Source organism: Streptomyces sp. NPDC057682 (assembly GCF_042799575.1).
In the GTDB taxonomy this organism is placed as follows: Bacteria; Actinomycetota; Actinomycetes; order Streptomycetales; family Streptomycetaceae; genus Streptomyces.
In genome coordinates, this window is record NZ_JBHVIN010000010.1 from 284891 (window position 1) to 342561 (window position 57671).

Consider the following 57671-nt stretch of genomic DNA (forward strand, 5'->3'; position numbering starts at 1 on the left):
CGCGGCGTCCCCGCCGTCGCCCTCGCCTGGGGCCCGTGGATCGCCGACCGGGGCATGACCGGGCACCTCACCGACAACGACATCGCCCGCATGGCGAAGGCCGGACTCCAGCCCCTGGACGCACCGGCCGGGCTCGCCCTGCTCGACTTCGCCCTGACCACCGACGAAGCCGCCCTGCTCCCGATGCGCCTGGACACCTCACCGCGCGCGTTCACCGCCGGACCCGTCCCCCCGATGCTCCGCCACCTCGCGGGCAGCGCCGCACCCCGGCGCACCCAGGCCGCCACCGCGGCCGCCCCCGAACCGGCCGCCGCACTCGCCGACCGGCTGCGCGCCCTGCCCGCCGCCGACCGGACCGAGCACCTGCTCGACCTGGTCTGCGCCCAGGCCGCCGCCGTCCTCGGCCACGGCTCGGCCGACGACATCGACCCGGACGAGGCCTTCCTCGGCTTCGACTCCCTCACGGCCATCGAACTGCGCAACCGCATGGGCGCCCTCACCGGTACCCGGCTGCCCGCGACGCTGGTCTTCGACTACCCGACCCCGGCCTCGCTCGTCGCATACCTGCTGGCCGACCTCGTCCCCGACACCGCACCCGACCCCGGCCCGGCCACCGCACCGGGCACCGTCGCGGACACCTCCACGGCCGGATCCGCGGCCCTGGACGAGATCGAACGGCTGGAACAGACCCTGGACCGGCTCGCCGGCTCCGGCGACGCCACCGTGCGGCAGCGCCTGCGCGCCCTCGCGGAACGGTGGGACGACGGGGCCGGGACCCCAACGACGACGGGCGCGGAGAACGGACCGCCCGCGGACGACGAGGCCGACGCACTCGCGTCCGCGACGGCCGACGAACTCTTCAGAATGATCGACGGCGAATTTGGTGGGACGTCTTGAGCGAGAACCGCGTGGTCAACGCCGACGACGAGCAGCAGAAACTGCTCGGCTACCTCAAGAAGGTCACCGGCGACCTCCGCCAGGCCCACCGCAGACTGCGGGAGATCGAGGCCGCCGGCACCGAACCCATCGCCATCGTCGGCATGGGCTGCCGCCTCCCCGGCGGCGTCCGCTCCCCCCAGGACCTCTGGCAGCTCCTGGACCGGGCCGGCGACGGCATGTCCACGTTCCCCGTCGACCGCGACTGGGACCTGGACCGGCTCTTCGGCCCCGACTCGAACCTGCCCGGCACCAGCCACGCCCGCGAAGGCGGATTCACCTACGACGCCACCGAGTTCGACCCCGCCTTCTTCGGCCTCAGTCCCCGCGAAGCCCTCGCCATGGACCCGCAGCAGCGCATGCTGCTCCAAGCCTCCTGGGAGGCGTTCGAACACGCGGGCATCGACCCCACCACCCTGAAGAACACCGACACCGGCGTCTTCGTCGGCGCCGCCTCCACCGGCTACGGCTCCCACCTCACCGAGCTACCGCAGGGCGTCGAGGGCTACCTCCTCACCGGCAACTCCATGGCCGTCGCCTCCGGCCGCATCGCCTACACCCTCGGCCTCAAGGGCCCCGCCGTCACCGTCGACACCGCCTGCTCCTCCTCCCTGGTCGCCCTCCACATGGCCGTCCAGTCCCTGCGCTCCGGCGAATGCTCCCGGGCGCTCGTCGGCGGTGTCACCGTCATGTCGACCCCCGGCATGTTCCTCGAATTCAGCCGCCAGCAGGGCCTGTCCGCCGACGGCCGCTGCAAGGCGTTCTCCGACGACGCCGACGGCACCGGCTGGTCCGAGGGCGCGGGCCTCATCGTCCTCACCCGGCTCTCCGACGCCGTCCGCGACGGCCACCGCGTCCTCGCCGTGGTGCGCGGCACGGCCGTCAACCAGGACGGCGCCTCCAACGGCCTCACCGTGCCCAACGGCCCCTCGCAGCAGCAGGTCATCCGCCAGGCCCTGGAGAACGCCCGCCTGACCCCGGCGGACGTGGACGCCGTCGAGGCCCACGGCACCGGCACCAAGCTCGGCGACCCCATCGAGGCCCAGGCCCTCCTCGCCACCTACGGCAAGGACCGCCCGGCCGATCGCCCGCTGTGGCTCGGCTCGGTCAAGTCGAACATCGGGCACACCCAGGCCGCCGCCGGGGTCGCCGGCGTCATGAAGATCGTCCTGGCCCTGCGGAACGAGTCCCTGCCCAAGACCCTGTACGCGGAGAAGCCGTCGACCCATGTCGACTGGGCGGCCGGCGGCGTCGAACTGCTCACCGAGGCCCAGGACTGGCCCCGGGGCGAACGCCCCCGCCGCGCGGGCATCTCGTCGTTCGGCATCAGCGGCACGAACGCCCACGTCATCGTGGAAGAGGCCCCCGCCCCCGAGGAGCGGGAGCCCGCCCCGGAGGCGAAGCGCCCCGCCGGCACGGTGAACCCGCCGGTGCTGCCCTGGCCGCTCTCCACCCGGCAGCCGGAGGCCCTTCCCACGCTCGCGGCCCGCCTCCACACCGCCCTCACCGCCGACCCGCGGACCCGCCCCCAGGACATCGGCCGCACCCTGGCCACGGGCCGCGCCGCGTTCGAGCACCGGGCCGTGGTCCTGGCCACCGACGCGGAATCCGCCCGGGACGCCCTGACCGCCCTCTCCACCGGCGCCCCCACCTCGGCCGCCCACCTCGTCCAGGCCACCCCCACCGCCCGCAGCGGCGGCCGGGCCCGGCGCCGCCTCGCGTTCGTGTTCTCCGGCCAGGGGGGCCAGCGGGTCGGCATGGGCCGTGAACTGGCCGACGCCTTCCCGGTGTTCGCGACCGCGCTGGACGAGGTGTGCGGTCACTTCGACGGGTTGCGCGAGGTGATGGACGGGGACGCGGAGGCCCTGAAGAACACGGGCTGGGCGCAGCCCGCCCTCTTCGCCGTCGAGGTCGCCCTCTACCGACTCGTCGAGTCCTGGGGCGTCCGCCCCGACTACCTCGTCGGCCACTCGGTGGGCGAACTGGCCGCCGCACACGTCGCCGGGGTGCTGCCCCTGCCGGACGCGTGCCGGCTGGTTTCGGCCCGCGCCGAGCTCATGCGGGCGCTGCCGTCGGGCGGTGCGATGTGGGCCGTGCGCGCGACGGCGGACGAGGTCGTCCCGCTGCTCACCGAGGGCGTGTCGCTCGCGGCGGTGAACGCCCCCGGCCAGGTCGTCGTCTCCGGCACGCGTGAAGCCGTCGAGGCGGTGGCCGCGCGGTTCACCGACCGTCAGGGCCGCTGGCTGGAGGTCAGCCACGCCTTCCACTCGCCGCTCATGGACCCCATGCTCTCCGAGTTCCGGGCGGCGGCGGGCCGGCTGACCTACGCGGCCCCGAGCATTCCGATCGTCTCGACGCTGACCGGTGAAACCGTCACCGAGTTCACCGCCGCCTACTGGGCGGACCAGGTGCGCGGCACCGTCCGCTTCGCCGACGCCGTCACCCATCTCACGTCCCTCGGCATCATCCGGTTCCTGGAACTGGGCCCGGACGCCACCCTGACCGGTGCCATCGACGAGACCTGCGAAGGCGGCGTCCTCACCCTGGCGGCACTGCGCAGGAACCTGCCCGAACCGGTGACTTCGGTGCGCGCCCTCGCCCAGCTCTGGGCCGACGGCCACCCCGTCGACTGGCAGCCCTTCTACGACGCCACGGACGCGGAGTTCACCGACCTCCCGACGTACCCGTTCGCCCGGGACCGCTACTGGATGCAGAACCCCGAGGGCTCCCGCCCCCGCCCGGCGCGCGACGCCGGGGACCGCCTCCGGTACGAGGTGTCCTGGACGCCCCTCCCGGCGCCCGGCGCGGATGTTCCGGACGGTGGCTGGCTGCTCGTCGAACGGGCGGACGCCGAGGACGCCTGGGCGGACGCGCTCGCGGAGGAACTGACCGCCCGGGGCGCGGAAGTGGCGCGGCTGCGGCTCGGTTCCGGTGGTCCGGAGCGGGCGGCGCTGGCGGCCCGGCTCGGTGAGTTCGCCGGGCATGCCCGTGTGGTGTCGTTCCTCGGCCAGGACGAATCCGGGCCGGCCGGCGTGGCCGCGTCGGCGGTGCTCGTGCAGGCCCTGGGCGACGCGGGGATCGCGGCCCCGGTGTGGTCGGTGACCGCCGGAGCGGTGTCCGCCGGTCCGGGGGATGCGGTGTCGCATCCGGTGCGGGCCGGTGTGTGGGGTCTCGGCCGGGTGGTGGCCCTGGAGGAGCCGGGGCGCTGGGGCGGTCTGGTGGACGTTCCGGAGTCGGTGTCGCGGGAGGCCGTCGGTCGTCTGGTCGAGGTGCTGTCCGGTGGGTACGGCGACGAGGACGAGGTTGTCGTACGCGGCGGGGCCGTTCTCGGTCGCCGTCTTGCGCCCGCTGTCGTGCGGCCGGGGGAGGAGTCCTGGTCGCCGTCGGGGACCGTGCTGGTCTCCGGTGGTACGGGGGCGCTGGGCGCCCGCGTGGCGCGCTGGGCGGTGGAGCGGGGCGCGGAGCACGTCGTTCTGATCAGCCGGCGCGGCCCGGAGGCGGAAGGCGCTTCCGAGCTGCGGGAGGAACTGACGGGGCTGGGCGCCGAGGTCGACGTCGTGGCCTGCGATGTGGCCGTACGGGAGGACGTGGACGCGCTCTTCGCGCGCTTCGACATCACAGCCGTCGTGCACACGGCGGGTGTTCTGGACGACGGAGTGGTCGACGGTCTGACGCCCGAGCGGGTGGCCGGTGTCTGGGGTGCGAAGGCTGAAGGTGCCTGGAACCTTCACCATGCTTCTCTGGGACGGGAGTTGGACGCGTTTGTGCTGTTCTCGTCGGCTGCCGGTGTGTGGGGCGGTGCGGGGCAGGGTGCGTACGCGGCGGCGAATGCCGCGCTTGACGGGCTGGCGGAGTTCCGCCGTTCGCAGGGCCTGACCGGCGCGGCGATCGGCTGGGGGCCGTGGGCGGAAGGCGGGATGGCGGACGACGCCACCGTCCTCGCCCGCGCCGAGCGGGGCGGGCTGAGCCCACTGCTTCCCGAGGCCGCCCTCGGCGTCCTCGCCTCGGCCTCCGGCTGTGTCACGGTCGCGGACGTGGACTGGGAGCGGTTCGTTCCCGGGATGACGGCGCTGCGCGCCAACCGGCTCTGGGACGAGCTGGCCCCGCGCCCGCCGGAGCGCCCGGCGGCCCCCGGCGGGGGACTGCGGGAGCGGCTGGCCGGAACGGCGGGGGCCGCCCGGCGGTCCCTCGTCCGGGACGTCGTGCGCGGGCAGGTCGCGGCCGTGCTGGGCTTCGCGAGCCCGTCGGCCGTGGAGGTCACGAAGGCCTTCCGGGACCTGGGCTTCGACTCCCTCACCGCCGTCGAACTCCGCAACGCCCTCACCGCCGAGACCGGGCTCACCCTCGCCTCGACGGTGGTCTTCGACTACCCCTCGGTCGAGGCGCTGACCACCTACGTCGTCACCGAGATGTTCGGTGCGGACGCGGAGGCCGACACCGGCCAGGACGTCAGGCCCGCGCTCCCGACCGTGGCGGACGATCCGGTCGCCGTGGTGGGCATGGGCTGCCGCTTCCCGGGCGGCGCGGACTCACCGGAGGCGTTGTGGCGACTGCTGTCCGAGGGCACCGACGCCCTCGGCGGCTTCCCCGCCGACCGGGGCTGGGACCTCGGCGGCGCCGCCGCTCACGGCTTCGCCCCCGTCGGAGGCTTCGTCTCCGGCGCGACCGACTTCGACGCCGACCTGTTCGGCATCTCGCCCCGCGAGGCCCTGGCCATGGACCCGCAGCAACGCCTCCTCCTCGAAGTCGCCTGGGAGTCCCTGGAGCGCTCGGGCATCGCCCCGTACGCCCTGCGCGGCCTGCCCGTCGGCGTCTTCGCCGGAACGAACGGCCAGGATTACGCGGCCCTCCTCGCCGTCGCCGGCGAATCCGGTGACGGGTACGGCGGCACCGGCAACTCCGGCAGCGTCCTGTCCGGCCGCATCTCGTACGCGCTCGGGCTGGAAGGCCCGGCGGTGACGATCGACACGGCGTGTTCGTCGTCGTTGGTGGCGATGCATCTGGCGGCGCAGGCGTTGCGGTCGGGGGAGTGCGATCTCGCGCTGGCCGGTGGTGTGACGGTGATGTCGACGCCGGGTGCGTTCGTGGAGTTCGAGCGGCAGGGCGGTTTGGCCGGGGATGGTCGGTGCAAGGCGTTCTCGGACGATGCGGACGGGACGGGCTGGGGTGAGGGCGTCGGCGTCCTCGTCCTGGAGCGGTTGTCCGACGCGCAGCGCAACGGCCACGAGATCCTCGCTGTCCTCCGTGGCAGTGCGGTCAACCAGGACGGTGCGTCCAATGGCCTGACCGCCCCCAACGGTCCGTCCCAGCAGCGCGTCATCCGCCAGGCCCTGGCCAACGCACAGGTGTCCTCGGCCGATGTCGACGCGGTGGAGGCGCACGGTACGGGGACGAAGCTCGGTGACCCGATCGAGGCGCAGGCGCTGCTTGCCACGTACGGCCAGGACCGGCCCGACGGACAGCCGCTGTGGCTGGGTTCGGTCAAGTCGAACATCGGACACACCCAGGCGGCGGCCGGTGTCGCCGGGGTCATGAAGATGATCCTGGCGCTGCGGAACGAGACGCTGCCCCGGTCCCTCCACGTCGGGACCCCGTCCTCGCACGTCGACTGGACGGCGGGCGCCGTCGAGCTGCTGTCCGAGTCCCGTCCCTGGACACGCGCCGAACGCCCGCGACGGGCCGGGATCTCCTCCTTCGGGGTCAGCGGCACGAACGCCCACGTGATCATCGAGGAGGCCCCGGAGCCCGACCGGGCCCCGGTGAAGGCCCCGGAGGTCACGCTGCCGCTGGTGCCCTGGCCGGTGTCCTCGAAGTCGGCGTCCGCCCTCACCGCCCAGACACGGCGGCTCGCGGCCGGCACGGAGGGCCTGCACGCCACCGACGTGGCCCTGTCCCTGGCCACGACCCGGGCCGCGCTGGAGCACCGAGCCGTCGTCCTCGGCACGGACACCGAAGATCTGCGCATCCGCCTCGGCGAGCAGCTGACCCCGGTCGTGGCCCGGGACGGCCTGACCGGGTTCGTGTTCTCCGGCCAGGGCAGCCAGCGGGTCGGTATGGGCCGTGAACTCGCGGAGACCTTCCCGGTGTTCGCGACCGTCCTGGACGAGGTGTGCGGTCACTTCGACGGGTTGCGCGAGGTGATGGACGGTGACGCGGAGGCGTTGAAGAACACGGGCTGGGCGCAGCCCGCCCTCTTCGCGGTGGAAGTGGCGCTGTATCGCCTGGTGGAGTCGTGGGGTGTCCGTCCGGACTATCTCGTGGGCCACTCGGTGGGCGAGCTGGCCGCCGCGCATGTTGCCGGGGTGCTGTCCCTTGCGGACGCCGCCCGCCTGGTCTCGGCCCGAGCGACGCTGATGCAGGCGCTGCCGTCCGGCGGTGCCATGTGGGCCGTACGGGCGACGGCGGACGAGGTCACTCCGCTGCTGGTCGACGGCGCGTCCATCGCGGCGGTCAACGCCCCCGGCCAGGTCGTCGTCTCCGGCACCCGCGAAGCCGTCGAAGCGGTCGCGGACCGGCTCACCGACCGGCAGGGCCACTGGCTGGAGGTCAGCCACGCCTTCCACTCGGCCCTGATGGACCCGATGCTGTCCGACTTCGCGGCGGTGGCGGGCGAGCTGACGTACGCGGCACCCCGCATCCCGATCCTGTCGACGCTGACCGGGGAGCAGATCAGCGAGTTCACCGCCGCGTACTGGGCCGACCAGGTGCGCGGCACCGTCCGCTTCGCCGATGCCGTCACCCGGGCCAAGGACCTCGGTGTCACCCGATTCCTCGAACTCGGCCCGGACGCGAGCCTCGTGGGCGCGATCGGCGAGACCGACGAGGACGCTTTCGCCGTGGCCGCGCTCAGCCGCAAGCAGTCCGAACCCGTCACCGCCGTCACGACCCTCGCCCGGCTCTGGGCCGACGGCGCGGACGTCGACTGGGCGGCGTTCTTCGCCCCGACGGGTGCCCGGGTCGTCGAGCTTCCGACGTACGCCTTCCAGCACCAGCGTTACTGGCCGGATGTGCGGCGGGCGGCGGTGGTGGCGGCTCCTGCGGCCGACTCCGCTTTCTGGGACGCGGTGGAACGTGGTGACGACGCGTTGTTCGCGGCCGAGTTCGGCGTCGATGCGGGGGCACCGCTGCGCGAGACACTGCCCGCGTTCGCGGCCTGGCAGCGGCGGCGCCGCGAGCGCGAGGCGGCGGACAAGCTGCGGTACGAGGTGTCCTGGACACCGCTTCGGCCGGCCGGAGCCGACCGGCCGAAGGGCTGGCTGCTCGTCGAGTGTGCGGACGCCGAGGACGTGTGGGCGGACGCGCTGGCGGAGGAGCTGACGGCGGGCGGGGCGGAGGTGGCGCGGCTGCGGCTCGGTTCCAGTGAGCTGGAGCGGGCGGCGCTGGCGGCCCGGCTCGGTGAGTTCACCGGTCGGGAGCGCGTGGTGTCGTTCCTGGGCCAGGACGAATCGGGTTCCGCCGGTGTCGCGGCCTCGGCCCTTCTGACGCAGGCCCTGGGCGACGCGGGAGTCGACCGCCCGGTGTGGTGGGTGACCTCGGGGGCCGTCGCGGCGGGTCCGGGGGATGCGGTGTCGCATCCGGTGCGGGCCGGTGTGTGGGGTCTCGGCCGGGTGGTGGCTCTGGAGGAGCCGGGTCGCTGGGGCGGTCTGGTGGACGTTCCGGACGAGACGTCACGCGAGGCAGTCGGCCGTCTGGTCGAGGTGCTGTCCGGTGGATGCGGGGACGAGGACGAGATCGCCGTACGCGGCGGAGCCGTTCTCGGCCGCCGCCTCGCGCCCGCTGTCGTGCGGCCGGGGGAGGAGTCCTGGTCACCGTCCGGGACCGTGCTGGTCTCCGGCGGTACGGGCGCGCTGGGCGCCCGCGTGGCCCGCTGGGCCGTCGAGCGGGGCGCCGAGCACGTCGTCCTCATCAGCCGGCGCGGCCCGGACGCCGAAGGCGCCCCGGAACTGCGGGACGAGATCGCCGCCCTCGGGGCCAAGGCCGACGTCGTCGCCTGCGATGTCTCCGTACGGGAGGACGTGGACGCGCTCTTCGCGCGCTTCGACATCGCGGCGGTCGTGCACACGGCGGGTGTTCTGGACGACGGAGTGGTCGACGGTTTGACGCCCGAGCGGGTGGCCGGTGTCTGGGGTGCGAAGGCTGAAGGTGCCTGGAACCTCCACCACGCCTCCTTGGCAAGGAAGTTGGACGCGTTCGTGCTGTTCTCGTCGGCTGCCGGTGTGTGGGGCGGTGCGGGGCAGGGGGCTTACGCGGCGGCGAACGCGGCGCTTGACGGGCTGGCGGAGTTCCGCCGTTCGCAGGGCCTGGTCGCGTCCTCGATCGGCTGGGGGCCCTGGGCGGAAGGCGGGATGGCGGACGACGCCACCGTCCTCGCCCGGATGGACCGGGGCGGCGTACGGCCGCTGGACCCCGCCACCGCGCTCGACGTCCTCGGCTCCGCGCACGGCTGCGTCGCGGTGGCCGATATGGACTGGGAGCGGTTCGTGCCGTCCGTGACGGCGCTCCGGGCCAACCGGTTCTGGGACGAGGTCGCCCCGCACCGGCCGGAGCCGGTCGCCGCCGGGTCCGGGGGACTGGGCGAGCGGCTGGCCGGGCTGTCGGACGTGGCCCGGCGCGCGCTGGTGACGGACGTGGTGCGCGGCCGGGTGGCCGCCGTGCTGGGCTTCGCCGACCCGGCCGCCGTGGAGGTGTCCCGGGCCTTCAAGGACCTGGGCTTCGACTCGCTCACCGCCGTCGAACTCCGCAACGCCCTCACCGCCGAGACCGGGCTCAAGCTCCCCTCCACGCTCGCCTTCGACCACCCGACCACCCTGGCCCTCACCGACTTCCTGCTCGGTGAACTCGCCGGGTACGCGGGCGGCGAGGTCCGGGACCTGGCCGCCGAACTGGACCGGATCGAAACGGCCCTGCTGGCCCTGCCCCCCGCCGAGCACGCACGGCTGCGCGTCGCCTCGCGCCTGCAACAACTGATGAAACGCCTGGATGGTGCGCCGTCCGACCCGGACGCCGCGGATCTCTCGGCAAAGATCGAAGCCGCTACGTCCGACGACATCTTTGCTCTTATCGACCATGAGATCGGGAAGCGGTGAGCTTGATGAGTAACGAGGACAAGCTTCTCGGGTACTTGAAGAAGGTCACGCTTGAGCTTCACGAGACCAAGCAGCGCCTGCACAGCGCGGAGACCGCCGGTACCGAACCCGTGGTCGTCGTCGGCATGGGCTGCCGTTTCCCGGGCGGTGCGAACTCCCCGGAAGAACTCTGGCGCCTGGTCGCGGACGGCGTGGACGCCCTCGGCCCGTTCCCCCCGGACCGGGGCTGGGAAGGCCACCGGGGCACCGGCGGCTTCGTCGAGGGCGTGGCGGACTTCGACGCCGGGCTGTTCGGCATCTCGCCGCGCGAGGCCCTGGCCATGGACCCGCAGCAACGCCTCCTCCTCGAAGTCGCCTGGGAGTCGCTGGAGCGCTCGGGCATCGCCCCGTACGCCCTGCGCGGCCTGCCCGTCGGCGTTTTCGCCGGTACCAACGGGCAGGACTATCCGGCGGCCCTGGCCATGGCCGGCGAATCCGGTGACGGGTACGGCGGCACCGGCAGCTCGGGCAGCGTGCTGTCCGGCCGCGTCTCGTACGCGCTGGGGCTGGAAGGCCCGGCGGTGACGATTGATACGGCGTGTTCGTCGTCGTTGGTGGCGATGCATCTGGCGGCGCAGGCGTTGCGGTCGGGGGAGTGCGATCTTGCGCTGGCCGGTGGTGTGACGGTGATGTCGACGCCGGGTGCGTTCGTGGAGTTCGAGCGGCAGGGCGGTTTGGCCGGGGATGGTCGGTGCAAGGCGTTCTCGGACGATGCGGATGGTACGGGCTGGGGTGAGGGTGTCGGGGTCCTCGTCCTGGAGCGGTTGTCCGACGCGCAGCGCAACGGCCACGAGATCCTCGCTGTCCTCCGTGGCAGTGCGGTCAACCAGGACGGTGCGTCCAATGGCCTGACCGCCCCCAACGGTCCGTCCCAGCAGCGCGTCATCCGCCAGGCCCTAGCCAACTCCGGCCTGACGGCCGCCGAGGTGGACGCGGTGGAGGCGCACGGTACGGGGACGAAGCTCGGTGACCCGATCGAGGCGCAGGCGCTGCTTGCCACGTACGGTCAGGACCGTCCCGAGGACCGGCCGCTGTGGCTGGGTTCGGTCAAGTCGAACATCGGGCACACCCAGGCCGCCGCCGGAGTGGCCGGGGTCATGAAGATGATCCTGGCGCTGCGGAACGAGACGCTGCCGGAGTCCCTGCACGTCGGTACTCCGTCCTCGCACGTCGACTGGACGGCGGGCGCGGTCGAGCTGCTGTCCGAGTCCCGTCCCTGGCCGCACTCCGAACGGACCCGCCGCGCGGGCGTGTCGTCCTTCGGCATCAGCGGCACGAACGCCCACGTGATCATCGAGGAAGCCCCCGAACCGGCCGAGGAACCCGCCCCCGTCGCGGGCGCCCCCCTGCCCCTGGTGCCGTGGCTCCTCTCCGCGAAGACCGCGGCCGGGCTCACGGACCAGGCACACCGCCTGGCCGCCGCCACCGCAGGTGCGGACGCGGCCGGCATCGGCCTCTCCCTCGCGACGACCCGGGCCGCGCTGGAGCACAGGGCCGTTGTTCTCGGCACGGACACCGACACCCTGCGCACCCGGCTCGGCGAGGAGCTGGCCCCGGTCACCGCCCGGGGCGGTCTCACCGCCTTCGTGTTCTCCGGCCAGGGAGGCCAACGGGTCGGCATGGGCCGTGAACTGGCCGACGCCTTCCCGGTGTTCGCGACCGCCCTGGATGAGGTGTGTGCGCACTTCGACGGGTTGCGCGAGGTGATGGACGGGGACGCGGAGGCCCTGAAGAAAACGGGCTGGGCCCAGCCCGCCCTCTTCGCCGTCGAGGTCGCGCTCTACCGACTCGTCGAGTCCTGGGGTGTCCGCCCTGACTACCTGGTCGGCCACTCTGTGGGTGAGCTGGCCGCCGCGCATATCGCCGGGGTGCTGTCCCTCGCGGACGCCGCCCGGCTGGTCTCCGCCCGCGCGACGCTCATGCAGGCGCTGCCCTCCGGCGGCGCCATGTGGGCCGTACGGGCGACGGCGGACGAGGTCACCCCGCTGCTGGTCGACGGCGCGTCCATCGCGGCGGTCAACGCCCCCGGCCAGGTCGTCGTCTCCGGCGCCCGCGAAGCCGTCGAAGCGGTTGCCGCGCGGCTCACCGACCGTCAAGGCCGCTGGCTGACCGTCAGCCACGCCTTCCACTCGCCGCTCATGGACCCGATGCTGGCGGAGTTCCGGGCGGTGGCGGGCGAGCTGACGTACGCGGCACCCCGCATCCCGATCGTCTCCACCCTCACCGCCGAACCCGTCGACGTCTTCACCGCCGGCTACTGGGCCGACCAGGTGCGCGGCACCGTCCGCTTCGCGGACGCGGTGACCCGTCTGAAGGACCTCGGGGTCAGGCGCTTCCTCGAACTCGGCCCGGACGCCACCCTCACCGGCGCCATCGACGAGACGTACGACGGCGACGCCCTCGCCGTGGCGGCCGTCAACCGCAAGCAGCCCGAGCCCGCCACCGCCGTCACGACCCTCGCCCGGCTCTGGGCCGACGGGGCGGACGTCGACTGGGCGGCGTTCTACGCCCCGACCGGGGCCCGGGTCACCGACCTGCCCACGTACGCCTTCCAGCACCAGCGCTACTGGCCGGCCGCCCGGCTCACCGCGGGCCCCGTGCCGCTCGGGTCCGTCGGGGTCGGGCACCCGCTGCTCCAGGCCGTCATCAGCCTGGCGGACTCCGGGGACGTGCTGTTCCTCGGCGCGCTCTCGGCCCAGGCGCAGCCGTGGATCGCCGACCACCGGGTGGCCGGCCGGATCCTCCTGCCCGGCACCGGGCTGCTCGACCTCGCCCTGTGCGCGGGCGAGCACACCGGCTGCGAACGGGTCGAGGAACTCACCCTGACAGCGCCCCTGGTCGTCCCGGAGACCGGCGTCGTCCACCTCCAGCTCCTCGTCGGCGCCCCGGACACCACCGGCTGCCGCCCCGTCCAGATCTCCTCCCGGCAGGACGGCGAGCCCGCCGACCGGTGGACCCGCCACGCCACCGGCCTCCTCTCCCCGGCCCGGGACGAGGAACCCGCGTACGACCTCACCCAGTGGCCCCCGGACGGGGCCACCGCACTGGACACGGACGGGCTCTACCCGGCCCTGGCCGGGCTCGGGCTCCAGTACGGCCCCGTCTTCCGGGGGCTGCGCCGGGCCTGGCGGCGGGACGACGAGATCTTCGTCGAGGCCCTGCTCGACGACCCCGCCCCGCTCTCCGCCGCCGACGCCCACCCGCTCCACCCGGCCGTCCTGGACTCCGTCCTGCACGCCATGGGGCTCGGCGCCCCCGGTGGCGAAGGCGAGAGCGGGGACGGGGAAGCGGCCGGGCACCTGCCGTTCTCCTGGAGCGGGGTGACCCTGCACGCCGTCGGCGCAGGCGCCCTGCGGGCCCGGCTGACGCACCTCGGGCCGGACAGCGTCTCCGTCCAGGTCGCCGACGTCACCGGCCGGCCCGTCGCCGACATCGCCGCGCTGACGCTCCGGCCGATGGCCCCGGACACGGGCGGCACCGGCGACACCGGAACCACCGGTCCGCGGGACGCGCTCTTCCGCCTCGACTGGACGCGCGTCCCGGCACCCGAGACCCCCGCAGGAACGGACGCGCCGGTCCCGGCCCTGCTGGACGCGGACGGCGGCCCGGACACGTACCCCGATCTGGCGGCGCTGCGCACCGCCGTCGACGCCGGCGGGCCCGTGCCCGGCCTGGTCGTCACCAGGGCCCCGCGACCCGCACCCTCCGCCGGAAACGCCGACGAGTCCCCCGACCGGGTCCACCGGGCCGTCCTCGCCACCCTCGCGCTCCTCCAGGACTGGCTCACCGACGACCGCTTCGCTGACGCCCGGCTCCTCCTCGTCTGCGACGGGGCCGTGGCCGCCCGGACCGGGGAGAACGTGCGGGACCTGGCCGGGGCCGCCGTCTGGGGCCTCGTACGGTCGGCCCAGTCCGAACACCCCGACCGCGTCCAGCTCATCGACGCACCGGGCGCGCTGCGCGAAGCCGCTGCCCTGGCCGCCGCCGCGGACGGCGAACCGCAGCTCGCCGTCCGCGACGGCGTACTCCTCGCCTGCCGGCTGGCCGCCGCCCCGCCGGCCGGGGAGGCCCCCGCGTACGACCCCGACGGCACCGTCCTCGTCACCGGCGCCACCGGCGAACTCGGCGGAGTGATCTCCCGCCACCTGGTCACCGCCCACGGCGTCCGCCGGCTGATGCTCCTCAGCCGTCGCGGACCCGACGCGCCCGGCGCCGCCGCGCTCACCGCCGCCCTCACCGAACTGGGCGCCCACGTCAGCCTCCTCGCCTGCGACACCGCCGACCGGGACGCCCTCGCCGCCGCCCTCGCCACGATCCCCGCCGACCACCCGCTGACCGGCGTCGTGCACACCGCCGGGGTCCTCGCCGACGCGACCGTGACGTCCATGACGCCCGACCAGGTCGCGCACGTCCTGCGCCCCAAGGTCGACGCCGCCCTCCACCTGCACGCACTGACGCGCGACGCCGGACTGTCGGCGTTCGTCCTCTACTCCTCCGTCTCCGCCGCCCTCGGCGCGCCCGGACAGGGCAACTACGCCGCCGCCAACGCCTTCCTCGACGCGCTCGCCCAGCGCCGCCGCGCCGAAGGACTCCCCGCGCTCTCCCTGGGCTGGGGCCTGTGGGACGGCTCCGGCGAGATGACCGGCGAACTCGGCGAGGCCGACCGGCGGCGCATGGCCCGGGGCGGCATGGTGCCGCTGAGCACCGCCGACGGCACCGCGCTGTTCGACCTCGCCCCCGCCGCCGGGCACGCCGCCGTACTGCCCGTCCGCCTCGACCTCGCCGTGCTGCGCGCCTCCGCCGACCATCTGCCGCCCGTCTTCCGGGGCCTCGTCCGCGCCCCGAAACGGCGCGCGGCCACCGCCGGGACCGCCGCCGCGCACTCCCTCGCCGACCGGCTCACCGCGCTCCCCGACGACGAACGGCTCACCGCGCTGAGCGACCTCGTCCGGGAACGGGCCGCCGCCGTCCTCGGCCACGGCTCCGCCGACGACGTCGCCCCCGACGTGCCGTTCCGCGAACTCGGCTTCGACTCGCTGACCGCCGTCGAACTCCGCAACCACCTCAACGCCGCCACCGGGCTCCGGCTCTCCGCCACCCTCGTCTTCGACCACCCCACCGCCGAAGCCGTCGCCCGCCACGTCCGCGAACGGCTCTTCGGCGAGGAGACCGCCGCACCGGCCGCCCCCGCACGCCGCCCCGGCCGCGCCGACGCCGACGACCCCGTCGTCATCGTCGGCATGGCCTGCCGCTACCCCGGCGGCGTACGCGACCCCGAAGGGCTGTGGGACCTCGTCCGCACCGGTGCCGACGGCGTCACCCCCTTCCCCGAGGACCGGGGCTGGGACCTCGACCGGCTCTACGACGCCGACCCCGACACCGGCGGCGCCAGCTACGTACGCGAAGGCGGATTCCTGCACGAGGCCGCCGAGTTCGACGCCGCGTTCTTCGGGATCTCGCCCCGCGAGGCCCTCGTCATGGACCCGCAGCAGCGCCTCCTCCTGGAAACCTCCTGGGAGGCCGTCGAATCGGCCGGCATCGACCCCGCCACCCTGCGCGGCCGGCGCACCGGAGTCTTCGCGGGCGTCATGTACCACGACTACCTGGCCCGGCTGCACACCGTGCCCAAGGGTGCCGAGGGCTTCCTCGGCACCGGATCGGCCGGGAGCGTCGTCACCGGCCGCGTCGCCTATCTGATGGGCCTCGAAGGACCCGCCGTCACGGTCGACACCGCCTGCTCCTCCTCCCTGGTCTCCCTGCACCTCGCGGCGCAGGCCCTGCGCGACGGTGAATGCGACACCGCGCTGGCCGGCGGCGTCACCGTCATGGCCACCCCCGGCACGTTCATCGACTTCAGCCGGCAGCGCGGCCTCGCCCCCGACGGCCGCTGCAAGTCCTTCTCGTCCACCGCCGACGGCACCGGATGGGCCGAAGGCGTCGGCATGCTCCTGCTCGAACGGCTCTCCGACGCCCGCCGCCACGGCCACCGGGTCCTCGCCGTCGTCCGGGGCTCCGCCGTCAACCAGGACGGTGCCTCCAACGGGCTCACCGCCCCCAACGGCCCCGCCCAGCAACGCGTCATCCGCCAGGCGCTCGACCGGGCCGGACTGCGCCCCGCCGACGTCGACGCCGTCGAGGGCCACGGCACCGGAACCGTGCTCGGCGACCCCATCGAGGCCCAGGCCCTGCTGGCCACCTACGGCCAGGACCGGCCCGGGGACCGCCCGCTGTGGCTCGGCTCCCTCAAGTCCAACATCGGGCACGCCCAGGCCGCCGCCGGCGTCGGCGGCATCATCAAGATGGTGCAGGCCATGCGGCACGGCGTCCTCCCGCCGACCCTGCACGTCGACCGGCCCAGCGACGAGGTCGACTGGGCCGGCGGACAGGTCGAACTCCTCACCGAGGCCGTCCCGTGGCCCGAGTCCGGCCGGCCCCGCCGCGCCGGAGTCTCCTCCTTCGGCATCAGCGGCACCAACGCGCACGTCATCCTGGAGGCCCCGGCCGCACCGCGCGACACCGCCCCGGCCCCCGCCACCCGGCCCGCCCCGCCCGTCCTCCCGCTCCTGGTGTCCGCCCGCACCGAGGCCGCCGTCCCCGGCCAGGCCGCCGCCCTCCGCGACCACCTGGCCCGCCACCCCGGACTCGACCCGCTCGACGCCGCGTACTCCCTCGCCACCACCCGCCCCCTGTTCGGCCACCGGGCGCTCGCCGTCGCCGCCGACCGGGAAGGACTCCTCGCCGCGCTCGACGCCCTCGCCACCGGGGCCCCCGCCCCGGGCACCGCGCACGGCCGCGCCACCGGACCCCGTACCGCCGTGCTCTTCACCGGACAGGGCAGCCAGCGCACCGGCATGGGCAGCGAGCTGTACGCGGCCGCACCCGTCTTCGCCGAGGCACTGGACGCGGTCTGCGCCCACCTCGACCCCGCACTCGGCACCTCCCTGCGCGAGGTGATGAACGGCGACGAGGATGCGCTCGCCCGTACCGGATACGCGCAACCCGCGCTGTTCGCCCTCGAAGTGGCGCTCCACCGGCTGCTGGAGTCCTTCGGCTTCGTGCCCGACCGGGTCGCCGGACACTCCGTCGGCGAACTGGCCGCCGCCCATGTCGCGGGCGTCCTCACCCTGGAGGACGCCTGCCGGCTCGTCGCGGCCCGCGCCCGGCTCATGCAGGCGCTTCCCGAGGGCGGCACGATGCTCGCCCTGCGCGCCACCGAGGAGGAGGTCACGCCCCTGCTCGGCCCCGGCGTGGACCTCGCCGCCGTCAACGGGCCCCGGGCCGTGGTCCTCTCCGGCGAGGAGGACGCCGTCCTCGCCCTCGCCGCGCGGTTCCCGGACCGCCGGGCCAAACCGCTGCGGGTCAGCCACGCCTTCCACTCCGCCCGGATGGACCCGATGCTGGAGGAGTTCCGCCGGGTCGCCGAATCCGTGACCTACCACCCCGCGAAGATCCCCGTCGTGGCCACCGGCGGCACCCTCGCGGACGCGCCCGACGCCTGCGCGACGCCCGAGTACTGGGTGCGGCAGGTCCGCGAGACCGTACGCTTCCACGACGCCGTCACCCGGCTGCGCGCCGACGGGACCGGCACCTTCGTCGAACTCGGCCCCGACCCCGTCCTCACCGCCGCCGTCGGCGAATGCCTCGCCCCCGACGACACCACCGAAGCCGCCGGAGCCGCCCCCGTCGTGCGCGTCGCCGCCCTGCGCCGGGGCCGCCCGGAGACCGGGACGCTCGCCGCCGCCCTCGCCCCGCTGCTCGTCCACGGAAACGCCGTACGGCGCCCGGAGTTCTACGAGGGCACGGGGGCGCGCCGCGTCGACCTGCCGACGTACGCCTTCCACCACCAGCGGTACTGGGCCGAGAACGCCGCCGTCCCCGCCGATCTGGCGGGCGCCGGACTCAGCGGCGCCGACCATCCGCTGCTCGGCGCCTGCGTCCCGCTGTCCGGCGGCGGGACCGTCTGCACCGGGCGGCTCACCACCGCCGCCCACCCGTGGCTCGCCGACCACGTCGTCGCCGGGACCCCGCTGCTGCCCGGCACCGCACTCGTCGACCTGGCCGTGCACGCCGCCGACCACGCCGGCTGCGGACGCGTCGACGAACTGGTGCTGTCCGCGCCCCTGCCCCTGGACACCGACGGCCGGCAGCTCCAAGTCCTCACCGCGCCCGACGGCACCGACGGCCACCACACCGTACGGATCTCCTCCCGCCCGGCCGACGCACCCGCCGACACCCCCTGGACCCTGCACGCCACCGGCACACTCACCCCGGAGGCCGACGCCCCCGCCCCCTTCGACACCACCGCCTGGCCGCCGCCCGGCGCCACCGACGTCCCCCTCGACGGGCTCTACGACGACCAGGACCCCGACGGGACCGGCGTCGCCTACGGACCGGCCTTCCAGGGACTCGTCGCCGCCTGGCGGAGCGACGGCGAGCTGTACGCCGACGTGGCCCTGCCCCAACCGCTCCCCGACACCGGGCGCTACGGACTGCACCCCGCCCTCCTGGACGCGGCCCTGCACGGACTCGCCCATCTGCTGCCCGGCGCCGCCGGACGGCTCGTCCCGTTCTCCTTCGCGGGCGCCGCCCTGCACGCCCAGGGCGCCACCGCGCTGCGCGTCCGGCTCACCGCGACCGGCCCCGACCAGGTGGCACTCGACGCCGCCGACCCCGAGGGCCGGCCCGTCGCCTCCGTCGCCTCGCTCACCCTGCGCCCCCACGCCGCCGCCCGCCCCCGCGAGGCGTCCGCCGCCGACGGACTGTTCCGCGTCGACTGGCAGCCGGTACCCGCACCGCACCGTGGAACGGGCACCGGATACGACCGCTGCGCCCTCGTCGGCGCCGACGCGCTCGGCATCATGGACCCGCTGACCGAAGCGGGCGTGTGGACCGAGTCGTTCGCCGACCTGGACGCCCTGTCGGCCGCCGCGTCGGCGGGCATGACGCTCCCCGACACCGTCCTGGTCACCCTCGCCTCCGACCCCGCCGCCGACCCCGTCCGCGCCCTGCGCGACCTCAGCGGCGAGGCCCTGCGCACCGTCCAGGAGTGGACCGCCGACGAACGGTTCGCCGGGGCACGCCTGGTCTTCGTCACCCGTACCGCGCTCGGCGACGGCACCGCACGCCCCGACGACCTGCCCGCCGCCCCGCTCTGGGGCCTCGTCCGCACGGCCCAGTCGGAGAACCCCGGCCGCTTCCACCTCGTCGACCTCGACACCGCCGCGACCTCCGTCCTCGCCCTGCCCGCCGCCTTCGCCACCGGAGAGCCTCAACTCGTCGTACGTGACGGCGAGTTGAGGGCCGCTCGGCTGATCAGGGCCGCCGCGCCCGAGGAGGCGGACACCGCCGCGTGGAATCCCGACGGCACCGTGCTCCTCACCGGCGCCACCGGCGCCCTCGGCGCACCGGTCGCCCGGCACCTCGTCACCGAACACGGCGTACGGCACCTGCTGCTGCTCAGCCGCCGGGGACCCGACGCCCCAGGCGCCGCCCCACTGCGCGACGAACTCACCGCGCTCGGCGCGAAGGTCACCCTGGCCGCCTGCGACGCCGCCGACCGGGACGCGCTCGCCACCGCCCTGGCCGCCGTCGACCCGGCACACCCGCTGACCGCCGTCGTCCACCTCGCCGGAGTCCTCGACGACGGCGTCCTCACCTCGCTCACCCCCGACCGCTTCGACACGGTGCTGCGCGCCAAGGCCGACGCCGCCCTGCACCTGCACACCCTGACCCGGGATTCCGCACTCGCCGCCTTCGTGCTGTTCTCCTCGTCCGCCGCCACGTTCGGCACCCCCGGCCAGGCCAACTACGCCGCCGCCAACGCCTTCCTCGACGCCCTCGCCGAACAGCGGCGCGCCGACGGACTGCCCGCGACCTCACTGGCCTGGGGCGCCTGGGAGAACGGCATGGCCGGGAAGCTCGACGGAGTCGACCGGGGCCGCATGGCCCGGGGCGGCGTCCTCGCGCTCAGCGACCGCGACGGGCTCGCCCTGTTCGACGCCGCGCTCCGCGCGGACCGCGCCCAGTACGTGCCGCTGCGGCTCGACACGGCGGCCATCGGCCCCGACCCCGCCCCGCTGCTGCGCGTCCTCGCCCGCCCCGCCGCCCGGCGCACCGCCGCGGCCGGCCCGACCCGCACCAGCGCATCCGGGCTGCGCGCCCTGACCGGGGCCGCCCGCCACGACGCCGTCCTCGACCTGGTGCGCGGCGCCACCGCCACCGTCCTCGGTCACACCTCCGCCGAGGCCGTCGAACCGGACCAGCCCTTCCTCGAACTCGGCCTGGACTCCCTGACCTCCGTCGAACTGCGCAACGCGGTGGCCGCCGCGACCGGACTGCGCCTCCCCGCCACCGTCGCCTTCGACCACACCTCGCCCCTCGACCTCGCCGCCCACCTCGACACCCTGCTCGGCACCGGCCCGGACCCGGCGCCCGGCGGGGCGGAACCGGCACCCGCCGGACCCGACACCGACGAGACCATCGGCCGGCTGTTCCGCCGCGCCTGCGAGGAACGCCGGCTGCGCGAGGGCTTCGACCTCCTCCAGAGCGTCGCCCGGCTCCGCCCGACCTTCACCGACCCCGCCGAGGTGGACGCCTCGCCCACCTCCGTCCGCCTCGCCAAGGGCGACGAACCGGTCCGGCTGGTCTGCTTCGCCTCACAGGTCGCGCTCGCCGGAGTCCACCAGTACGCCCGGTTCGCCTCGGCGTTCCGCGACGTACGGGACGTCACCGCGCTCGCCGTCCCCGGATTCGCCCCCGGCGAAGCACTGCCCGCCACCGAGGACGCCCTCATCGGACTGCTCGCCCGCATGGTGCGCGAACAGGTCGGGGACGCCCCCTGCGTCCTCCTCGGCTCGTCCTCCGGCGGCGTCCTCGCCTACGCCACGGCCGCCCGACTCGAACAGGAGGGCCGCGCCCCCGCCGGAGTCGCCCTCATCGACACCTACGTCCCCGGAGACGACTCCCTCGGTCAGTTCGAGGACCAGCTCCTCGGCGGAATGTTCGAACGGGAGGCCGGCTTCGCGCGCATGGACGCCGCCCGGCTCTCCGCGATGAGCTGGTACTTCAACCTGCTCGGCGGCTGGCGGCCCGGCCCCATCGCCTCACCCGTGCTCCTCGTACGGGCCGGTGAGCCCATGCCCGGCGGCGAGGGCCTGGACCCCGAGAAGTGGCAGACCGGCTGGGACCGCGCCGACGACGTCGTGAACGTGACCGGCAACCACTTCACGATGATGGAGGACCTGGCCCACACCACGGCGGACGCCGTGGACCGCTGGATCCGCCGGGGCGAGCCGGGAACGAGCCCGGAATGACCGACGGCCCCCTCCGGTCGGGGACATGACCGGAGGGGGCCGAAGGCCCCGGCAATCAGCGGGGGAGCAGGACCGCCACGGTCCTCACGCCCGCCAAGGGGCCGCGCGGCGCTCCTCCGTCAGCCGTTCCAGGACCGGGACCACCTCGGACGGCGACGGGTGCGCCAGCGCCTCGTCGCGCAGCCGGGCGGCGTGGTCCGTGAACGAGGCGTCGGACAGGATCCGGGACACCTTCTCCACGACCGCCTCCGGCACCGCCCGGTCGTGCGGCAGGAGGAGACCGGCGCCCTGCTCCTCCAGACCGGCGCCCCGGTACAGCTGGTCGGCGACCGGAGTGGTCACGGTGAGCTGTGGGACGCCGTACACGAGGGCGTTCGCGTAGCTGCCGAAACCTCCGTGGTGGATCAGCAGCGAACAGCTCGGCAGCAGGGCGTGCAGCGGCACCGACTGCACCACGCGCACATTGCCGGGCACCGGGCCCAGCTCCTCGATCTGGGTGGGCAGCAGCGCGGCGACCACCTCGGCGTCCAGCTCGGCCAGCGCCTCCAGGATCTGCCCCTTGGGCACGTAGTCGCCGCCGTAGCGTTCGGTGTTGGAGGCGCCCAGGCTCATGCAGACCCGGGGCCGCTCCGGCGGGGTGCGCAGCCAGTCCGGGACGACCGCGGGCCCGTTGTACGGCACGAACCGCACCGGCGTCCGCAGGGCTCCCGTGTCCAGCGCCAGGCTCTCGGGCAACGGGTCCAGGGTGAGCTGACCGGTCGTGAACTCCTCGGTGAACGCCCCCCCGAACTCCTCCGCCCGGCCGCCCAGCCACTCGGCCAGCGGATCCCGGCGCTTGTCCTCGGGCACCCCCGCCGCCAGATCCCGGAACAGCCGGCGCTTCATCACCCACACGTCGGCGAAGCACAGCGACCGCACATGCGCGGCCCCCACCACACCGGCCACCAGCGGACCGGCGTACGTGAGCGGGTCCCAGACCACCAGGTCCGGCCGCCACGAGCGGGCGAAGTCCACCAGTTCGTCGATCATCGGCTCGTTGTACATCGCGCTGCCGTACGTGGCCATCTGGGCGCGTTCCAGCTCGTCCTCGTAACTGAGCTTCGCCGGATCCAGCTCGTTCCAGCTGGCCGCCTCCCACTCCTCCTGGGACTGGCGGTTCGACGTCATCGCCGCGCTGATGCCGTCGTTGCGGCCCGCCGCCACGGCCGTCATACCGGTCCGGGCGATCACGTCGACCAGTTCCTCGCAGCTGGCCACCCGGACCTCGTGACCGGCGGCCCGCATCGCCCACGCGATCGGCGTCATGCAGAAGAGATGGGACTTCTCGGGAATCGTCACGAACAGCACGCGCACGGCGGACTCCTGGGAGCGGCGAGGATCAGGGCCCTCCCCAGAGTCGTCCGGCCGTCGCGCGCGCGGCGGACCCGGACCGGTCATCGGGGGAAACACCCAGAGTTTGGGTGCATGGCACCGCCACGGGTGTGTGCATCCCGGCGGCGCGTGGATAGTGGCGGCACAGGCGACCGCCCGGCCGGGCCGTCGCTCCAACGGACCAGAGAATTCCGGGGACTCGACGATGGACCCAGTGGGTTCCGCCGGCCGGCCGGCCGCCGTGGTGCTCGGCGCCGGCGGCTTCGTCGGCCGCAATGTGTGCGCCGCGCTGCGCGACGCCGGGCGGCCGGTGGCCGCCGTCTCCCGTACCGGCCGCGGCCTGCCCGAAGGCTGCCGCCCGGTGGCCCTGGACCTCAACCGCGGCACCCCCGCGGACCTCGCCGCAGCCCTCGCCGACCTGCGCCCCGACCTGGTCGTCAACGCCGCGGGCGCCCTGTGGAACGTCACCGACGAACAGCTCACCGCCAGCAACACCACCCTCGTCGAACACCTCGTCGACGCCGTGGCCGCCCTGCCCGGAGCCGTCCGGCTCGTCCACATCGGCACGGTCTACGAGTACGGCGCCCACCCCGACGCGGCACTCGCCGAGACCCTGACGCCCCGCCCCGCCGGCCGGTACGCGCAGACCAAACTCGCCGCCACCGAGGCCGTCGTCCGCGCCGTCGCGCGGGGACGGATCGACGCCACCGTGTTCCGGATCCCCATCGCGATCGGCCCGCACGCCCCCGCCGCCGGACTGCTCGGCGGACTCGCCCGGCAGCTCGCCGCCCGCCCCGACGAGGTGCGCCTGCCGCCCCTGGACGGCGTACGCCGCGAGATCGTCGACATCCGCGACGTCGCCGACGCCGTGCTGTGCGCGGCGCGCGCCGGCTCCCCGCCCCCCGTCGTCAACATCGGCTCGGGCACGCTCGTCCCGGTGAGCGACGCGGTCGACGCGCTGATCCGGATCGCCGCGGCCGACGTGCCCGCCCCGGCGGTCCTGCGCGTCCCCGCGTCCGCCGACCGCCGCGACGCCGGCGCCGGCGAACGCCCCCTGGACATCGCGCTGGCACGCCGCGCCCTCGGCTGGGCCCCGGCCCGCACCGTCACGGACGCCCTGCACGCCCTGTGGGACAGCGTCCACGTACCCGTACCCGTACCAGGCCACCGCACCAGACCACCACACGACCACCACAGCGGACGAGGAGGGCATCCATGACGGACGCCGACGCGCGGTCCATCATCGAGCTGACCCGCAAATACCACCGGGACCAGGACACCTCCGGGCAGGAGTTCGTCCCGGGCGTCACCCCCATCCTCCCGGCCGGCGCGGTCCTCGACGAGGACGACCGCGCCGCGCTCGTGGAGCACGCGCTGGGCCTGCGCATCGCCTCCGGTGCCACCGCCCTGCGCTTCGAGCGGAAGTTCGCCAAGGCGGTCGGTGTCCGCAAGGCCCATCTGACCAACTCCGGCTCCTCCGCCAACCTGTTGGCGCTCGCCTCGCTCACCGTGCCCGAGCTGGAGGACCGCAGGCTGCGCCCCGGCGACGAGGTCATCACCGTCGCCGCCGGCTGGCCCACCACCGTCAACCCGATCATCCAGTGCGGGCTGGTCCCCGTCTTCGTCGACGTCGACCTCGGCACGTACAACACCACGCTGGAACGGGTCGAGGCCGCCATCGGCCCGCGCACCAAGGCCATCATGATGGCGCACACCCTCGGCAACCCCTTCCAGGCGACCGAGATAGCCCAACTCGCCGCGGACCGGGACCTGTTCCTCGTCGAGGACAACTGCGACGCCCTCATGTCGACGTACCAGGGCCGCAAGACCGGCACCTTCGGCGACTACGCCACCGTGAGCTTCTACCCGGCTCACCACCTCGCCATGGGCGAAGGCGGCTGCGTTCTCTCCAACAGCGTGGAACTGGCCCGGATCACCGAGTCGATGCGCGACTGGGGGCGCGACTGCTGGTGCGAGCCGGGCGAGGACAACAAGTGCCTCAAGCGCTTCACGTACCAGATGGGCGAACTGCCGCACGGCTACGACCACAAGTACATTTTCTCCCACATCGGGTACAACCTGAAGTCGACCGACCTCCAGGCCGCGCTGGGCCTCAGCCAGCTCGGCAAGGTCGACGACTTCACGGCCGCCCGCAAGCGCAACTGGCAGCGGCTGCGCGACGGACTCGAAGGGGTTCCCGGGCTGCTGCTGCCCGAGGCCACCCCCGGCAGCGACCCCAGCTGGTTCGCGTTCGTCCTCACCCTCACCGAGGACGCCCCGTTCCGCCGCGCCGAACTCGTCGAGTTCCTCAACGCCCGCCGCATCGGCACCCGGCTGCTCTTCGCCGGGAACCTGGTCCGCCACCCCGCCTACCTCGATGTCGAGCACCGGGTCAGCGGCGGACTGGAGAACAGCGACATCATCATGGAACGGACCTTCTGGATCGGCGTGTACCCGGGCATCACCGCCGAGATGACCGACTACATGGTCGCCTCCATCCGCGAGTTCGTCGGCAAGCACCACTGAGCGCGCCCGGCCCGGGGCCGCCCCGGGCCGGCCGCGCCCACGCACCGCAGCCAGCGAGAAGAGGGACACCATGCAGCCACCGCCCCGCACCACCGCGACCGCCCGCGTCCCGGACACGGCCCGCGGGAGGCGCCGTGTCTGACACCGAACCGACCGGCATCGCCGTCCTCGGCGCCGCCGACATCGCCTGGCGCCGCACGATCCCGGCCCTGCTCGGCTGCCCCCGGCTGCGGCTCGTCGCGGTCGCCAGCCGCACCCCCGACAAGGCCCGCGCCTTCGCCGACCGCTTCGGCTGCGAAGCGGTCACCGGCTACGAACGGCTCCTGGCCCGCGACGACATCGCCGCCGTCTACATCCCCCTGCCCAACGCCCTGCACGAAGCCTGGGCGGAGGCGGCCCTGCGGGCCGGCAAGCACGTCCTCGTGGAGAAGTCCCTCACCGTGAGCACCGCGGCCGCCCAGCACCTGGCCCGGCTCGCCCGGGAACGCGGCCTCGCCTTCATGGAGAACTTCGCCTTCCTCCACCACCCCCAGCACCAGCGCGTGCGCGACCTCGTCGCCGAGGGCGCCCTCGGCACCCCCCGCGTCCTCACCGCCTCCTTCGGCATCCCCAGGGCCGATCCCGCGCTCATCCGCTACAGCGTCCCGCTGGCCGGCGGCGCGCTCCGCGAGACCGGCTGCTACCCGCTGCGCGCCGCCCAGCTCTTCCTCGGCGACGGCCTCGACGTCCTCGGCGCCCGCCTCGGGTACGACGAGGACGGCGGCTGCGACATGTCCGGCTCCGTCCTCCTCGCCGACGACACCGGCCTCACCGCCCAGTGCGACTTCGGCCTGGACCACGCCTACCGCAACACCTACGCGCTCTGGGGCAGCGAAGGACGCGTCGAGGTCGACTGGGCGTTCACCCCGCCCCCCGGCCGGCCCACCCTGCTGCGCCTGCGCCGCGGCGAGCACACCGAGGACATCACCGTGCCCGCCGCCGACCAGTTCCTGCGCGCGGTCACCGCCTTCGCCGAGGCCTGCGCCGACCCCGCCGCCCGCGCCCCGCACGCCGCCGACGCCGTCCGCCAGGCCACCGTGCTCGCCACGGTCCTGGACCGGGCCGGCGCACCCGCACCCGCCCGGCCCGAACCGGCCGGGACCAGGAGGAGCCATGTCCCCGGCTGACCCCACCGCCCCCGGGCGGAGCGGACGCCATGTGCTCTGGCTGGGATTCCCCGCCTACGGGCACCTCAAGGCCACCCTCGGCATGACCGAGGAACTGGTGCGCCGCGGCCACCGCGTCACCTACGTCGTCTCCGAGCGCTACGCCGCCACCGTCGCGGACACCGGGGCCCGCGTCGTCACGTACGCCTCGGACTTCCCGCAGACCATCACCTCCGAGGAGAGCGCGACGACGATGCTCCTGGCCTTCCTCCGGGAGAGCTTCGCCCCGCTGGAAGCCGCCCTGGGCGCGGCGGCCGCCGACCCGCCCGACCTGGTCGTGCACGACGCCCTCGCCTCCGACACGGCCGCCGCCGTCAGCCGGCGCCACGGGGTCCCCCTCGTCCGGACCTACGCCGGATTCGGCGCCAACGCGCAGGTGCCGCAGAACGGCACCGAGGACGACCCCTCACGCGCCCCCGTCGACCCCGACGACCCCCGGCTGCGCGATCTGGCCGCCGAACTCACCGCGCGCGTCGAGGCGGCCGGTGTCGCCCCGCTGTTCGCCGACCGCCCCGCCGACGGCGACGACGCCGTGCTCAACCTCTCGTTCGTCGTCCGGGAGTTCCAGATGAAGGGCGACACCTTCGGCGACGACTACCTGTTCGCCGGCCCCTGTCTGCGCACGGCGGACTTCGACGGGGCCTGGGAACCCCCGGCCGGCGACCCGCCCCTGCTGCTCGTCTCGCTCGGCACCTCCGCCAACCGCCGCCCCGACTTCTTCCGGCGCTGCGCCGAGGCCTTCGCCGGCACCCCCTGGCACGTCGTCATGACGCTCGGCCGCGGCACCGACCCGGCGGACCTCGGGCCCCTGCCGCCCAACGTCGAGGCCCGCTCCTGGATCCCGCACCTCAAGGTCCTCGCGCACGCCACCGCGTTCGTCTGCCAGGGCGGCACCGGAAGTCTGATGGAGGCCTTCCACCAGGGGGTCCCGGCCGTCGTGGTGCCGCAGCAGCAGGACCAGAACGCCACCGCGCGGCAGGTCGTCGACCTCGGCCTGGGCCGCTCCCTGGACCCCGCCGACCTCGACGGGGAGACCCTGCGCGCCGCCGTCGAAGCCATCGCCGCAGACCCCGCGATACGCCGCCGCGTCGAAGCGCTCAGCCGGCACGTGCGCACGGCCCCCGGGGCCGGAGCCGTCGCCGACCGCCTGGAGGCCGTCATGGCCGCCCGCACCACCGCGGCGGCCCAGGGCCACGCGGCACCCTGACGGGAGCGGTCCTGGGCACGCCAGGGCGTGTGGTGAAAGTAGCGCCGTCCGCCCGTAGGGCGGGCTCGGCGGCGTCCGGTGCGTGCGATCGCAAGGCGGAGGGTCGCCCCGATACTGGATGTATCGGGGTGATCCCGACAACGCGGCGAGCGCGCGTGCCAGGCGTCGCCGAGCAGGCGGGACTTTCACCACACGCCCGGGGCCGCCCCCGCCTCACCGGGCGAAGGGCACCGGCTCCAGCGCGCCGGGCGGGAGCGCCGGAACGGCACCCGCCTCCGCCGCCCGCTCCAGAAGGGCGCGGACCGCGGCCAGCCCGCCCGAGCCGAGTTCCTCGGTGTACTCGTTCACGTACAGCTCGATGTGCTGCTTCTGCACCTCGGGCGCGAGCTCCTGAGCGTGGGAGCGCACATGCTCCCGCGACGCCTCCGGATCCGCCCAGGCGTGCCGGACGGAGGCGCGGACTGTCGTGGCCAGTTCCGCGAGCCGCTCGGCCCCCAGAGCGCGCCGGGCCACGATCGCCCCGAGCGGAATGGGCAGCCCGGTCCGCTCCTCCCACGCCTCGCCGAGATCGACGAGACGGTGCAGCCCGTACGTGTGGAACGTGAAACGGGCCTCGTGGATGACCAGGCCCGCGTCCACCTCACCGTCCCGGACGGCCGGCATGATCCGGTCGAACGGCATCACCACCGTGCGTATCTCCCGCCCCGGCAGGGCCTGTTCGACCCAGAGCCGGAACAGCAGGAAGGCGGTGGACCGCTCGGTCGGGATCGCGACGACGCGCCCGGCGAGATCACCGGGCGCGCAGGCCGTACGGGTGAGCAGCAGCGGCCCGCAGCCGTGGCCGAGCGCGCCGCCGCACGGCAGCAGCGCGTACCGGTCCAGCACATACGGCAGCGCCGCGTAGGAGATCTTCAGTACGTCCAGCTCGCCCCGTGCCGCCATCCCGTTGGTGACGTCGATATCGGCGACGGTGAGGTCGACGGGGGGCGCCCCGGGCAGCAGTCCGGCCGTCCACGCGTGGAAGGCGAACGTGTCGTTGGGGCACGGCGAATGGGCGAGTTCCAGAGGGCTTGCCATGATTCCTGTTCCTTCGGCGGAGCGGCTAGCGGGTCAGGTCCCAGAGGCCGAGGTACTTGTTGGGGGAGTTCTCCGGGATGAGGTCCAGCGGCTGCCCCAGACCGAACGGAGGCAGTGTCAGATCGAGCTTGGCGTGCCGCAGGCTCGGCTCCGCCATCCGCGCCCCGTTGGAGAACGCGCCCTGCTCGGTGACGGGCTCGCTGGCATAGCTCGTGGTGAGCAGATAGCGGCAGGAGCCGCGGAACCGCTCCAGCGCGGGCAGGATCATGTCGTTGGGCAGATGGATGAACACATCGCGGCAGATCAGCAGATCGGCCCGGCGCAGCACCGTCGACGTGATGTCGACGACCTCCAGCCGGTAGCCCCGCTGCCGCAGCTCGGGCCAGGTGGCCCGCTCGTGGACGTCGTAGCCGATGTAGTCGACGCCGTCGAGGTCCATCGTGCTCATCCACGCCAGGTCGCCGCAGCCGGCGTCGTTGAGCGTCCGCACGCCGTACGTCTCGATGATGGTGCGCAGGCCCTTGCGGACCAGCTGGGTGTGCGGCTCGCTGGAGCCCCAGCCGCAGACCGTGTCGGGGGCCTGGTCGGGCCATCCGCGTGAGAAGACCTCCAGTCCGGGGCTGCGCTCGTGCCGGTGGGATTCCCGTGGACCGGCGTAATCTGCAGGGTGGATCACGGCATCTCGCTCTCTCCTCGCGAACGGGTCGTCGGACCCACGGGAGCACGGCGCGCGCGCACGGAACCACACCGTCGGCAGGACACCAGGTGTTCTCCCGAACTCCACGGCGAACTGCAGCAACGGACTGGTGAAAGGCCCAGTGTTGGCCGGGCACGGGGGAGCCGGGAGTGCCGCCGCTGGCAAGCTGCTGGGCATGTCCTCGTACCATGTGGCGTTTCTGCCGTTCCCCGCGTTCGGACACATCAACACGACGCTTCCCGTCGTCTCGGAGCTGGTGCGCCGCGGTCATCGCGTCACCTTCGCGACCAACGCGCGCTTCGCGCCGCTGGCCGCCGCGGCCGGGGCGACCGTGCTGGAGTACGAGTCGTGGCTGGCCTCCCGCAAGCTGCCCGACCGGGTGGACGCCGACTACATGGTGCGCGAGCCGGTCCGCTCGATCGACGAGGCCATCGCGACCGTCCCGCTCTACGAGGCCGGCTTCGGCGACGACATCCCCGACGTGCTGCTCTACGACGTCAGCACCTTCGCCGCCGGACGGGTCCTGGCCCGCAAATGGCGGCGCCCCGCGATCGAACTGTTCGCGACCTTCGCCTCCAACGAGCACTACTCGCTGACCCAGCGGATCGGCGCGCTCTACGCGGACGAGATCGACCGGGAACACCCCGCGCTCGTCGACTTCTTCGTCAAACAGGGCAAGCTGCTCGGCGACCACGGCCTCGGCGACGTCACGCTGGAGGAGTTCAACGCGGCGGCCGACGACGCCAACCTGGTCTTCCTGCCCCGGCGCTTCCAGCCCGCCGAGGAGACCTTCGACGACAGCTTCGCCTTCGTCGGCGCCTGCCTCGGCGACCGCGGCGAGGACCCCGCCTGGCAGCCGCCCGGCGACGGCCGGCCGCTGCTCCTGGTCTCCCTCGGCAGCTTCAGCTTCGACCACCAGCAGGACACGCTGCGCACCTGGGCGGAGGCCTTCGACGGCAGCGACTGGAACGTCGTCGTCTCGGCCGGCGACCTGGCCGACCGCGACGACCTGCCCCCGGTCCCGGACAACGTCCGGCTGCACCGCTGGGTGCCGCAGCTGGCCGTCCTGGAGCACGCCGACGCGTTCGTGTCGCACGCCGGGATGAACAGCGTCATGGAGTCGATGTACTTCGGGACGCCGGTCGTCGCCGTGCCCCACATGCCCGAGCAGCGGCTCGTCGCCGACCGGATCCGGGAGCTGGGGCTCGGCGTCCACGTGCCGCGGGCCGAGGCGACCGGGGAGCGGATCCGCGCCGAGGTGGACCGGATCGCGGCCGACACGGGCATCCGCGACCGGGTCGGCTCGCTGAGCCGGGCGATGCGCGCCGTGGACGGGCCGGTGCTCGCGGCGGACTACGTGGAGAAGGTGGCCGCGCGCCGCTGAGCCGGATTGTGGGCCGCCCCCGGGGCCGTTGCGGGGGCGGGCTCCGGGTCAGCCGCCGTCCTGGCGGGCGCCCCGGGTGCGTTCGGCGCCCTGGCGGTCGGGGCGGATGTACTCGGGAAGGATCTTCGGCGGCCAGCAGCCGATGCTGAACATGCCCATCGAGTAGGCCTTCGCCGCCAGCGCGGTGCGGTTGGGCACCTTGAACTGCCGCAGCAGGATGCTCACGTGGTACTCGACGCCCTGCCGGCTGAGGAAGAGCTTGGCCGCCAGCCGTACGGTCGGATCGCCGGCCGCCACCCCCTCCAGGACCTTCGCGGTGAGCGCCGTCAGCTTGCGCTGCGAGCCGACCAGCTCCTGCCGGTCGTCGGCCGGCTCCTCCGGAGTGAACTGCGCCATGATCATCTTGACCCGGCCGCTCTCGTCCCGCACCGGGAACGCCGCGAGCTTGCCGGAGACCGCGGTGTCGTGGAACCACATCGCGATGGACCGGCTGATCACGGGCGCGTGGTGCTCCTGGACGAGCCGGCCGAACTGGCGCAGCACGTGCTGGCGCACGCTCGGATGCAGGAACTCCGCGAAACTCCGCTCGCGGATATCGTCCGGATAGCGGCCGCACTGCGTGCTGAACGCACTGTTGACGGACCGCACCCGCAGCGTCGGATCGAGTATCGCGAGCCCCACCCCCGACCGTTCGTACAGCGAGAGCACCACATCGCTGTACTCGTCGCTCCGGATCTCCGACGTGAACAGGGACGGTGTCGATTCCCGCACGTCGGCGACGGCGTGGAGCGGTCTTCGCGCGGGGACGGACTCGTCCCCGGCCGTCAGGGGAAAATCGTTCCTGGTGCTGGTCTCCGCATGGAACATGTCCGCCACACCTTCCCCGATTTGTGTGTATCGGTGAGCGCTCAGCAGCCTAGGAGCCGGTGGCTGGATACTGATGCAGTGCCGGTAGTGCGGGACTCGTGCGACGCTCGGTGATCAGCGTGGCGGACGTGCGGGACGTGGACAGCGGGACGGGTGACGCACCGTCACTTCCGGGCCGGCAGCTCCGCCAGCAGCCCGTTCAGCAGCGCGTCGGTCCCGGCCCGGGTCCGGGCCGCCCCGTACACATGGAAGTCCGGGCGGACCAGCGCCACCGGCGCCCCCACCTCGTCCCGCAGCCACTCCGCGTACGTGCCGTCGATGTCGACCTCCGGCGTCACATGGACGACCGAACCGCCCAGCGCCCCCAGCCGGTCCGCCAGCACCGGATCCACCAGCTCCGCCGGGTCCTGCGCGCACAGCAGCACGAACGCGCCCCCGCACAGCTCCCCGCCGCCCCCGCCCGTCCGGGCCTGCGGCACGATCCGGCTGTCCGCCCCCGCGAACAGCCCGGCCTCCGCACCGTCCCGGAACAGCCCCTCGCGCAGCGCCTCCTCACCGGGGCGCGCGAACGCCTCCGGATCGCGCGACGGCGCCTCGTCGGAACCGCGCACCGCCAGCAGGGCACTGTCCCGGTACCCCGCCACCGCCGGATCGACGATGCCGATCAGCTGCGCGAGGTTCACCGACATGTCGATGGTCCGCTGCGCGTCGGGCCGCCGCTCGGCCTCGTACGAGTCCAGGAGGTCCTCACCGGCCGCCCCCGACAGCACCAGATCCAGCTTCCACGCCAGGTTCGCCACGTCCCGGATCCCCGTGCACATGCCCTGCCCCGCGTGCGGCGGCATCACATGCGCGGCGTCACCGGCGATGAAGACCCGGCCGGGGCCCTCGGAGCGCCACCGGTCGGTGTTGCGGGCCAGACAGGTGTAAGCGACGTACCGCTGGAGCGTCGCGTTGCTCCGGTCGATCCCGAAGTGCGTCAGCAGCCGCCAGGCGTTCTCCACCGTGTCGAAGTCCTCGAAGGACTGACCGGGCATGCGGATGAACTCCCAGCGGCTGTGGGAGGGCCCGGCCGACAGATCGACCCGGGGCTGCGCCGGATCGGCGACCTGGACGTTCTGCGAGGGGAACTGCTCGGGGTCGTGCGGCATCACGTCGCACGCCATCCAGTCGGCCGCGTAGTCGGACGCCGAGACGGCGAAGCCCGCGTGGTCGCGCACGAAGCTGTTCGCGCCGTCGCAGCCCACCAGCCACCGCGCCGTCAGCGTCCGCTCCCCGTCCGCCGAGCGCACCGTCAGATGGACGGAGTCGTCCTTCTCGGTCAGCCCGACGGCCTCGTAGCCGCGCAGCACCGTGAGCGACGGCAGTTCGTCGCCGCGCCCGACCAGCGCGGACTCCAGGCCCGGCTGGTAGAACGAGGTCGCCTCCGGCCAGCGGTAGCGGTCGTCCTGGTTCAGCTCGAAGTGCATCAGCGTCTGGCCGTCGCCGTTGACGACCACGTAGTCCTTGGTCGGCTCGCTGACCGGGAAGAGCGCGTCCGCCACACCGATCGTGCCGAGGATCCGGCCGACGTGACGGTCGAAGGAGACCGCCCGGGGCAGGTTGTAGGGCTCCAGATACTTCTCCACCACGGTCACCCGCCAGCCGCGCTGGGCGAGCAGGATCGACAGAACCTGCCCCACAGGGCCGTACCCGACTACCAGGACATCCGTGTCCGCCGCGTCATCAGTCACGCGCCCGACGGTATTTCAGCGGGGCGCGCGGTGGGCCGCGCGGAGCGGGGGACCGGGACAAGAACCAGACATGCCCGGCGCACGCTTGACGCACCAGGCCCGCACCCTCCCGGCCCGTTCCGGTCACCGGACCGTCGCGGCCTCGGGCCGTCGTGGACTCGGACCGTCGCGGCCACCGCGCGGGCCGGCAACCGGACCGTCAGCCGCGCCCGTACCGCTCCGCCATCGCGTGGAAGACCCGCTTCGGCTCCCAGCGGACCGCGTCGAGCATCCGGACCACACCGTACGACGTCGGATCGGCCTCGCCGGGCCGGTCGTAGCCGGCGAAGGAGAACCAGAGCGCGGTGTCCACGCCCTCCTCCTCGAAGACCGTCAGCAGCTCGTCGAGATAGCGGACCTGCTCGTCCTCGTCCGGCACCACCCCGCCCGGCGGCAGGTTCCACGCCATCCCCCCGAGATCCCCCGCGCCCCGGTAGGCGCACGTGCCGAACTCGGTGACGGCGACGGGCTTGCCGTGGCGGAAGAACTCCCGCAGGTGCGTACGGAACGTACCGGCGTTGTGCGCCGCGCGGTAGGCGTCCGTGCCCACGAGATCGAACGGCTCCCAGTCCACCGCCTCCCACGGACCCGAGGCATACGTGAGCCGCCCGCCGAAACGCGCCCGCACGGTCGCCGCCGCCTCGGCCAGAAGGGTGTTCACCCGCTCGGACACCCGGTCCAGCGACGACCACCACTGCGGATCGGACGCCATCGTGTGGATGCGGTGGCCGAAGGTGTTCCCGGGGAAGAAACCGCCGCAGAACACGCTGATCTCACAGCCCGTCACGAACACCACCTCGGCACCCGCGCTCCGCACGCCCTCGGCCCGCCGCGCACAGTCCGCGAAGAACGGCAGCAGGGCCCCGGCCGGCAGATCGACGGGGAACGGCGCGAACCACACCTCCAGACCCGCGTCCGCCGCGCACCGGGCCGCCAGCTCCAGCCGCTCCGGCTCCCGCCCCGACACCCGCACCACATCGCAGTGCAGCTCGTCCGCGATCACCGCCATCTCGCGCCGGACCACGTCCGGACGGAAGGACGTACGGGTGAACTGGTCCCCGGGAAGGAACCCGGTGTCGTAGTTGATGCCGCGTGCGCGCACGTCGATGCCCCCGGGGCCTTTCGTTCGGATCAGGCCGGATCAGGCCCTGCCGTCACCATCGAGCCCGACGTGCGCCGCCGGAGCGCCGCCGGTGTCTATCCTGCCGCGCCGTCGTCACCACCGGGGCGCCCGAACGACGCCTCCAGGGCGCGTCCCAGCCCCGCGCGGGCCTCCTCGCACGACTCACCGTCGGCGGCCGCCCAGGCGACGTACCCGTCGGGCCGCACCAGCAGCGCCCGCGACGGCGGCCGCGTGCACCGGGCGGCGACGACGTCGACCCGGTCCTTCCAGCCCGCCGCCACCTCCGTCAGCCGCGGCTCCGCGCCCAGGTCCAGCAGGACCGGCCGCCCCGACCGCATCAGACCGGCGAGCCGCGCGGGACCCGCCCCCGTCCCCAGTGCCAGATCCGGGGCGAAGCGGCCGGCCAGCGGATGGTCCCCGGTCGCGGGGTAGCGCACGTCGTCGCCGGCGAGCAGGGAGGCGAGGTGGCGGATGTTGTCGGGGGAGTGCAGCAGCTCGCCGAACAGCTCGCGCAGCGCGGTCACTTCGGGCCCCGGCGTCATCAGCGCCGTCTGGGCCTGGGTGTGCATGAAGACCCGCAGCCCGGCCGCGTGCCGCTCGGTGTGGTAGCTGTCCAGCAGACCCTCGGGCGCCCAGCCCCGGACCTCGGCGGCCAGCTTCCAGCCCAGGTTCGCGGCGTCCTGGAGACCGAGGTTGAGCCCCGGACCGCCCACCGCGGAGTGGACGTGCGCGGCGTCCCCGGCGACGAACACCCGCCCGCTGCGGTACCGCTCCGCCAGCCGCGTGTTGCGGCCGACGAGCCGCCGCAGCATGTGCGGCCCCGGCCCGGACGGCTCGTCCAGCGGCACCTCCGTCCCCAGCACCCGGGCCACACTGTCCCGCATGTCGCCCAGCGTCATCGGGGCGTCGTCGCCCTCCGGCGGCGCACCCCACTCCAGGGTCAGCAGACGATGGTTGCCGTCCGGCAGCGCGGCGAAGGCGAAGATGCCGTTCCGGGTGCGGGTGAACGTGAACACCGGACTGATCCGGCCGACTCCGGGCACCTCCAGCTCACCGGTCCCCGGAACCAGCACCGAGGCGGGCACGGTGGCGTACGCGGCCCGCGAGACCAGATCGTGCCCCGGGTCCCCGGCGAACACGATCCCCGCCCGCTTGCGGACGGTGCTCTTCCCGCCGTCGCAGCCGACCAGATACCGGGCCCGCAGCTCGTACGCGCCGTCCGCGCCCCGCACCTCGGCGGTCACCCGCTCCTCGTCCTGGCGCAGACCGGTCACCTCGTGGCCCCGGCGTATCTCCACGCCCAGCTCCTCGGCACGGCCCCGCAGCACCTGCTCGATGCGCTGCTGCGTCGCCGGAAGGACCGTGAGCGGATTGGTCTCCAGCACCGAGAGATCCAGCGGCAGCGCGCCGAAGAGATACCCCGGCACCGTCCCGGGCGCCCCGGACACCCCCTCGAACCGCTCCGACAGCCCCCGGTGGTCGAGGAAGCGGACCACCTGGCCGATCAGACCGTTGGCCTTGATCTCCGTACTGGGCTCGGGCAGCCGCTCCAGAACGACCGGACGCACCCCCGCCATCCCCAGCTCGCACGCGAGCAGCAGCCCCACCGGGCCGCCGCCGACGATGACGACATCGGCGGTCTCAGTCTCGACGGCCATCACTCATCTCCTCGAAGGGCGCTCCACGGGGCACGCACACAAGCACAGTAGGCACGCCGTCCAAAGCCCTGGTCACCCCGGGCGCCCGCACTAGGGGATCCCCTATCAGGTCCCCGCCGATACTGCCGTCATGTCGGTGACGATGAGTACGCAGGAGTCGCGGTCGCTGACCGATGGCTGGCTGGCACAGGACCTGGACGAGTGGACACGGCGCGTGCTGCGCCGCCACTTCGACCCCGAACACGGCTCCCCCTACTGGCTCAAGCGCCGTACGGAGCTGGACTTCGACCCCCTCGGCCTCGCCGGATACGACGACCTGGCCGCCTTCGGCCACTTCGACCTCGCCGTCCTGCGGGACATCGACCCGGTCGACCTCGTCCCCGGCGCCGTCGCCCGCCCGCTCGCCGGCCGCGTCTGGGAGTCCGGCGGCACCACCGGCCGGCCCTCGCGCATCCTCTACACCGACGCCATGGAGACCCACTGGGCCGCCTGGCGCCTCCACGGCTCCCGCACGGCGGGCTTCCGCCCCGGCGCCACCTGGATCGACGCCTGCCCCTCCGGCCCCCACATCGTGGGCGAGGAGGCGGACTACCTCGCCGACATGTGCGGGGCCGCCGTCTACTCCGTCGACCTCGACACCCGCTGGATCAAGACGCTCATCCGCTCCGGCCGGCTGCTGGAGATGGAGGAGTACGTCGACCACGTCATCGAGCAGATCACCGACATCCTCGAAACCGTGCCCGTCGACTACCTGCGCTCCACCCCCGCCACCGTGCACGCCCTGATCAACCGCCGCCCCGAGCTCATGGCCCGGCTCTCCGGCGTCTACCTCGGCGGCACCCAGCTCACCTCCGACGCCTACCGCCGCTTCGCCGAGGCCATGCCCGGCGGCATCATCGCCACCACGTACGGCAACACCCTCGGCTGCGCCAACGGACTGCCCACGCCCGACGGCGGCGACACCCTCCCCTACGTGCCCAACTACCCCCACATCACCATGACCGTCGTCGACCGGACCGACCCCGGCCGCGTCGTCGACTACGACGAGGTGGGGCGGGTACGGCTCACCGTCCTCCACGAGGACCTGTTCCTGCCGAACATCCTCGAACGCGACCAGGCCGTCCGCTACCGGACCCCCGAGGCATGGCCGTGCGACGGCGTCGCCAACGTCCAGCCGCTCCGCGTCAGTTCGGAGATGCCCGAAGGCCTTTACTGAGCCCGCCCGACCCATGGAACAGTGAAAGAAAGGCGGGGGCGGCGGGATGCTGCGCACCGAGCTCATCAGGCCCCTTCACGAACTGCTGCCGGCCCACGCCGAACGGCTCGGCGGGAAGACCGCGTTCCGTGACGCGTGGCGGTCCGTCGGCTACGACGCACTCGACCTGCGCACCCGCCGCCTCGCCGGCCACCTCGCCCACCTGGGCCTGGGCCGCGGCGAGACCGCCGCGCTGCTGCTCGGCAACCGCGTCGAAGCCGTGGAGAGCTATCTCGCGATCGCCCGCGCCGCCGGCGTCGGCGCCCCGCTCAACCCGCACGCCACCGACGAGGAACTGGAACACCTGCTCTCCGACAGCGGTGCCGTGGTCCTCATCACCGACCCCCACCACCTGGACCAGGTCCAGCGCCTCGCCGGACGGCACCCGGGGCTCCGCGTCGTCGTCACCGGGGACGGCCCGCCGCCCCCCGGCACCGTGCTGTTCGACACCCTCGCCGACAGCGAACCGCCCCGGCCCGCCCGGGACGACGCCGCACTCGACGACACCGCCTGGATGCTCTACACCTCCGGCACCACCGGAAAACCCAAGGGCGTGCTCTCCACCCACCGGATGGCCCTGTGGGGCGTGGCCGCCTGCTACGCCCCCGTACTCGGCCTGGACGAGAGCGACCGGGTCCTGTGGCCGCTGCCGCTCTCGCACACCGTGGCGCACAACCTGTGCGTGCTCGGCGTCGTCGCCGTCGGCGCCACCGCCCACATCGTCGACGGACTGTCCGCCGACGACATCGCCGCCGCCCTGCGCGAGGACGCCACCACGTTCTTCTGCGCCGTCCCCACCGTCTACCAGCAGCTCCTGCGGGCCGCCGCGGACGGCGGGCTCGGCACCCCCGGCCCCCGGGTCGCCATGGTCGCCGGCGCCGCCTGCCCCGCCGGACTCCACCAGGACTTCGAGGACACCTTCGGCATCCGGCTGCTGGACAGCTACGGCTCCACCGAGACCGGCGGCCCCATCGCCTCCAACGCCCCCACCGGACCCCGCGTCCCCGGCTCCTGCGGACCGGCCGTCCCCGGACTCACCCTCCACCTGCTCGACACCACCACCGGCCGCCCCGTGCCCCCCGGCGCCGAGGGCGAGGTCTGGGTCGAGAGCCCCGCCGTCATGCTCGGCTACCACAACCACCCCGAGGCCACCGCCGCCGTCCTCCGCGACGGCCGCTACCGCACCGGCGACCTGGCCCGCGTCGACGACGCCGGCTTCCTCACCATCACCGGCCGCGTCAAGGAACTCATCATCCGCGGCGGCGAGAACATCCACCCCGGCGAGGTCGAGGCGGCCATCGCCCCGCTGCCCGGCGTCGCGGAGGTCGCCGTCGCCGGACGGCCCCACCCGCTGCTCGGCGAGATCCCGGCCGCCTACGTCGTGCCCGGCCCCGAGGGCTTCGACGCCGCCGGACTCATCGACGCCTGCCGCGCCCGGCTGTCGTACTACAAGGTCCCCCACGAGGTGTGGGAGGTGGACCGGCTCCCGCGCACCGCCCTGGGCAAGGTCATGCGCCCGGCCCTGGCGGGCGTCCCGGGACGGCTGGTGCTCTCGCGCCCGGACGACGGCCCCGCCCCGGAGGAGACCGGGGACGACGCCGGGGCCTGGGCGAGGCGCCTGGCGGACGCCCCGGCCGGGATCCGCGAGGACCTGCTCCTCGACCTGGTCAGACGCGAGGTCGGCGCCCTGCTCGGACAGCCCGCCGCCGTCCTCGCCGACGCCGCGTTCCGCGAGCTGGGCTTCGACTCGGTGATGGCCGTGCGCATGCGCGACCGGTTCGCCGCCGCCACCGGACTCCGGCTCCCCGCGACCCTCGTCTACGACTGCCCGACCCCGGCGGCCGTCGCCGCCCGCCTCGGCGCGGAACTGGCCGGCACCGCCCCCGTACCGGCGGTGCCCGACGGCACGGAACCGGACGGCGACCCCTCCGCGGACGACATCGCGATCGTCGGCATCGCCTGCCGCTTCCCCGGCGGCGTCACCTCCCCCGAGGAGCTGTGGCGGCTCGTGACCGAGGGGACGGACGCCGTCGGCCCCTACCCCGAGGACCGGGGCTGGGCACCGGCCGGCACCGGGGAGCGGCAGGCGGACGCCGGCTACGCCCGCACCGGGGGATTCCTCGACGGGGCCGACCTCTTCGACCCCGCCTTCTTCGGCATCAGCCCCCGCGAGGCCCTGGCCATGGACCCCCAGCAGCGGCTGCTGCTGGAATGCGCCTGGGAGGCCTGCGAACGCGCGGGCATCGCCCCGACCTCCCTCAAGGGCACCCGCACCGGCGTCTTCGCCGGCGCCATGGCCGGGGAGTACGGGGCGCGGCTGCTCGGCCGCCCGGCCCCCGAAGGCCTGGAGGGCTACCTCGGCAACGGCAGCGCGGGCAGTGTCGCCGCCGGCCGCATCGCGTACACCCTCGGGCTCGAAGGCCCCGCGATGACCGTGGACACCGCCTGCTCCTCCTCGCTCGTGGCCCTGCACCTGGCCACCCGGTCGCTCCGGGACGGCGAGTGCACGATGGCGCTGGCCGGCGGGGTGACGGTGATGTCCACGCCGTCCCCGTTCATCGAGTTCGGCCGCCAGCAGGCCCTGTCCGTCAGCGGCCGGTGCAGCCCCTTCTCCGCCGCCGCCGACGGGACGACCTTCGGCGAAGGCGTCGGACTGCTCCTGCTGGAACGGCTCTCGGACGCCCGCCGCCACGGCCACCGCGTCCGGGCCGTCATCAAGGGCTCCGCCGTCAACCAGGACGGCGCGTCCAACGGACTGACCGCCCCCTCCGGCCCCGCCCAGCAGCGCGTCATCCGCCAGGCCCTGGCCGACGCCGCCCTCACCCCGCAGGACGTCGACGCCGTCGAGGCCCACGGCACCGCCACCCGGCTCGGCGACCCCATCGAGGCCCAGGCCCTCATCGCCACGTACGGCCAGGACCGCCCCGAAGGCCACCCGCTGTGGCTGGGCACTGTCAAATCCAACATCGGGCACGCCCAGGCCGCCGCCGGAGTCGCCGGCGTCATCAAAATGGTGATGGCCATGGACCACGGGACGCTCCCCGCAACGCTGCACATCGACGAGCCGTCCCCGCTCGTGGACTGGTCCGCCGGCACGGTCGAACTCCTCACCGCCGCCCGGCCCTGGACCGCCCCCGGCGACCGCCCGCGCCGCGCCGGCGTCTCCGGATTCGGCGCCAGCGGCACCAACGCGCACCTGATCCTGGAACAGGCACCCGAGGATCCCGTGGAGGAGTCCGCCGGCGTCTCCGGATTCGGCGCCGGAGGCACCGACGCGCACCTGATCCTGGAACAGGCACCCGGGGATCCCGTGGAAGAGCCGCACGCCGCCCACGGCCCCGCCCCCTGGACGCTGTCGGCGCGCACCGGCCCCGCCCTGCGCGCCCAGGCCGCCGCCCTCGCGGCCTCGCCCGCCGCCGACGACGCCGCCCCGGCCGATGTGGGCCGGGCGCTGGCGGTCGGCCGTGCGCGCTTCGACCACCGCGCCGTCGTCCTCGGCGACCACACCGCCACCCTGCGCCGGCTGGCCGCGGGCGAGAGCGCCGACCAGCTCGTGGAGGGCGTCGCGGACCCGGCCGGCAGCACCCGGCCCGTGTTCGTCTTCCCCGGCCAGGGCGCGCAATGGGCCGGCATGGGCACGGAACTGGCCGACTCCTCACCGGAGTTCGCCGCCCGCCTCGCCGAATGCGAAAGCGCCCTGTCGGAGTTCGTCGACTGGTCGCTCACCGACGTCCTGCGCGAAACGCCCGGCGCACCGCCGCTGGACCGCGTCGACGTCGTCCAGCCCGCGTCCTTCGCCGTCATGGTCGCGCTCGCCCGGCTCTGGAGCACCTTCGGCGTGGAACCGGCCGCTGTCGTCGGCCACTCCCAGGGCGAGATCGCCGCCGCCTGCGTCGCCGGAGTCCTCTCGCTGCGCGACGCCGCCCGGATCGTCTGCCTCCGCAGCCGCGCCATCGCCGAACTCGCCGGCCCCGGCGCCATGGCCTCGGTGACCCTGCCCGCCGCCCGTGTCGAGGAACTCCTCACCGACGGCGTGTCCGTCGCCGCCGTCAACGGCCCCGCCCAGGTCGTCGTCTCCGGCACCCCGGACGCCGTCGACGCCCTCCTGACCCGGTGCGGTGAACAGGGCGTACGCGCCCGGCGCATCGCCGTCGACTACGCCTCCCACTCCCCGGCCATGGACGCCCTCGCCGACCGCCTCACCACCGACCTCGCCGGCCTCACCCCCCGCCGGGGCACCGTCCCCATGATGTCCACGGTCACCGGCGAACCGGCCGACCCGCAGACCATGGACGGCTCCTACTGGCTGCGCAACCTGCGCAGCCCCGTACGCTTCGCCGACGCCGTCCGGCGCCTCGCCGACCAGGGGCACACCGCGTTCGTCGAGGTCTCCTCGCACCCGGTCCTCACCGCCGCCGTCACCGACCTCGCCCCCGGGACGGCCGTGGTGACCGGCTCGCTGCGCCGCCGGGACGGCGGCCCCGGCCGCTTCCTGACCAGCCTCGCCGAAGCCTGGGTCCGGGGCGTGGACGCCGACTGGACCGCCGCGTTCCGGGAGCACCGCCCCCGCCCCGTCGACCTGCCCACCTACCCCTTCCAGCGCGAGCGCTACTGGCTGGACGCCGGACCGCTCACCGCCGACCCCGCCGCCTGGGGCCAGCACCCGGCGGACCACCCGCTGCTCGGCGCCGTCCTCCGCCTCGCCGACGGCGACGCCACCGTCCTCACCGGAGTCCTCTCGCCCCGTATCCGGCCCTGGCTGGCCGACCACGTCGTGGGCGGCGCCGTCCTCTTCCCCGGCACCGGCTTCGTCGAACTCGCCCTGCGCGCGGGCGCCGAGACCGGCACCGACGTCCTCGACGACCTCGTCATCGAGACCCCCCTCGTGCTGCCCGAGACCGGCACCGCCGAGGTCCGCGTCCAGGTCCGGGTCGCCGAACCCGACGCCACCGGCCGCCGCCCCGTCACCGTCCACGCCTGCGAGACCGCCCCCGGCACCCCCGACGACGACCCCGTCTGGACCCGGCACGCCACCGGCCACCTCACCACGTCCCCGGCCGGCGCCCCCGCCACCACCCCGGAGGCCTGGCCGCCCCCCGGCGCCGAACCCGTCGACCTGGACGGGGTGTACGACCACCTCGCGGACGGCGGCCTCGGCTACGGCCCCGCGTTCCAGGGACTGCGCGCCGCCTGGCGGCGGGGACCCGAGACCTTCGCCGAGATCACCCTGCCCGAGGAGGCGGGCCGCGACCGGGGATTCGGCATCCACCCGGCGCTCCTCGACGCCTGCCTCCACCCCGATGTCGTGGACGCGGCCGACGGACCGCTGCGCCTGCCGTTCGCCTGGAGCGGGGTTCGCCTGTACGGCAACGGCGCCACCACCGTACGGGTCACCCTGCGGCACGGCACCGGCGGCGAGGTCGCCCTCCACGCCACCGACCCCTCCGGCGCCCCCGTGGTCACGATCGGCGCGCTCGAAACCCGCCCGGCCGCCCCGCACACCGCCCACGCCGCCCTCGTCCGCGACGCCCTCCTGCGCGTGACCTGGAACCCCCTGCCCCTCCCGGCCCCCACCGAGCCCGCACACCGCTGGGCGGTCCTGAGCCCCGCCGCGCCCGAGGGCAACGGTGCGGACCCGGCCGCCCCGGCCGCCGCCGCGCCCAGCACACCCGAGGACATCGGTGCGGACCCGGCCGCCGTGGCCGGCACATCCGGGAACACCTCCGCGGACCCGGCGGCCCTCGCCGCCGCCGCGCCCAGCACACCCGAGGGCATCGGTGCGGACCCGGCCCCCGTAGTGCCCGGCACGCCCGGGAACACCCACGTGGACCCGGCGGCCCTCGCCGCCGCCGTGGCCGAGGGCGCACCCGTACCGGACTACGTACTCCTGCCGTGCCCGCCCGCCCCGCACACCGCCGGGGCCGACGCGGTGCACCACGCCACCGCGCAGGCGCTGCGCCTCGTCCGGGAGTGGCTGGCCGAGGACGCCCTCGCCCCCGCGCGCCTCGTCCTCACCACCCGGGGCGCGGCCGTCGGCACCGGCGCTGGCGAGGTCACCGACCCGGTGCACGCCGCCGTTTGGGGGCTGGTCCGCTCCGCCCAGTCCGAGCACCCCGGCCGCATCGTCCTGGCCGACCTCGACACCGACCCCGCAGACGACACGACCGCCGAACTGCGGCTCCTGGCCGCCGCCATGACCGCCGCCGGACCCGCCGAGGAGCAGTTCGCCCTGCGCGACGGCACCGTCCTCACCCCCCTCCTGACCCGGGCGGCGGCAGGCGCCCCCACCGCGCAGCCACCCGTACTCGACCCCGAGGGCACCGTCCTGATCACCGGCGGCACCGGCATGATCGGCCAGGTCATCACCCGCCACCTCGTCCACGCGCACGGCGTCCGGCACATCGTCCTGGCCGCCCGTGGGGGAGCGGCGGGCGGACTGCCGGACGAACTCGCCGCCCACGGCGCCGAAGTGACGGCCGTCGCCTGCGACGTCTCCGACCGCGCCGCCCTCGCCGCGCTCCTGGACCGCGTCGACCGGCCCCTCGCCGCCGTGATCCACGCCGCCGGCGTCCTCGACGACGGCGTGATCACCTCGCTCACCCCCGAGCAGCTGACCGCGGCACTGCGGCCCAAGGCCGACGCCCTGGTCCACCTCACCGAACTCCTGCGCGCCCGGGGCGACGAGGCGGTCCCCTTCATCGCCTTCTCCTCCCTCGCGGGCGTCCTCGGTGGAGCCGGACAGGCCAACTACGCCGCCGCCAACGCCTTCCTCGACGCCACCATGCGGCAGCGCCGCGCCCAGGGCCTGCCCGGCCTCTCGATTGCCTGGGGCCTGTGGGAACAGCCCGACGACGGACCGGGACTCGCCGCCGATCTGGCCGCCGCCGACCGCGCCCGGCTCGCCTCCGGCGCCGGACGCCCGCTCACCCCCGAACAGGGCGCCGCCCTGTTCGACGCCGCACTCGCCCTGTCCGGCAGCCACGACGACGGCCTGCTGATCGCCGCCCGCTTCGACACCACCCGGCTGCGCTCCACCCGTACGCCCCTGCTGCGCGGACTGGTACGCGGCCCGGCCCGCCGCACCACCGCCTCCGCCACCGACGGGGCGACTCTGCGCAGCCGCCTCGCCGGCCGCACCCCGGACGAACGCCACCGCGCCCTCGTCGACCTGGTCCGCCAGGAGGTCGCCGCCGTCCTCGGCTTCCCCGGGCCCGAATCCGTCACCCCCACCCAGACCCTGACCGAAGCCGGATTCGACTCCCTGACCGCCGTGGAACTGCGCAACCGGCTCGCCGGGGCCACCGCCCTGCGCCTGCCCACCGCCCTCGTCTTCGAGCACCCCACCGCCGACGCGCTCGCCGGCCACCTCGCCGAACGCCTCGACGACACCGCCGACGGCACCGCCCCGGACGCGACCGTCCCCGAGGACCCAGACGCCCGCCCCGACCCCGTCGCCGACCTCTTCCGCCGGGCCTGCGCGGACGGCCGTACCGACGAGGGCTTCGCCCTGCTGCGCAGCGCGGCCCGCCTCCGCCCCCGCGGCACCGCCCCCGTCGAACCCGTCGCGCTCGCCACCAGCGGCACCGCACCCGCACTGATCTGCGTCAGCTCGCACGTGGCCCTCGGCGGCCCCCACGAGTACACCCGCTTCGCCGCGCCCCTGCGCGGGCACCACCCCGTATGGGCACTGCCCAACCCCGGATTCGAACCGGACGCCCCGCTCCCGCCCACCAGGCGCGAACTCGCCGAGGCCCAGGCCGAACAGGCCCTGCGCTGCGCCGGCGGAGCCCCGTTCGTCCTCGTCGGCTCCTCCTCCGGCGGCGTCATCGCCCACACCGCCGCCGGACTCCTCGAAGCCGCCGGCACACCCCCGGCCGCCGTCGTCCTCCTCGACACCTACCCCCCGGCCGCCCTGGAGTCCTCACCCACCGCTCCCGCGTTCCGCGAGGCACTCGTCGAAGGACTCCACGCCCGCCAGAGCCCCTTCGCCCGGCTGGACTTCATCCGGCTCACCGCCATGAGCTGGTACGGCGACCTCTTCGCCCAGGCGGACCCCGAACCGCTGGAGACCCCCGTCCTCCTCGTACGGGCCACCGAACCCCTCGCGCCCGCACTCGCCGACGGCGACTGGCGCACCGAGTGGAAGACCGCGCACACCACCCTCGACGTCCCCGGCGACCACTTCACCCTGATGGAGAAGCACGCCGCGACCACCGCCCACGCCGTGCGGGAATGGCTGGGCGCGGTGGCCGACTGACCGCCACCGCGCCCGTTCCGTGCCCTGATCCCGGCCCTAGCGCCGCAGCGGCACCCCGTGCTCGAACACCGCCGCGACCGCCTTCGGCACCGCCTCCGGGGTGTCCACGAAGACCACCGGGAACGGGTAGTGCAGCGCGCTCAGAATCGGCGACGGCCCCACGACCAGCCCCAGCCGCGCCCCATGGTGCTCCATCTCCCGCACCAGGTGCACCACGCTGATCGGCGCGACGACATTGTCCGTGAACATGTCCCGCACCTCACCGGCCCCGGTCAGCGTGCGCTGCTCCAGAGCCGAGCACAGCGGCAGGACGGGATCGGTGAACGGCATCGTCGCGATGTAGTCCCGGGTCACCGCCTGGGCCGAGGCCCGCAACGGACAGTGCTCCGCCACGTCCGCACCCTCGGTGACCGTGATCATCCCGCCCGAGTCCGCGCTCAGCTTCTCCAGCGCGTCCCGGTAGCCGCTCAGCATCACGATCCGCAGTCTGCGCTCCGCGTCCCATCCGAAGTCGCAGGCCACGAAGACGCCCTCGTGCGCCGCGCACACCTCCTCCGGATCGTCGTCCGCGCCGAGATACGCCGAGGCGATGCCTTCCGCCCGCACCGTCTCCCCGGCCGCGGGCTCCTCCTGCGGCGGACGCAGCTCGCCGCGGATCAGCAGCCCCATCAGCTCCTGCCGCTCGCACGCCCCGGCCACGCACGAACTCACCATGCCGCCCAGGCTCATCCCGCCCGCCATGTGCGGGCGCAGCCCCTTCTCGGCGAGCACGTCCTGGATGCCCAGCTGCGCGGCCGCCAGCCCGATCGACACCGCCCGCCGCCGGACCTCGTCGTCGTAGTCCCCGTTCTGCCGCACCAGGGCCTCGACGTCGAGCCCGGTCCACGCCGAGGCCTGCGCGAACGACTCGCGCACCGCCGCGTACTGGTCGTAGAAATCAATCACCCCGCCCGGCTCGTACCGGAACAGATTCGTACCAAAGATGGACGCCAGAGCCATGTGTTGTCACCTCCATGACGCGGGCCACGCTAAGGGAGGAAGGGCCAGGGAGTTTCCCAGAGTTGACGCGGGTACGGTGATCACCATGCCTCTGGGATACTTAGCGACGACTGTGCTCATCGCCTGGTGCGCGTTCTTCGCCGTCGTCGCACCGCGCCGGCCCCGCCGACTCGCGGGAATGAGCTTCTTGTTCGGCATGATCATCAACGAGGTGCCCCACTTCGGCATCTACTTCCTGGCGGCGTCCACGGCCCTGGCCGCCGGCCAGGGGGACCTGGGATCCACCGGTGCCCGCGTGACCGTCGCCGTCGCCGCCCTCACCTCGCTCGCCCTCGCGTACTCCTTCTGGCTGGGAACCCGGGCGGACCGCCCCGTCGCCCGCGCCCTCGACGAGGGCCTGGGCGCCGACTGGCGCGACCACGTCACCACCCCCCTGCGCCGCCACCGCCCCTGGGCCCGCATCCTGCTGACGCCGGCGTACATGGCGCGGCGCGACGTGCGCGTCGTCCGCAACCTCAGCTACGGCGACGCCGGCCGCCGCAACCTCCTGGACCTCTACCACCGCCGGGACACCCCGCAGAACGCCCCGGTCCTGGTCTACTTCCACGGCGGCCAGTACTCCCGCGGAGCCAAGAGCCGCGAGGCACGCCCCCTGCTCCAGCGCCTCGCCTCCCAGGGCTGGGTCTGCGTCAGCGCCAACTACCGCCTGCGCCCCGAGACGACGTTCCCCGGCCACCAGATCGACGCCAAGAAGGTCATCGCCTGGATGCGCGAGCAGGGCGCGCAGTACGGCGCCGACCCGGCCCGGCTCTTCGTCGCGGGCAGCTCCGCCGGAGCCAACATGGCCGGCCTCTGCGCCCTCACCCCGAACGACCCGAGGTTCCAGCCCGGCTTCGAATCGTCCGACACCACCGTCACCGGGGCCATCTGCTTCTACGGCTTCTACGGCCACTACTTCGGCACCCCGCCCGACGAGCCCGCCCCGCCCATGCAGCCCCAGGGCTACATCAACCCCGACGCACCCCCCTTCTTCATCGCCCACGGCACCAACGACGCCCTGGGCACCGTGGAAGGCGCCCGGCACTTCGCCGCCGAGCTGCGCCGCACCTCCCGCAACCCCGTCGTCTACGCCGAACTCCCCGGCGCCCAGCACAACTTCGACCTCTTCCGCTCCCCCCGTTGCGAAGCCGTCGTCGACGGCGTGGACGCCTTCACCGCCCGCACCCTGGCCCCCTGACCGACGGCCCGCGCCGCAGGCGAGGTCTCCCCCGGGCCCGGCTCAGGGGGAGACCCACCCGTCCAGATAGGCGATCAGCCGGTATTCGCTGCGCTCCAGCCGCTCCCGCCGCTCGGGCGCCAGCGACGCCAGCGCGTCCACCAGGACCCGTTCCCCCGGCACACTCACCATCGATCCGGAGTAGACCCGGCACCCGGAGCACCACACGAACCCCACGCACCGCTCGAACCGGGCCGACCCCGGCGGATACAGCCGGTACTGATACGAGCGGACCCCCGCCCCGCACTCCGCACAGACCCACCCGCCGCCCGGAACCGCCTCCCAGCGTCCGGTCTTGAGCCAGCGTTCCCGCCCGCCGGGCGCTCTTCAATACGTCATGCCGCTCATCGTCCCCACGACGCGGCCACCACGCAAACGCCCCCCACGACCGGGCCGCATCCTGCCGACTGCCGTCGGGGGCACCTTGTCCGCGTGAGCCGTGCCCTGCCCTCGTCAACCACCGCAATGTGATCGCGATCCACGGCATCGGCGAGGAACCCGTACGCGGCGGCGACCCCACCCCGTACCTGGTCATGGAGTTCGTCCACGGTCACCCGCTGAGCGACGTCCGGACATCAAACCGGCCAACGTCAGGGTGGCCCGGGACGGCACGGTGAAGGTCCTGGACTTCGGCATCGCCCGGAGCGTCACCGCCGACACCGCCCCGGTCACCCGCACCGGAACCATCGTGGGCACCGCCCCCGGACCGGGGACGGCGGTGGGTAGCCGCGTGCACCAGTCGTGTGAGAAACGGGCTCCGGGTGCCCCCTGGCGGGTGACATTGCCGATCCGTCCCGGCCGGCCGGGACGGGTCTCTGCCACTGTCACGAGCGGGCAGAGACGCGGACACCCGGCACCAAACGCGCCGGTCCGGGATCGGTGCGCACCGCGAGGCGCCGCAACTCTGCCCGCTCCAGCACCCCTTGGGAAGGAATCCCGTGCGAAAGTCCGTCATCGTCGCCGTGTGCGCGGCCCTGGGAACCGGCGTCTCCGCCATGACCCCCGCCGCCGGGACCCCAGCGGCATCCGCTCCGGCCGTCCGTACCGTGTTCATCGGCGACTCCTACACCGCCAACTTCGGCATCGCTCCCACGACAGCCCCCTCCGGATGCTTCCGGGCCGTCGACAACTACCCCGCCGTGGCCACCGGACTGCTCGCCGCCGAAGGCGTTCCGCTCGATGTCCAGGCGGACGTGTCCTGCGGAGCCGCGGAGATCCACCACGTCTGGACGCCCCAGGAGCTTCTCGGTGACGCGGTCGCCGAACCGCAGAAGGAGGCCCTGCGGCCGGACACCCAGCTGGTGGTGGGCAGTCTGGGCGGCAACACGGTGGGCTTCGCCCCCATGATGAAGCAGTGTTCGCGTCAGCTGCGGGGCCTGGCGGGGGCGCTGCTGCCCGTGCAGCCGGTGGACCGGAACTCGCCCGCCTCCGAGTGCGCCGACTTCTTCGAGAACGGTGACGGGGCGGCCTGGCTCCGGGACCGGTTCACGACGGTCCGTACGGACCTGCGCCGGATGTTCGCCGAGATCCGCGCACAGTCCCCGGACGCGACGACCGTGCTGGTGGGCTACCCCAGGATCATCCCCGAGGACACCACCAAGTGCCTCGCCGCCATCCCGGGCGGTTTCAGGAAGCCGCTGGCCGACATCAACCAGGAGGCCCTGAAGTTCCTGGACAAGGAGGTCCAGAAACCCCTCAACGACCTGATGGACAGCGAAGCGCGGGCCGCCGGGGCCGCCTTCGTCGACATCTACGACCACTCCGGCACCCATACCGCGTGCGACGGGGAGCAGCGGGGCATCGGAGCGATGCTGGAGCTGTCCGAGGCGAAGCTCGGACTGGCTCGCCTGCCCTGGTTCGTGCACCCGAACCGCACCGGCCGCGACCTCCAGGCCGACCTCGTCGCCCGGGCGGTCGAGGAACTGGTGACGACGTGACTCACAGTCACCGGTAGTGGATCTGTGCATCCGGAGCCCCGCGCGCGGGGTCGGCGGGCCAGTGACACACATACGGACGTACGTCACTGCGTTGACCTGCATGCCCCTCCTGTGGGTGGTTTGTTTCGGTGTGGCTGGCTGCGTCGTGCACCGGGTCGCTAGCTTGCAAACGGATTCGGAGGTTCCGTCTCCGTTGTGACAGGAGGTGATTGCCGTGCAGGAAGAGTCGAAGAGCCTGGAGACCGCGGAGGTCTACGAGCCGCCGATGCTGGCCGAGGTCGGCCAGTACGCCGAGCTGACCCAGGGCGAGTTCGGGGACTGGCCTGACTTCCCGGTCGGCCTCTGGCTCTGACGGACCCGACGGTGCCGGCCCCGTCCGCGAGGACGCGGGGCCGGCACCGTCGTGCCGAGCCGCCGCACTGTCCACTCGTTCCCACCCTGGAGAGGCCGATGGGCGCCACACCGGCCCGCTGGTTCGTTGTCCTTCCCGACCGGGATCTCCCACCCGGTCTCCTCGCCCGTCTGCGGAACCTCGCCGGACCGGCCGTGCCCCGGACCGTGTCGCACGCCTCCGGCCGACCCTGGCTGGTCGGCTGCGGCTTGGACGAGGACCTGAACGACTGCGCCGTCGGCGACGTACGTCTGGCCGTCGTCGGCACCTGCTCCCTCGCACCCGCCGAACTGGCCGCGCGAGCACACAGGATCACCGACACCCCCCACATCGAACCGGTGCTGTCGGACCTCCGCGGCAGCTTCCACGTCCTCGCGTCCGTCGCGGGCCACACGTACGTACGGGGCAGCTTCTCCGGACAGCGCAGGATGTACCGGGCCCAGGCCGACGGTGCCACGATCTGCGCCGACCGGTCCCGTGTGCTCGCCCGGCTCACCGACGCCGAGCCGGACACCGCGCAGCTGGCGCTGCGGCTCACCGGCGACACCGTTCCCCACCCCCTGGGCTGGGGAGCGCTGTGGCGCGGCGTGCACGCCGTACAGCCCGGCACCGCCCTGGAGCTGCTGCCGGGCGGCGAGGCCCGCACCCGGCGCTGGTGGACGCCGCCGACGGGCGAACTTCCCCTGGACGAGGCCGCGGCCGGACTCCGGGACGCACTCGAACAGGCCGTCGCCGTACGCGTCCGGCCGGACGAGGTGGTGGGCGCGGACCTGTCCGGGGGCATGGACTCGACCTCCCTGTGCTTCCTGGCCGCACAGGCGGGCGCCCGGCTGGTCACCATCACCCTGGACGCGGGCGCCTCGACCAACGAGGACCGCCTCTACGCCACCCGGGCCGCCGGGCACCTTCCCCTGAGCGAGCATCTGATCTTCGAACCGGCCGATGTGCCCGCCCAGTTCAGCGGCCTGGACGAGCCCGTGGACCTGGGCGACGAACCCTCCGCGCTCGTGCGTACCCGCGTGGAACAGCACTACCTGGCCGAGCGGATGCGGACGCGCGGCGCCCGGCTGCGCCTGTCCGGATTCGGCGGGGACCAGGTCATCCAGTCCCAGCCCTCCTACGTGCACGGGCTCCTGCGGCGGTCACCCGCCGCCGGTCTGCGTCACGCCGCCGGGTGGCGCGCACGCCACCGCCGCCCCCTCGGAGCGACCGTCCGGGCGCTGCTCGACCGCAGCCCGTACGCCGCCTGGCTCACCGAATCCGCGGACCTGCTGCGTACGCCCGCGGCGGGGGACGACCTGCGCTGGGGACTGCGCCCCCGCCTTCCCGCCTGGGCGAGCGAGCAGACCGTGGAGCTGTGCCGTGAGCGCCTGCTCGCGGCGGCCCGGGACGCCGCCGAGCCGCTGCACCGGGAACGCGGGCGGCACTCCTGGATCGCCTCCGCCCAACGTGGCGGCCGCCTCGCCGGCCCCCTGGCCCACGCCGGGCAGCTCGCCGGACTGCCCTACCACAGCCCCTTCTGCGACGACGCCGTGATCGCCGCCGCGCTCGCCGCCCGCCCGCACGAAGCCGCCGGCCCCTGGTCCTACAAGCCGCTGCTCGCCACCGCCATGCACGGCCTCGTCCCCGACACGATCCTGCGCCGCACCACCAAGGACCACTTCGGCCACGAATGGCACAACGGCCTGCGCCGCAACCGCCACACGCTCGCGGCCTGGGCCGAGGACTCCCGCCTGGTCGCCGCGGGACTGGCCGACGAGGACGCGCTGCGCCGCGCCCTGCACGCGCCCCAACTGCTGATCGGCGGGATCGCGGAGTTCGAGACCACGCTCGGCGTGGAGGCGTGGCTGCGCAGCCTGGAGCACCAGGACACCCCGGACACCCCCGACACCACGAGGGAGAAGAACAGTGCACCGACTGCGCACTGATGTCACCGCCTGCGCCACGGGTGACAGCATGGTCCTGCTCGACGAACGCGCCGGGCGCTACTGGCAACTGAACGGCACCGGCGCCCTCGTGGTGCAGGCGCTGCTGGACGGCGCCACGCCCGAACAGGCCGCCGAACGGCTCGTCGCCACCCGCCCGGTCACGCCCGAACGCGCCACCGCCGACGTCACGGCGCTGGTCGCCCATCTGGTGAAGGCGAAACTGGTGACCGCCTCATGAGCCAGATCCTGGACACCGACGGCACCCGGCCCGGATTCGGCACCCGGCTCACCACCCGCACCGCCGTCGCCGCCGCCCGCCTCCTCGCCCACCTCCCGCCCCGCCGGCTCCGTACCGTACTGACCCTCGCCCGGCGAGGAGCCAGGCCCGCCCGCTACGACGAGGCGCTGCGCGCACGGCGGGACGTTACCGCCGTCAGCACCCTCTGCGCGGGCCGCTACTGCCTTCCCCGCTCCCTGGCCACCGCCCTGCTGTGCCGGATGCGCGGCCACTGGCCCACCTGGTGCAGCGGCGTACGCACCTCCCCGTTCGGCGCCCACGCCTGGGTCGAGGCCGAGGGCCGGCCCGTCGGCGAACCCCAGGACATCGCCACCTACCGCCCGATGGTCACCGTGCCGGACACCCGCGGTCCCGCTCCCGCCCGGAACCGGTAGCACGCGCCGGCCGCTGCCGTTTGTCACCGCTCCGCAGTGGCCGCGGGATTCCGGAGGGGCGGGCCGGTGGTCGCGTACGCGGCCATGAACATGTCGAGGAGGCCGTCGACCGCGTTCTCGTCGATGGGGCGGGTCGACAGGAGGCTGCGGTAGTACAGCGCGCCGCACAGCACTTCGGCGGCGGGCTCCAGATCTACGTCTCCGATCAGCTCGCCGGTGTGCTGGGCGCGGACGATCCGGTCGAGGGTGCTCCGCTCGACGGTGGTGAGGAAGCGTTCGTGCAGGGTCGCCCGCAGGGCGGGATCGGACTGCGCCTCGGCGATGAGCGCACGGTAGACGGGGCCGATCGGCGGGCTCGACAGGGCCTGCCCCGAGCGGAGGAACTGTTCGCGCAGGTCCGCGCGGACATCGCCCGTGTCCCGGTAGTCCAGGTCGCTGGTCCACACCCGGCTGAGCGCGTCGAGCAGCAGGGCCGGCATGGACGGCCAGCGCCGGTAGACCGTGTGCTTCCCGACCTCGGCCCGGCGGGCGATCGTCTCGATGTTCAGGCCCGCGTAGCCGACTTCCGCGGCGAGATCGAGTGTCACCTGCAACAGCTCTTCGGTGCGTGCGGCGCCTCGGCGTCTCGGCGTGGACGGGGTAGCGGCCATGCCCTCACCTTAACGGCACGAGGCGTGCCGTTGACAATGCCGGGGCCACCTGCGAGATTCCCTTATCGGCACGCAACGTGCCGATAGAGACGGGTGGCGGTACGCCGCCGCCCCTGCGTCCAGGATCTGGCACCAAGATCCTCAAGAAGGAGATGCGCCATGAGCAGTACCGTCGGCAGCGGGCACGAGGAGTTCACGGCCGAGGAGCGGGCCGCGATGAAGAGCCGCGCCCAGGAGCTCAGGACGGCGGGGCGCCGTGGTTCGCGCGCCGACAAGGCCGCGGAGGCCGTGCGGGACGTGCTCGCCAGGATCGCCGAGATGCAGGAGCCGGACCGGATCATGGCCGAGCGCGTCCACGCCGTCATCACGGCCCACGCTCCCGCCCTCGCGCCCAAGCTCTGGTACGGGATGCCCGCCTATGCACGGGACGGCAAGGTCGTCTGCTTCTTCCAGAGCGCGGAGAAGTTCAAGGCCCGCTACGCGACACTCGGGTTCAGCGACCAGGCGGCACTGGACGAAGGCACCATGTGGGCGACCGGCTTCGCTCTCACCGAGGTGACGCACGAGGTCGAAGCGCGGATCGCCACGCTCGTGAAGCAGGCGGTGAACTGAAGCCGGGAGCTGATCCCGCACGTCCCGCACCCGGCACGGCCCGGCAGGCAGGCCGGTCGGCACGGCAAGGCCCCGCCCGGCCCGGGTCCGTACACCGAACGGTGCAGCCGGGCCGGACGACGACACCGGTCGGTGTACGACAGGGTGTCGGCATCGGGACGACGCGGCCGCCCCCGCCCCCTCCGTAGGTTCTGGATCACCGGAACGACACCCAGGAGGACGGCATGACGGCGACGCACACGACTCCGGCCGCGGGGGCACGCGCCCCGCTCACCCTGATCGGCGTCGGGGCCCTGGCCATGGCCGTGGTGGAGACGCTCAACCCGGAATACGACCTGGTGAGCGAGACGCTCAGCCGGTACGTGCACGGCACGGCCGGCTGGCTCGTCCCGGCGGCCCTGCTGGCCGTCGCAGCCGCCTCCGCCGTCCTCGTGGCACGGCTGGGAGGCCGAACCCGGCGTGCGGGCCGGGCCGTGCTCGCGGTGTGGACGGCGGGCATCCTGGTCGCGGCCGTCTTCCCCGCGGACCCTCCCGGCAGCTGGAGCCGGCCCTCCCTCTCCGAACTCGTCCACGGAAACGCCGCCTTCCTCGCCTTCGCGGCCCTGCCGGCCGCCGCCGTGCTGCTCCGCCGGACACTCATGGCCCGGCGCCCCGCCCTGCGCACGGCCCTGAACACCCTGACCGTGGCGTCGGCCACCTCCACGCTGGCACTCGCGGTCTTCCTCGTCGACGTGATGGACGGCGGTCCGTCGCTCGGCCTGGGCGGCGCCCCCACGCTCGTGGGTCTCGCCGAACGCCTCGTGCTCGCCGTGGACTTCGGATGGGTGGCACTCGCACTGACGGTGACGGGTGCCCGCCCCGAGCGGGAGCGGGACCGTCGTGCATGATCGGCGCATGGACCGACCCACCGTCCGTATCCCCGGCATACCGCGCATGGCCCGGCTCGTCGACGGGCTTCGCGCCGCCGGGACCGCTGTCGGCACGCGCACGGCCCGGCTCGGCAACGGGTTCCCCGCCGCCGGCCGCACTCCCGCCACCCCCCGCACGGCCCGGCTCGTCGACGGGCTCCTCGCCGCCGGGACCACCGTCGCCGTCCTGGCCGGCACCGTTCGGCTCGGCGGCCGACTGGACGCCGCGGGAACCCTGCCGCTCGCCCTCTGGCTGGGCGCTCTGCTCCTGGCACGCCGCCGCCGTCCGCTCGTCGTGCTGCTGCTCGGCGTGCAGGCCGTCATCGTGTTCCGCACCAGCGGACTCACCGATGCCGGCTGGGTGTGGCCGGCCTCCGCCGCGTACGCCACCCTGGCCGCCGACGACCGGCCCGGCCGGCCCGGCCTGCCCTGGGCGGTCGGCGTAGGCCTGGCGGAACTGGCCTTCGCCGCGGCCTGGGAGACGAGCGCCGGCGGCGCCACCGCGCGCGAGGCCCTCGGCTCCCTGGGCCCCGAGGCCCTCTGGCTCGCGGTGCTCCTCGCCGCCGCCACCGCCCACCGCAACCGCCTCCGCTGGCGCGCCGAACTCGACGAGCGCCTGCTGCGGGCGGCACGGGAACGGGACCTGGAGGCCGGTCGGCGGATCGCGGAGGCCCGCCTGGACATCGCCCGGGAACTCCACGACGTCGTCGGACACACCCTCACCGTCGTCGGGCTCCAGCTCAGGGTCGCGGCCGAGGCCCTGGACGACTCCCCGGACGAGGCACGCGACGCCCTCTCCACCGCGCAACAGGTCCGCACCGAGGCCCTTCGGGACCTCCGCGCCCTCGTCCATGTGCTGCGCGCGCCGGGAGAGGACCGCCCGGCGGAACCCACGGCCGGCATCGCCGAGATCGCCGCGCTCGTCGACCGCATGCGCTCCACGGACCTGGACGTCCGCCTGGACACGGCGGGCGACCTCACCACCGTCCCCGCACCGGTCTCCCTCGCCGTCCACCGCATCGTCCAGGAAGCCCTCACCAATACCGCCCGCCACGCGGAGGCCTCACGCGCCGAGGTCGCCATCCGGTGCGGCGACGGCCGGGTGGAGATACACGTCACCGACGACGGCCGCGCCTCCGCGCATCCAGCCGCACCGGCCGGGCACGGGATACGAGGAATGGACGAACGGGTCCGCGCGCTCGGCGGGGACTTCTCCGCCGGACCGCGCACAAAGGGCGACGGGTGGCTCGTGCGCGCCGCCATCCCTGTGCCAGGCTTCCGCCCATGACGATCAAGGTGCTCCTCGCCGACGACCAGGCCCTGGTACGCGCGGGGTTCGGCAGCCTCCTCGCCCGCGCCGAGGACATCAGGGTCGTCGGCGAGGCGGGCACCGGTGACGAGGCGGTCCGCGCGGCCCGCGCCCTCCGCCCCGACGTCGTCCTCATGGACATCCGCATGCCCGGAACGGACGGCCTCACGGCCACCCGGACGATCGTCGGCGAACCCGAACTGGCGGACTGCCGCGTCATCGTCCTCACCACCTTCGAGACCGACGAGTACGTCTTCGCGGCCCTGCGCGCGGGCGCGAGCGGCTTCCTCACCAAAGAGACCGAACCGGACGACCTGCGCCAGGCCGTCCGCGCGGTGGCGGCCGGCGACGCCCTCCTCTCACCGGGCGCGACCCGACGCGTGATCGAACAGTTCGCGCACCGCCCCGCCACCCCCACCGACACCGCCGGACGACTCGCCGTTCTCACCGCGCGGGAACGCGAGGTCACCCGCCTCATCGCCACCGGCCTGTCCAACGACCAGATCGCCGCACAGCTCGTCATCAGCCCGCTCACCGCCAAGACCCACGTCACCCGCGCCATCGCCAAACTCGGCGTCCGCGACCGCGCCCAACTGGTCATCCTCGCCTACGAGACGGGCCTCGTCCTGGCCGGCGGCCCGCACCTGCCGGAGCAGAAAGCACCGGCCACCAGCCCGGGACCGAGGCCCCTCCCGGCGTAAGGACACCAGCCGTCCCTTCGCCCCGGAGCCGTGGTGCGCGGGGCCGGCACGGCCGGGTCCGGTCAGGCGGGGTGCGCGGAGTCTCCGCTCCCCGAGCGTTCGCCATGCCGCATCCGACCGCCCGTCCGGCCGGCAGGCCAGTGTGGATTCGGCATGCCGTCATCGCTCATGTGCGCCCGCCGCCAGATGCTGTGCCAGCGGAACGGGGTATCCGGTACGACCGGGTGCCGTCGGCCGCACGGGCACGGCGTCAGCACCCGGGCGCAGCCACGGCACCACTCGACCCAGCCGTGCCCGGTCGAACTCAGCACGTGCGGCCCCTCGTCCCCGCACGCCGGGCAGCCGGCCGGATCGGCGCCGTCGAGCAGCGAGTTCTGCCGCCGGACGTATTCCGGCAGGCGCAGCGACGGGTGGCGGAACGGGTCGTCGAACCACGCACGTTCCGGACCGTCCCACCAGCTCCGCAGCCACCACGGCCGGGGGTTCGGCACGGCTCGCTGCCCGACGCGCTTCTCC

General features: G+C 74.2%; 31 protein-coding genes (2 of these 31 running past the window's edge). 20 read left to right on the top strand and 11 right to left on the bottom strand.

Features of this window, described 5'->3' with window-relative positions:
- The 3 genes in view from ACFVDM_RS20485 to ACFVDM_RS20495 are tightly spaced (at most 2 nt apart) and all read left to right on the top strand, a layout consistent with a single transcriptional unit that may run on beyond the window.
- A protein-coding gene (locus ACFVDM_RS20485) for a type I polyketide synthase (protein ID WP_383641588.1) crosses the window boundary here: on the top strand, nucleotides 1-897 show its 3' portion. The gene continues 23307 nt to the left of window position 1, outside the view; the window shows 897 of its 24204 coding nt (coding positions 23308-24204); the start codon falls outside the window, past its left edge; its stop codon occupies nucleotides 895-897.
- A complete protein-coding gene (locus ACFVDM_RS20490; protein ID WP_383641591.1) occupies nucleotides 894-10022 on the top strand; it encodes a type I polyketide synthase in 9129 nt (3042 codons plus the stop codon). Before ACFVDM_RS20485 ends, ACFVDM_RS20490 begins: the two co-directional genes overlap by 4 nt.
- Nucleotides 10023-10024: 2 nt before the next feature.
- The gene (locus ACFVDM_RS20495) at nucleotides 10025-21373 is read left to right on the top strand and encodes a type I polyketide synthase (RefSeq protein ID WP_383641688.1); all 11349 of its coding nucleotides are present in this window, start codon (nucleotides 10025-10027) and stop codon (nucleotides 21371-21373) included.
- Between the two features lie 84 nt (nucleotides 21374-21457).
- Here ACFVDM_RS20495 and ACFVDM_RS20500 read toward each other — a convergent pair whose 3' ends face one another.
- Nucleotides 21458-22726: an activator-dependent family glycosyltransferase gene (locus tag ACFVDM_RS20500; protein ID WP_383641594.1), complete on the bottom strand. Its 1269-nt coding sequence runs from the start codon at nucleotides 22724-22726 to the stop codon at nucleotides 21458-21460.
- Between the two features lie 223 nt (nucleotides 22727-22949).
- On the opposite strand from ACFVDM_RS20500, the gene ACFVDM_RS20505 reads away from it, so the two are divergent.
- From ACFVDM_RS20505 to ACFVDM_RS20520, 4 genes are all read left to right on the top strand, one after another.
- On the top strand, nucleotides 22950-23963 hold the full coding sequence (locus tag ACFVDM_RS20505) for an NAD-dependent epimerase/dehydratase family protein (protein ID WP_383641597.1): 1014 nt from the start codon (nucleotides 22950-22952) through the stop codon (nucleotides 23961-23963).
- Nucleotides 23960-25270, top strand: a complete 1311-nt coding sequence (gene rfbH, locus ACFVDM_RS20510) for a lipopolysaccharide biosynthesis protein RfbH (protein ID WP_383641599.1) — start codon at nucleotides 23960-23962, stop codon at nucleotides 25268-25270. The genes ACFVDM_RS20505 and rfbH overlap by 4 nt, the downstream gene beginning before the upstream one ends.
- 134 nt (nucleotides 25271-25404) lie before the next feature.
- Complete coding sequence (locus ACFVDM_RS20515) at nucleotides 25405-26436, top strand: Gfo/Idh/MocA family protein (protein WP_383641602.1); 1032 nt, start codon at nucleotides 25405-25407, stop codon at nucleotides 26434-26436.
- Complete coding sequence (locus ACFVDM_RS20520; protein ID WP_383641605.1) at nucleotides 26423-27682, top strand: macrolide family glycosyltransferase; 1260 nt, start codon at nucleotides 26423-26425, stop codon at nucleotides 27680-27682. The genes ACFVDM_RS20515 and ACFVDM_RS20520 overlap by 14 nt, the downstream gene beginning before the upstream one ends.
- Nucleotides 27683-27895: 213 nt before the next feature.
- On the opposite strand, the gene ACFVDM_RS20525 is transcribed toward ACFVDM_RS20520, so the two are convergent.
- Nucleotides 27896-28759 carry a menaquinone biosynthesis family protein gene (locus tag ACFVDM_RS20525; RefSeq protein ID WP_383641608.1) on the bottom strand — a complete coding sequence of 288 codons (864 nt, stop codon included), beginning with the start codon at nucleotides 28757-28759 and terminating at the stop codon, nucleotides 27896-27898.
- A gap of 25 nt (nucleotides 28760-28784) precedes the next feature.
- Nucleotides 28785-29435: a class I SAM-dependent methyltransferase gene (locus tag ACFVDM_RS20530; protein ID WP_383641611.1), complete on the bottom strand. Its 651-nt coding sequence runs from the start codon at nucleotides 29433-29435 to the stop codon at nucleotides 28785-28787.
- 196 nt (nucleotides 29436-29631) lie between these two features.
- On the opposite strand from ACFVDM_RS20530, the gene ACFVDM_RS20535 reads away from it, so the two are divergent.
- Nucleotides 29632-30840: a macrolide family glycosyltransferase gene (locus ACFVDM_RS20535; protein ID WP_383641614.1), complete on the top strand. Its 1209-nt coding sequence runs from the start codon at nucleotides 29632-29634 to the stop codon at nucleotides 30838-30840.
- Nucleotides 30841-30888: 48 nt separating this feature from the next.
- Here the strand turns inward: ACFVDM_RS20535 and ACFVDM_RS20540 are convergent, their stop codons facing one another.
- The 4 genes from ACFVDM_RS20540 to ACFVDM_RS20555 all read right to left on the bottom strand — a co-directional run bounded on the left by ACFVDM_RS20540 (nucleotide 30889) and on the right by ACFVDM_RS20555 (nucleotide 36260).
- Nucleotides 30889-31707 carry a helix-turn-helix transcriptional regulator gene (locus tag ACFVDM_RS20540; RefSeq protein ID WP_383641618.1) on the bottom strand — a complete coding sequence of 273 codons (819 nt, stop codon included), beginning with the start codon at nucleotides 31705-31707 and terminating at the stop codon, nucleotides 30889-30891.
- A 164-nt stretch (nucleotides 31708-31871) separates the two neighbouring features.
- A complete protein-coding gene (locus tag ACFVDM_RS20545) occupies nucleotides 31872-33440 on the bottom strand; it encodes a bifunctional 3-(3-hydroxy-phenyl)propionate/3-hydroxycinnamic acid hydroxylase (RefSeq protein WP_383641621.1) in 1569 nt (522 codons plus the stop codon).
- 199 nt (nucleotides 33441-33639) lie between these two features.
- On the bottom strand, nucleotides 33640-34581 hold the full coding sequence (locus ACFVDM_RS20550; protein ID WP_383641624.1) for a hypothetical protein: 942 nt from the start codon (nucleotides 34579-34581) through the stop codon (nucleotides 33640-33642).
- Nucleotides 34582-34676: 95 nt separating this feature from the next.
- Nucleotides 34677-36260, bottom strand: a complete 1584-nt coding sequence (locus ACFVDM_RS20555; RefSeq protein ID WP_383641628.1) for an FAD-dependent monooxygenase — start codon at nucleotides 36258-36260, stop codon at nucleotides 34677-34679.
- Nucleotides 36261-36390: 130 nt separating this feature from the next.
- Here ACFVDM_RS20555 and ACFVDM_RS20560 point away from each other — a divergent pair, with 130 nt between their 5' ends.
- Both ACFVDM_RS20560 and ACFVDM_RS20565 read left to right on the top strand, forming a co-directional pair.
- Nucleotides 36391-37476, top strand: coding sequence for an arylcarboxylate reductase (locus ACFVDM_RS20560; RefSeq protein ID WP_383641631.1), 1086 nt, complete (start codon nucleotides 36391-36393; stop codon nucleotides 37474-37476).
- Nucleotides 37477-37522: 46 nt separating this feature from the next.
- Complete coding sequence (locus ACFVDM_RS20565) at nucleotides 37523-45772, top strand: type I polyketide synthase (RefSeq protein ID WP_383641634.1); 8250 nt, start codon at nucleotides 37523-37525, stop codon at nucleotides 45770-45772.
- A gap of 36 nt (nucleotides 45773-45808) precedes the next feature.
- Here the strand turns inward: ACFVDM_RS20565 and ACFVDM_RS20570 are convergent, their stop codons facing one another.
- Nucleotides 45809-46771, bottom strand: a complete 963-nt coding sequence (locus tag ACFVDM_RS20570; protein WP_383641637.1) for an ACP S-malonyltransferase — start codon at nucleotides 46769-46771, stop codon at nucleotides 45809-45811.
- An 85-nt stretch (nucleotides 46772-46856) separates the two neighbouring features.
- Between ACFVDM_RS20570 and ACFVDM_RS20575 the strand changes: the two genes are divergently transcribed.
- Nucleotides 46857-48008, top strand: coding sequence for an alpha/beta hydrolase fold domain-containing protein (locus tag ACFVDM_RS20575; RefSeq protein ID WP_383641640.1), 1152 nt, complete (start codon nucleotides 46857-46859; stop codon nucleotides 48006-48008).
- Between the two features lie 42 nt (nucleotides 48009-48050).
- Here ACFVDM_RS20575 and ACFVDM_RS20580 read toward each other — a convergent pair whose 3' ends face one another.
- Entirely contained in the window at nucleotides 48051-48179 is a 129-nt protein-coding gene (locus ACFVDM_RS20580; protein ID WP_383641643.1) for a hypothetical protein, read from the bottom strand.
- 806 nt (nucleotides 48180-48985) lie between these two features.
- Here ACFVDM_RS20580 and ACFVDM_RS20585 point away from each other — a divergent pair.
- The 5 genes from ACFVDM_RS20585 (at nucleotide 48986) to ACFVDM_RS20605 (ending at nucleotide 52975) form a co-directional block, all read left to right on the top strand.
- Nucleotides 48986-49984, top strand: coding sequence for an SGNH/GDSL hydrolase family protein (locus ACFVDM_RS20585; RefSeq protein ID WP_383641646.1), 999 nt, complete (start codon nucleotides 48986-48988; stop codon nucleotides 49982-49984).
- Between the two features lie 214 nt (nucleotides 49985-50198).
- The gene (locus ACFVDM_RS20590) at nucleotides 50199-50336 is read left to right on the top strand and encodes a lasso RiPP family leader peptide-containing protein (RefSeq protein ID WP_383641649.1); all 138 of its coding nucleotides are present in this window, start codon (nucleotides 50199-50201) and stop codon (nucleotides 50334-50336) included.
- A gap of 98 nt (nucleotides 50337-50434) precedes the next feature.
- Nucleotides 50435-52303: an asparagine synthase-related protein gene (locus ACFVDM_RS20595; RefSeq protein ID WP_383641652.1), complete on the top strand. Its 1869-nt coding sequence runs from the start codon at nucleotides 50435-50437 to the stop codon at nucleotides 52301-52303.
- Complete coding sequence (locus ACFVDM_RS20600; protein WP_383641655.1) at nucleotides 52284-52541, top strand: lasso peptide biosynthesis PqqD family chaperone; 258 nt, start codon at nucleotides 52284-52286, stop codon at nucleotides 52539-52541. The genes ACFVDM_RS20595 and ACFVDM_RS20600 overlap by 20 nt, the downstream gene beginning before the upstream one ends.
- Complete coding sequence (locus tag ACFVDM_RS20605) at nucleotides 52538-52975, top strand: lasso peptide biosynthesis B2 protein (protein ID WP_383641658.1); 438 nt, start codon at nucleotides 52538-52540, stop codon at nucleotides 52973-52975. The genes ACFVDM_RS20600 and ACFVDM_RS20605 overlap by 4 nt, the downstream gene beginning before the upstream one ends.
- A 23-nt stretch (nucleotides 52976-52998) precedes the next feature.
- Here the strand turns inward: ACFVDM_RS20605 and ACFVDM_RS20610 are convergent, their stop codons facing one another.
- Entirely contained in the window at nucleotides 52999-53625 is a 627-nt protein-coding gene (locus ACFVDM_RS20610; protein ID WP_383641660.1) for a TetR/AcrR family transcriptional regulator, read from the bottom strand.
- Between the two features lie 159 nt (nucleotides 53626-53784).
- On the opposite strand from ACFVDM_RS20610, the gene ACFVDM_RS20615 reads away from it, so the two are divergent.
- From ACFVDM_RS20615 to ACFVDM_RS20630, 4 genes are all read left to right on the top strand, one after another.
- The gene (locus ACFVDM_RS20615) at nucleotides 53785-54237 is read left to right on the top strand and encodes an iron chaperone (RefSeq protein ID WP_383641663.1); all 453 of its coding nucleotides are present in this window, start codon (nucleotides 53785-53787) and stop codon (nucleotides 54235-54237) included.
- 224 nt (nucleotides 54238-54461) lie between these two features.
- On the top strand, nucleotides 54462-55124 hold the full coding sequence (locus ACFVDM_RS20620) for a DUF998 domain-containing protein (RefSeq protein ID WP_383641665.1): 663 nt from the start codon (nucleotides 54462-54464) through the stop codon (nucleotides 55122-55124).
- Nucleotides 55125-55131: 7 nt separating this feature from the next.
- Nucleotides 55132-56433, top strand: a complete 1302-nt coding sequence (locus tag ACFVDM_RS20625) for a sensor histidine kinase (RefSeq protein ID WP_383641668.1) — start codon at nucleotides 55132-55134, stop codon at nucleotides 56431-56433.
- Entirely contained in the window at nucleotides 56430-57155 is a 726-nt protein-coding gene (locus tag ACFVDM_RS20630; protein WP_383641670.1) for a response regulator, read from the top strand. The genes ACFVDM_RS20625 and ACFVDM_RS20630 overlap by 4 nt, the downstream gene beginning before the upstream one ends.
- Before the next feature lie 62 nt (nucleotides 57156-57217).
- Here ACFVDM_RS20630 and ACFVDM_RS20635 read toward each other — a convergent pair whose 3' ends face one another.
- Nucleotides 57218-57671 carry the 3' portion of a hypothetical protein gene (locus ACFVDM_RS20635; protein WP_383641673.1) on the bottom strand. Its footprint extends 263 nt past the window's final position, so only the last 454 of its 717 coding nucleotides appear in the window; the start codon falls outside the window, past its right edge; the stop codon is at nucleotides 57218-57220.

Bases quoted from the DNA above. Each gene is read 5' to 3' on its own strand.
- ACFVDM_RS20605 (WP_383641658.1), top strand. From the start codon at position 52,538: ATGAGCCAGATCCTGGACACCGACGGCACCCGGCCCGGATTCGGCACC.
- ACFVDM_RS20595 (WP_383641652.1), top strand. From the start codon at position 50,435: ATGGGCGCCACACCGGCCCGCTGGTTCGTTGTCCTTCCCGACCGGGAT.
- ACFVDM_RS20615 (WP_383641663.1), top strand. From the start codon at position 53,785: ATGAGCAGTACCGTCGGCAGCGGGCACGAGGAGTTCACGGCCGAGGAG.
- ACFVDM_RS20540 (WP_383641618.1), bottom strand. From the start codon at position 31,707: ATGTTCCATGCGGAGACCAGCACCAGGAACGATTTTCCCCTGACGGCC.
- ACFVDM_RS20630 (WP_383641670.1), top strand. From the start codon at position 56,430: ATGACGATCAAGGTGCTCCTCGCCGACGACCAGGCCCTGGTACGCGCG.
- ACFVDM_RS20565 (WP_383641634.1), top strand. From the start codon at position 37,523: ATGCTGCGCACCGAGCTCATCAGGCCCCTTCACGAACTGCTGCCGGCC.
- ACFVDM_RS20525 (WP_383641608.1), bottom strand. From the start codon at position 28,759: ATGGCAAGCCCTCTGGAACTCGCCCATTCGCCGTGCCCCAACGACACG.
- ACFVDM_RS20570 (WP_383641637.1), bottom strand. From the start codon at position 46,771: ATGGCTCTGGCGTCCATCTTTGGTACGAATCTGTTCCGGTACGAGCCG.
- ACFVDM_RS20555 (WP_383641628.1), bottom strand. From the start codon at position 36,260: ATGGCCGTCGAGACTGAGACCGCCGATGTCGTCATCGTCGGCGGCGGC.
- ACFVDM_RS20625 (WP_383641668.1), top strand. From the start codon at position 55,132: ATGGACCGACCCACCGTCCGTATCCCCGGCATACCGCGCATGGCCCGG.
- ACFVDM_RS20575 (WP_383641640.1), top strand. From the start codon at position 46,857: ATGCCTCTGGGATACTTAGCGACGACTGTGCTCATCGCCTGGTGCGCG.
- ACFVDM_RS20610 (WP_383641660.1), bottom strand. From the start codon at position 53,625: ATGGCCGCTACCCCGTCCACGCCGAGACGCCGAGGCGCCGCACGCACC.
- ACFVDM_RS20560 (WP_383641631.1), top strand. From the start codon at position 36,391: ATGTCGGTGACGATGAGTACGCAGGAGTCGCGGTCGCTGACCGATGGC.
- rfbH (WP_383641599.1), top strand. From the start codon at position 23,960: ATGACGGACGCCGACGCGCGGTCCATCATCGAGCTGACCCGCAAATAC.
- ACFVDM_RS20520 (WP_383641605.1), top strand. From the start codon at position 26,423: ATGTCCCCGGCTGACCCCACCGCCCCCGGGCGGAGCGGACGCCATGTG.
- ACFVDM_RS20620 (WP_383641665.1), top strand. From the start codon at position 54,462: ATGACGGCGACGCACACGACTCCGGCCGCGGGGGCACGCGCCCCGCTC.
- ACFVDM_RS20535 (WP_383641614.1), top strand. From the start codon at position 29,632: ATGTCCTCGTACCATGTGGCGTTTCTGCCGTTCCCCGCGTTCGGACAC.
- ACFVDM_RS20580 (WP_383641643.1), bottom strand. From the start codon at position 48,179: ATGGTGAGTGTGCCGGGGGAACGGGTCCTGGTGGACGCGCTGGCGTCG.
- ACFVDM_RS20505 (WP_383641597.1), top strand. From the start codon at position 22,950: ATGGACCCAGTGGGTTCCGCCGGCCGGCCGGCCGCCGTGGTGCTCGGC.